The 56,777-nt window shown below is 57.8% G+C and carries 56 protein-coding genes and 2 pseudogenes (1 of these 58 running past the window's edge); 44 read left to right on the top strand and 14 right to left on the bottom strand.

All coding sequences use genetic code 11. The features are described 5' to 3' along the window. On the top strand, window positions 1-140 hold the 3' portion of the coding sequence (locus tag ABD013_RS17410; protein ID WP_343808907.1) for a uracil-xanthine permease family protein. It extends 1,156 nt beyond the left edge of the window; the window shows 140 of its 1,296 coding nt (coding positions 1,157-1,296); its start codon lies beyond the left edge, outside the window; the stop codon is at window positions 138-140. A gap of 21 nt (window positions 141-161) precedes the next feature. Here ABD013_RS17410 and ABD013_RS17405 read toward each other — a convergent pair whose 3' ends face one another. Further along, window positions 162-1,058 carry a helix-turn-helix transcriptional regulator gene (locus tag ABD013_RS17405; RefSeq protein ID WP_343808906.1) on the bottom strand — a complete coding sequence of 299 codons (897 nt, stop codon included), beginning with the start codon at window positions 1,056-1,058 and terminating at the stop codon, window positions 162-164. Between the two features lie 349 nt (window positions 1,059-1,407). Here ABD013_RS17405 and ABD013_RS17400 point away from each other — a divergent pair, with 349 nt between their 5' ends. The 14 genes from ABD013_RS17400 to ABD013_RS17335 all read left to right on the top strand — a co-directional run bounded on the left by ABD013_RS17400 (window position 1,408) and on the right by ABD013_RS17335 (window position 14,440). Further along, entirely contained in the window at window positions 1,408-1,617 is a 210-nt protein-coding gene (locus ABD013_RS17400) for a Flp family type IVb pilin (RefSeq protein ID WP_343808905.1), read from the top strand. Window positions 1,618-1,666: 49 nt separating this feature from the next. Beyond that, entirely contained in the window at window positions 1,667-2,251 is a 585-nt protein-coding gene (locus tag ABD013_RS17395; RefSeq protein ID WP_343808904.1) for an A24 family peptidase, read from the top strand. Beyond that, on the top strand, window positions 2,248-3,633 hold the full coding sequence (locus ABD013_RS17390; protein ID WP_343808903.1) for an AAA family ATPase: 1,386 nt from the start codon (window positions 2,248-2,250) through the stop codon (window positions 3,631-3,633). The genes ABD013_RS17395 and ABD013_RS17390 overlap by 4 nt, the downstream gene beginning before the upstream one ends. Next, complete coding sequence (cpaB, locus tag ABD013_RS17385) at window positions 3,626-4,438, top strand: Flp pilus assembly protein CpaB (protein ID WP_343808902.1); 813 nt, start codon at window positions 3,626-3,628, stop codon at window positions 4,436-4,438. The genes ABD013_RS17390 and cpaB overlap by 8 nt, the downstream gene beginning before the upstream one ends. Before the next feature lie 39 nt (window positions 4,439-4,477). Next, a complete protein-coding gene (locus ABD013_RS17380; RefSeq protein ID WP_343808901.1) occupies window positions 4,478-6,085 on the top strand; it encodes a type II and III secretion system protein family protein in 1,608 nt (535 codons plus the stop codon). 27 nt (window positions 6,086-6,112) lie between these two features. Further along, the gene (locus ABD013_RS17375; RefSeq protein WP_343808900.1) at window positions 6,113-6,379 is read left to right on the top strand and encodes a hypothetical protein; all 267 of its coding nucleotides are present in this window, start codon (window positions 6,113-6,115) and stop codon (window positions 6,377-6,379) included. Between the two features lie 65 nt (window positions 6,380-6,444). Then, window positions 6,445-7,794, top strand: a complete 1,350-nt coding sequence (locus tag ABD013_RS17370) for a Tad domain-containing protein (protein WP_343808898.1) — start codon at window positions 6,445-6,447, stop codon at window positions 7,792-7,794. Continuing rightward, window positions 7,791-8,306 (top strand): TadE/TadG family type IV pilus assembly protein, encoded by a 516-nt coding sequence (locus ABD013_RS17365; protein ID WP_343808897.1) that lies wholly within the window; start codon window positions 7,791-7,793, stop codon window positions 8,304-8,306. Before ABD013_RS17370 ends, ABD013_RS17365 begins: the two co-directional genes overlap by 4 nt. 1 nt (window position 8,307) lies before the next feature. Then, window positions 8,308-8,781, top strand: a complete 474-nt coding sequence (locus tag ABD013_RS17360; RefSeq protein WP_343808896.1) for a TadE/TadG family type IV pilus assembly protein — start codon at window positions 8,308-8,310, stop codon at window positions 8,779-8,781. A 10-nt stretch (window positions 8,782-8,791) separates the two neighbouring features. Continuing rightward, complete coding sequence (locus tag ABD013_RS17355) at window positions 8,792-10,033, top strand: CpaE/TadZ family protein (RefSeq protein ID WP_343808895.1); 1,242 nt, start codon at window positions 8,792-8,794, stop codon at window positions 10,031-10,033. Window positions 10,034-10,057: 24 nt separating this feature from the next. Next, window positions 10,058-11,410: a TadA family conjugal transfer-associated ATPase gene (locus ABD013_RS17350; RefSeq protein ID WP_343808894.1), complete on the top strand. Its 1,353-nt coding sequence runs from the start codon at window positions 10,058-10,060 to the stop codon at window positions 11,408-11,410. 13 nt (window positions 11,411-11,423) lie between these two features. Beyond that, a complete protein-coding gene (locus tag ABD013_RS17345) occupies window positions 11,424-12,413 on the top strand; it encodes a type II secretion system F family protein (RefSeq protein ID WP_343808893.1) in 990 nt (329 codons plus the stop codon). A 3-nt stretch (window positions 12,414-12,416) separates the two neighbouring features. Further along, the gene (locus ABD013_RS17340) at window positions 12,417-13,382 is read left to right on the top strand and encodes a type II secretion system F family protein (RefSeq protein ID WP_343808892.1); all 966 of its coding nucleotides are present in this window, start codon (window positions 12,417-12,419) and stop codon (window positions 13,380-13,382) included. Between the two features lie 59 nt (window positions 13,383-13,441). Beyond that, the gene (locus ABD013_RS17335) at window positions 13,442-14,440 is read left to right on the top strand and encodes a tetratricopeptide repeat protein (protein WP_343808891.1); all 999 of its coding nucleotides are present in this window, start codon (window positions 13,442-13,444) and stop codon (window positions 14,438-14,440) included. A 30-nt stretch (window positions 14,441-14,470) separates the two neighbouring features. Here ABD013_RS17335 and ABD013_RS17330 read toward each other — a convergent pair whose 3' ends face one another. The 4 genes from ABD013_RS17330 to ABD013_RS17315 form a co-directional block, all read right to left on the bottom strand. Next, the gene (locus ABD013_RS17330; RefSeq protein ID WP_343808890.1) at window positions 14,471-15,646 is read right to left on the bottom strand and encodes a vWA domain-containing protein; all 1,176 of its coding nucleotides are present in this window, start codon (window positions 15,644-15,646) and stop codon (window positions 14,471-14,473) included. After that, window positions 15,646-16,491, bottom strand: coding sequence for an AAA family ATPase (locus tag ABD013_RS17325; protein WP_343808888.1), 846 nt, complete (start codon window positions 16,489-16,491; stop codon window positions 15,646-15,648). The genes ABD013_RS17330 and ABD013_RS17325 overlap by 1 nt, the downstream gene beginning before the upstream one ends. Window positions 16,492-16,601: 110 nt before the next feature. Next, window positions 16,602-17,135 (bottom strand): inorganic diphosphatase, encoded by a 534-nt coding sequence (gene ppa / locus ABD013_RS17320; RefSeq protein ID WP_343808886.1) that lies wholly within the window; start codon window positions 17,133-17,135, stop codon window positions 16,602-16,604. A gap of 113 nt (window positions 17,136-17,248) precedes the next feature. Beyond that, window positions 17,249-18,217 carry a class 1 fructose-bisphosphatase gene (locus ABD013_RS17315; RefSeq protein ID WP_343808884.1) on the bottom strand — a complete coding sequence of 323 codons (969 nt, stop codon included), beginning with the start codon at window positions 18,215-18,217 and terminating at the stop codon, window positions 17,249-17,251. Between the two features lie 147 nt (window positions 18,218-18,364). On the opposite strand from ABD013_RS17315, the gene mpl reads away from it, so the two are divergent. The 5 genes from mpl to ABD013_RS17290 all read left to right on the top strand — a co-directional run bounded on the left by mpl (window position 18,365) and on the right by ABD013_RS17290 (window position 22,779). Beyond that, complete coding sequence (gene mpl / locus ABD013_RS17310; RefSeq protein WP_343808882.1) at window positions 18,365-19,747, top strand: UDP-N-acetylmuramate:L-alanyl-gamma-D-glutamyl-meso-diaminopimelate ligase; 1,383 nt, start codon at window positions 18,365-18,367, stop codon at window positions 19,745-19,747. Continuing rightward, complete coding sequence (locus ABD013_RS17305; protein ID WP_343808880.1) at window positions 19,737-20,372, top strand: flavin prenyltransferase UbiX; 636 nt, start codon at window positions 19,737-19,739, stop codon at window positions 20,370-20,372. The genes mpl and ABD013_RS17305 overlap by 11 nt, the downstream gene beginning before the upstream one ends. Before the next feature lie 105 nt (window positions 20,373-20,477). Next, window positions 20,478-21,170 carry a tRNA (adenosine(37)-N6)-threonylcarbamoyltransferase complex dimerization subunit type 1 TsaB gene (gene tsaB, locus ABD013_RS17300; RefSeq protein WP_343808878.1) on the top strand — a complete coding sequence of 231 codons (693 nt, stop codon included), beginning with the start codon at window positions 20,478-20,480 and terminating at the stop codon, window positions 21,168-21,170. Beyond that, a complete protein-coding gene (locus ABD013_RS17295; RefSeq protein ID WP_343808876.1) occupies window positions 21,167-21,991 on the top strand; it encodes an undecaprenyl-diphosphate phosphatase in 825 nt (274 codons plus the stop codon). The genes tsaB and ABD013_RS17295 overlap by 4 nt, the downstream gene beginning before the upstream one ends. Next, complete coding sequence (locus ABD013_RS17290) at window positions 21,988-22,779, top strand: class I SAM-dependent methyltransferase (protein ID WP_343808874.1); 792 nt, start codon at window positions 21,988-21,990, stop codon at window positions 22,777-22,779. Before ABD013_RS17295 ends, ABD013_RS17290 begins: the two co-directional genes overlap by 4 nt. A gap of 51 nt (window positions 22,780-22,830) precedes the next feature. Here the strand turns inward: ABD013_RS17290 and ABD013_RS17285 are convergent, their stop codons facing one another. Beyond that, on the bottom strand, window positions 22,831-23,037 hold the full coding sequence (locus ABD013_RS17285) for a SlyX family protein (protein WP_343808872.1): 207 nt from the start codon (window positions 23,035-23,037) through the stop codon (window positions 22,831-22,833). Between the two features lie 191 nt (window positions 23,038-23,228). On the opposite strand from ABD013_RS17285, the gene ABD013_RS17280 reads away from it, so the two are divergent. From ABD013_RS17280 to ABD013_RS17270, 3 genes are all read left to right on the top strand, one after another. Then, window positions 23,229-23,684: a cold-shock protein gene (locus tag ABD013_RS17280; protein WP_343808870.1), complete on the top strand. Its 456-nt coding sequence runs from the start codon at window positions 23,229-23,231 to the stop codon at window positions 23,682-23,684. A 134-nt stretch (window positions 23,685-23,818) separates the two neighbouring features. Beyond that, the gene (locus tag ABD013_RS17275; protein WP_343808868.1) at window positions 23,819-24,130 is read left to right on the top strand and encodes an antibiotic biosynthesis monooxygenase family protein; all 312 of its coding nucleotides are present in this window, start codon (window positions 23,819-23,821) and stop codon (window positions 24,128-24,130) included. Next, window positions 24,130-26,208 (top strand): sensor histidine kinase, encoded by a 2,079-nt coding sequence (locus ABD013_RS17270; protein ID WP_343808866.1) that lies wholly within the window; start codon window positions 24,130-24,132, stop codon window positions 26,206-26,208. The genes ABD013_RS17275 and ABD013_RS17270 overlap by 1 nt, the downstream gene beginning before the upstream one ends. Here the strand turns inward: ABD013_RS17270 and hrpB are convergent. Further along, window positions 26,199-28,766, bottom strand: coding sequence for an ATP-dependent helicase HrpB (gene hrpB / locus ABD013_RS17265; RefSeq protein WP_343808864.1), 2,568 nt, complete (start codon window positions 28,764-28,766; stop codon window positions 26,199-26,201). The genes ABD013_RS17270 and hrpB overlap by 10 nt on opposite strands. Window positions 28,767-28,973: 207 nt before the next feature. Here hrpB and ABD013_RS17260 point away from each other — a divergent pair, with 207 nt between their 5' ends. From ABD013_RS17260 to dnaB, 8 genes are all read left to right on the top strand, one after another. Next, window positions 28,974-29,555 carry an anthranilate synthase component II gene (locus ABD013_RS17260; RefSeq protein WP_343808862.1) on the top strand — a complete coding sequence of 194 codons (582 nt, stop codon included), beginning with the start codon at window positions 28,974-28,976 and terminating at the stop codon, window positions 29,553-29,555. Between the two features lie 24 nt (window positions 29,556-29,579). After that, the gene (trpD, locus tag ABD013_RS17255) at window positions 29,580-30,620 is read left to right on the top strand and encodes an anthranilate phosphoribosyltransferase (RefSeq protein ID WP_343808860.1); all 1,041 of its coding nucleotides are present in this window, start codon (window positions 29,580-29,582) and stop codon (window positions 30,618-30,620) included. Further along, window positions 30,620-31,447, top strand: a complete 828-nt coding sequence (trpC, locus tag ABD013_RS17250; RefSeq protein WP_343808858.1) for an indole-3-glycerol phosphate synthase TrpC — start codon at window positions 30,620-30,622, stop codon at window positions 31,445-31,447. The genes trpD and trpC overlap by 1 nt, the downstream gene beginning before the upstream one ends. Window positions 31,448-31,473: 26 nt before the next feature. After that, window positions 31,474-31,881, top strand: coding sequence for an OsmC family protein (locus tag ABD013_RS17245; RefSeq protein WP_343808986.1), 408 nt, complete (start codon window positions 31,474-31,476; stop codon window positions 31,879-31,881). A gap of 133 nt (window positions 31,882-32,014) precedes the next feature. Further along, window positions 32,015-32,425, top strand: coding sequence for a 30S ribosomal protein S6 (gene rpsF, locus ABD013_RS17240; protein ID WP_343808856.1), 411 nt, complete (start codon window positions 32,015-32,017; stop codon window positions 32,423-32,425). A 28-nt stretch (window positions 32,426-32,453) separates the two neighbouring features. Continuing rightward, entirely contained in the window at window positions 32,454-32,684 is a 231-nt protein-coding gene (gene rpsR / locus ABD013_RS17235) for a 30S ribosomal protein S18 (protein WP_010321876.1), read from the top strand. Between the two features lie 137 nt (window positions 32,685-32,821). After that, entirely contained in the window at window positions 32,822-33,268 is a 447-nt protein-coding gene (rplI, locus tag ABD013_RS17230) for a 50S ribosomal protein L9 (protein ID WP_343808853.1), read from the top strand. A 255-nt stretch (window positions 33,269-33,523) separates the two neighbouring features. Next, entirely contained in the window at window positions 33,524-34,912 is a 1,389-nt protein-coding gene (gene dnaB / locus ABD013_RS17225; RefSeq protein WP_343808851.1) for a replicative DNA helicase, read from the top strand. Window positions 34,913-34,927: 15 nt separating this feature from the next. On the opposite strand, the gene ABD013_RS17220 is transcribed toward dnaB, so the two are convergent. From ABD013_RS17220 to ABD013_RS17190, 7 genes are all read right to left on the bottom strand, one after another. Then, a complete protein-coding gene (locus tag ABD013_RS17220; protein WP_343808849.1) occupies window positions 34,928-35,359 on the bottom strand; it encodes an acyl-CoA thioesterase in 432 nt (143 codons plus the stop codon). A 28-nt stretch (window positions 35,360-35,387) separates the two neighbouring features. After that, window positions 35,388-36,689: an adenosylmethionine--8-amino-7-oxononanoate transaminase gene (gene bioA / locus ABD013_RS17215; protein WP_343808985.1), complete on the bottom strand. Its 1,302-nt coding sequence runs from the start codon at window positions 36,687-36,689 to the stop codon at window positions 35,388-35,390. Window positions 36,690-36,763: 74 nt separating this feature from the next. Continuing rightward, entirely contained in the window at window positions 36,764-38,692 is a 1,929-nt protein-coding gene (locus ABD013_RS17210; protein WP_343808847.1) for a diguanylate cyclase, read from the bottom strand. Between the two features lie 45 nt (window positions 38,693-38,737). Next, complete coding sequence (locus ABD013_RS17205) at window positions 38,738-39,721, bottom strand: SLAC1 anion channel family protein (RefSeq protein WP_343808845.1); 984 nt, start codon at window positions 39,719-39,721, stop codon at window positions 38,738-38,740. 150 nt (window positions 39,722-39,871) lie between these two features. After that, window positions 39,872-40,570: a tRNA (N6-threonylcarbamoyladenosine(37)-N6)-methyltransferase TrmO gene (tsaA, locus tag ABD013_RS17200; RefSeq protein ID WP_343808842.1), complete on the bottom strand. Its 699-nt coding sequence runs from the start codon at window positions 40,568-40,570 to the stop codon at window positions 39,872-39,874. A gap of 107 nt (window positions 40,571-40,677) precedes the next feature. Then, window positions 40,678-42,006 carry a M20 family metallopeptidase gene (locus ABD013_RS17195; RefSeq protein ID WP_343808840.1) on the bottom strand — a complete coding sequence of 443 codons (1,329 nt, stop codon included), beginning with the start codon at window positions 42,004-42,006 and terminating at the stop codon, window positions 40,678-40,680. A 1-nt stretch (window position 42,007) separates the two neighbouring features. Next, complete coding sequence (locus ABD013_RS17190) at window positions 42,008-43,276, bottom strand: amidase (protein WP_343808838.1); 1,269 nt, start codon at window positions 43,274-43,276, stop codon at window positions 42,008-42,010. Window positions 43,277-43,607: 331 nt separating this feature from the next. Between ABD013_RS17190 and ABD013_RS17185 the strand changes: the two genes are divergently transcribed. The 13 genes and pseudogenes from ABD013_RS17185 to ABD013_RS17130 form a co-directional block, all read left to right on the top strand. Then, the gene (locus tag ABD013_RS17185; protein ID WP_343808836.1) at window positions 43,608-44,666 is read left to right on the top strand and encodes a WD40/YVTN/BNR-like repeat-containing protein; all 1,059 of its coding nucleotides are present in this window, start codon (window positions 43,608-43,610) and stop codon (window positions 44,664-44,666) included. A 36-nt stretch (window positions 44,667-44,702) separates the two neighbouring features. Then, window positions 44,703-47,087, top strand: a complete 2,385-nt coding sequence (locus ABD013_RS17180) for an efflux RND transporter permease subunit (protein WP_343808834.1) — start codon at window positions 44,703-44,705, stop codon at window positions 47,085-47,087. Beyond that, a complete protein-coding gene (locus tag ABD013_RS17175; protein WP_343808832.1) occupies window positions 47,068-48,618 on the top strand; it encodes a DUF1302 family protein in 1,551 nt (516 codons plus the stop codon). The genes ABD013_RS17180 and ABD013_RS17175 overlap by 20 nt, the downstream gene beginning before the upstream one ends. A gap of 14 nt (window positions 48,619-48,632) precedes the next feature. Beyond that, window positions 48,633-49,898, top strand: a complete 1,266-nt coding sequence (locus ABD013_RS17170; RefSeq protein ID WP_343808830.1) for a DUF1329 domain-containing protein — start codon at window positions 48,633-48,635, stop codon at window positions 49,896-49,898. 62 nt (window positions 49,899-49,960) lie between these two features. Next, a complete protein-coding gene (locus ABD013_RS17165; RefSeq protein ID WP_343808828.1) occupies window positions 49,961-50,797 on the top strand; it encodes an alpha/beta fold hydrolase in 837 nt (278 codons plus the stop codon). A gap of 14 nt (window positions 50,798-50,811) precedes the next feature. Continuing rightward, entirely contained in the window at window positions 50,812-51,642 is an 831-nt protein-coding gene (locus tag ABD013_RS17160; protein WP_343808826.1) for an alpha/beta fold hydrolase, read from the top strand. 19 nt (window positions 51,643-51,661) lie between these two features. Then, on the top strand, window positions 51,662-52,216 hold the full coding sequence (locus ABD013_RS17155) for a NifU family protein (protein WP_343808824.1): 555 nt from the start codon (window positions 51,662-51,664) through the stop codon (window positions 52,214-52,216). Between the two features lie 118 nt (window positions 52,217-52,334). Continuing rightward, window positions 52,335-52,661: pseudogene (locus ABD013_RS18505) on the top strand (Rieske 2Fe-2S domain-containing protein); the annotation flags it as partial. A gap of 75 nt (window positions 52,662-52,736) precedes the next feature. Further along, window positions 52,737-53,645, top strand: coding sequence for an SRPBCC family protein (locus ABD013_RS17150; RefSeq protein WP_425543423.1), 909 nt, complete (start codon window positions 52,737-52,739; stop codon window positions 53,643-53,645). Window positions 53,646-53,730: 85 nt separating this feature from the next. Then, the gene (locus ABD013_RS17145; protein ID WP_343808820.1) at window positions 53,731-54,783 is read left to right on the top strand and encodes a 2Fe-2S iron-sulfur cluster binding domain-containing protein; all 1,053 of its coding nucleotides are present in this window, start codon (window positions 53,731-53,733) and stop codon (window positions 54,781-54,783) included. 61 nt (window positions 54,784-54,844) lie between these two features. Further along, complete coding sequence (locus ABD013_RS17140; RefSeq protein ID WP_343808818.1) at window positions 54,845-55,723, top strand: VOC family protein; 879 nt, start codon at window positions 54,845-54,847, stop codon at window positions 55,721-55,723. Between the two features lie 58 nt (window positions 55,724-55,781). Beyond that, window positions 55,782-56,573 (top strand): fumarylacetoacetate hydrolase family protein, encoded by a 792-nt coding sequence (locus ABD013_RS17135; RefSeq protein WP_343808816.1) that lies wholly within the window; start codon window positions 55,782-55,784, stop codon window positions 56,571-56,573. A 23-nt stretch (window positions 56,574-56,596) separates the two neighbouring features. Further along, a pseudogene (locus ABD013_RS17130) lies at window positions 56,597-56,777 on the top strand (acetaldehyde dehydrogenase (acetylating)); the annotation flags it as partial.

Raw genomic sequence — 56,777 nt, 5'->3', positions numbered from 1 at the left:
ACCTGAGCTTGCAGGGTGTCAGCCTCTGTGGTGCTGTCGCCATTGCGCTGAACCTGATTTTGCCGGTGGCCAAGCCGGTCGATAATGACCTGCACGAAGAGCAGGAAGTGGTCGAAGACTTGCTCGACCATACTCACTGAAACAAGCCTGCCGTCGGTCCTTCAGTGGGACCGGCGGCGGTTCCACTCATCCTGCGTTGATGTGGCCTGCGGCGGTACCAGGTTGGCGACCGCCTGCAGTTTTACCTCAATGAAGCGCTGCTGTTCCTGCTCACTTTGAGACAGCAACTGCTCCTGATAGGTCTTGGGTGTGACACCCAGGTACTTTTTAAAGACCCGGCAGAAATAGGAATGGTCCCGATAGCCCACGGTCAGGGCGATATCGAGTATCTGCAGGTCCGGGTTCTCCAGCAGCCGGGTGGCCTCCTGTATCCGCAGTTGCTGCAGCATCTCCTGATAGCTTACTCCAAATGCCTTCTTGAACTGGCGGCTGAACTGCAATGGCCTCAGGTTACAGAATTGTGCCAACTGTTCTTCATTGATGCGTTCACCCAGGTGCAGCTGCATGTAGGACAGTGCCGGATGTACGGTGCGGGCCTCGGTGTTGCCGCCATGAAAGCGGGACTCCTCCGGTAGCCGCAGCATCGGGCTGACCTCATCCAGGGTAGCAGGATCCTGTGCAGCTCTGATTAGGCGCTGATACAGGGCATCTACCTGATAGTCGGCTGCAGACTGTTGCATCGGCTTCAGCAGAATATCCCAGACCCGAACTCTCAGCGCCCAGACCATTAAGGACTCGGAGTGCTGTTCGGTCATCATGATTATCGGCAGGTGGTACTGGTCGTGCAGGTCGCGCACCAGTGCCAACCCATGCATATCGGGGTAATCAAAATCGACGCAGATGGCTGCAGGCGACAGCCGTTGCCGGTCGTAAACCGGGTTATGCAGGTTCAGCTGTTCGACTTCGAACCTTCGATCGAACAGATCATAAAGCGTTGTGGATCGGTCGGAACTGCGCAGATCCAGCCACAGCAGTGTAAGTGTGCTGGGTTGAGACATGATCCAGAGTCTCCCACTGGTTGTTTCTTTGTTGTCGTTGGTGGGGGCGACCGGCCAGTCCGTTGATTCGGCTTCCGTTCAGTATAGAGAACAACGAGAGCAGGAGTGTTGCACCAACTTGTCGATTTTTTATGCAGAATCACGATTGCTGTAACAGCATTGATATAGCTCTTGGGTGTTACAGCTCTGAAACAGCCTCGATCAAAATAGTCCTATCTTTTGTGCAAGATCGTTTCAGCACCCCTTTTCCACCCTGCCTATAGTCACTCACGTACCCGGTGCACACCGACGGTGAATGCAGTTGTACCGGCTTTCGGCCTTGAATGGCACTAAGAATGAGGGCGGACACATGAACGTTATCACTCGTAAATTTGTGGACTTCATCAAGGAAGAAGAAGGTTTGACTACGGTTGAGTATGCGGTGGCCGGTAGCCTGGTGGCTGCTGCAGTTATCGTGGCCTTTACGGACTTGGGCTGCGAGGTTGGTCTAACAATTCAGTATTTGGCTGATGTAATTCAAAACGGTGCTGCAGGTGGGGCAACTCGAGGTACGTGTTAACAGCTGAGGCTGGGTCTCAATCACTGAATAGCATGCAGGGGGAGATAACATGTTGCCACTTTATACCTACGATGTATCTACCCTCCTGTTATTGCTCGCACTTATGTTAGCGGTGCTAATGGATTGGCGCCGCCACCGTATTCCTAACTGGTTGACCTTTGGGCTCATGGTAACGGGGTTGCTGCTACATTACTTCTTTTTACCTAGTCCAGAGTGGTTTGCAGGCCTAAAAGGCGCAGGGGTTGGGCTTGCAATCCTGCTGCCTTTTTACCTGACAGGCGGCATGGGGGCTGGTGACGTCAAACTGATGGCAGCCATTGGCGCTTTGATTGGGCCCCAGGCTGTTTTGGCAGCGGCTTGTTTTGCATTGGTGATAGGTGGCTGTGTGGCTTTTTACATGATCCTTCGCAGTGGAGAACTTGCCAGTCTCTATCGCCGTTACATGGTGATGATCACGGCACGAACAATGGTTCCGGCGGAAGCTGGTTCAGTTGCTCGTCGCCGCTTTCCTTTTTCTCTTTCGATTGCGGTTGGCACCCTGATCCATCAAGGCTTGATCGACAATAATCTGGAATTCTATTACTTGACGAAAGAGGTGGGATTTCAACTGCAGGCGCTGGGGGTGGTGCAATGAATGATGCGATGAACATCCAGGCATCAGAGGCAACGGGTGATCAGGTGCAGGCAGAGCGTTTGCGCAGCCTGGCAGCGAGGCCTTTGACTTTGGCCGATACAGGTCTGAGTCGCCATTTTCTCACCGAATTGATGATCAAGCATCTCTATGATGCCGGCTTGCTTAGCTCGAAGCAGTTGATGCAGCGGTTGGCTTTAGCCGGACCGGTCCTTGAGGAACTAATCGAATTTCTGCGCAAGGAAGTGATGATCGATGTACATGGTAAGGGGTTTGACAAGCGTGAGCTTAGCTATGGCCTGACCCAGCGTGGCCGCGAGATGGCAATTGATGCCTATGCACGAAGTGGTTATCTGGGACCTGCGCCGGTGCCGATTCAACTCTACCGTGATGTGGTCGCGGCACAGACTGTACACCATGCCCATGTGACCGCCGAGTCGTTGAACCAGCTGTTTGCCAAGGTTGTATTGCGCGACTCTCTCAAACAGCAGCTTGGGCCTGCGATGAACTCTGGTCGCGCCATCTTTATCTACGGTCCCGCCGGTACTGGTAAAACCTACATTACACAGAAACTGACAGGCCTGTTTGCTGACACCTGCCTGATTCCCTATGCGATCTCGGTCAGCGAGCAGGTGGTTTCATTGTTTGACCCTTTGCTGCATCAGCCGGTCGAGACCGCCGAGCAGTCTCCCAGCCTGATGCTGGACCAGGGGCATGATCCCCGCTTTGTTCACTGCAAGCGGCCTGAAGTGATTACCGGCGGCGAGCTGGGCATGGATATGCTGGAGGTGCACTTCAATCCGGTTACCAAGGAATATCAGGCACCGCTGCAGCTCAAGGCCAACAACGGCATTTTCATCATCGACGATATGGGGCGCCAGCGGGCCACGCCGATGGAGATTTTCAACCGTTGGATCGTGCCGATGGAAGAAAAACAGGATTATCTGACTCTTGGCGCTGGTCGTCACTTCCAGACGCCGTTTGACCAGATTCTGGTGTTCTCATCCAACATCAACCCGCTGGATCTAGCCGATGAAGCCTTCCTGCGGCGTATCGGCTACAAGATCTATTTCGGTTTTCTGCAGCCAGATGAGTACAGCCGTATCTGGCAGCAGGTATGTGGTGAAAAGGGAATCAACTTTGATCCGGCACTACTCGAATTTGCGCTTACTCAGCTGCATGCCAAGAACAAGGTTGGGCTGCGTCCCTGCCATCCGAGGGATCTGCTGGGCATGGCGCAGGATCGTGTGCGTTACCTTGGCGGTGATGCCGCCTCCCTCTCTAGTGAATCCCTGACTTGGGCCTGGGACAGCTACTTCGTCAGTTTGGATGCCGAAGTGGAGATGTCCTCGACCACCCTTAACAGGAGGAATGACCATGTTTAAGGGCAGAACGCTTCTACTGCTGACCCTGTCGGTGCTATTGGCCGCAGGTGCAGCCATCTATACCAATGCCTGGCTTCAGCAGCAGCTACCGGGCAGTACGGCGGTTGCCGCAGAAGGCACTCCGGTGGTCTACGCGGCAATGGATATTCCTTATGGTCAACCGATTGAACGGCGACACCTGAAGATTAAGGCAATGCCGGACGACCTGGTACCAGCCAACAGCATTTCAGACCCAGCCGAAATTGAAGGCATGGTGCCTCTGCAGGATATTCTGGCTGGGGATGCCCTGCGCAAGGAGCGCATTAGTGAACACAGCGAAGGTGCAACTTTGGCTGCTTTAATCGACCCTGAGAAAAGGGCATTCACGGTACGTGTTAACGATGTAGTCGGGGTCGCAGGCTTCCTGTTGCCGGGCAACCATGTCGATATCATCGCGACCAAAAACGAGGGTAAAAGTGTCAAGGCGCGCACGGTACTGCGGGATATCAAGGTACTGGCCGTGGACCAGAAGGCACGTACCGACAAGAACGATCCCATCGTGGTACGGGCCGTAACTCTGGAGCTGACACCCAAGGAGTCGGAAGAGCTGGCCAAGGCTCGGGAAGAGGGACGTATTCAGCTGACCTTGCGTAACCCGATTACCGAGGAAGAGCAGCAGCAAATGGTTGCCGAGGCGGCTCCGGTCAGCGAGCCAGCACCCGCTCCTGCCCCCGTCAAGAAGCAGCCGGCTAGGCGCTACAGTGCACCACCTTCGGTCATCGTGATCAAGGGTGTGGACTGGGAGCGCAAGCGGGTGCCCATGTAGTCGGGGTGTCTAAGGATAGGTGATTGAGGAGATCGGATTATGGCTAAGCAAAAAGAACAATATGCAGTAGCCGCTAAGAGGCATATCGACTACTGGCTTGAAGGCATCCTGCCTGCAATTTTCGTGGTGCTGATGTTGGCGCTGATGGCAAGTGAGGCCCGGGCCGTAACAGTTGAGGCAGGGGCGGACTCCATGGTCGAACGTTTGACTGTACCTTTGTACAAATCAAAAGTGGTACAGCTGAACGGCCCTGTGCACAAGGTGTCGATCGGTAACGAGGAGATCGCCGATATCCTGGTGATGCGCTCCCAGCAGATCTACGTATTGGGCAAGGGGATAGGGACCACCAATGTTTTGCTTTGGGATAAGAGCAACCGGCTGACCGCATCCATTGATGTGGAAGTAACCCCCGACGTGAACAGCCTTAAAGCAAAACTTTATGAGATGGCACCCAGCGAAAGCATCAGGGTCAACTCCTCTCAGGGCTCAATTCTGTTGAGCGGTGAGGTTTCCAACGTAGGCACCATGGATATGGCGGTGCGGCTGGCTGACAGCTTTCTGCAAAAACCTTCGGGTGAAGGGGCCACTCAGCAAGGTGAGGTAGTGAACCTGCTCAAGGTCGGAGGCTCCCAGCAGGTAATGCTGAAGGTGACCGTGGCGGAGATGTCTCGCAGTGTAATGAAGCGGATGGGGGTCAAGTTTCATGCCCTGGATGGCCATGATGACCATTGGACCATTGGAGGTAGCAGTCAACCCGGTGCCTTGTCCTATTCAATTGACGATAACAGCCTGATTACCGAGATCACCAATTCCCCGTTGAGTTTTGCCAGTAAAGGGATATTTGCTCAATACCTCGATAGTAACCTCCTGTTCCAGCTGGCCTTTGATGCGGCCAAGGAAAATGGCAGCGCCAAGGTGCTTGCAGAACCGACGTTGACGACACTGACAGGTCAGGAGGCTGAGTTCCTCTCCGGGGGGGAATTCCCAATCCCGGTACCGAACGATGATGGTATCACTATCGAATTCAAGGAGTTCGGCGTTGGACTCAAGTTCCTGCCGGTGGTGCTCGACTCAGGCACTATCAATCTCAGCCTGAATGTCTCTGTGACCGATTTTGCACCTGCGGGGACTATCCAAACCAGTGTGGATAATAGTGGTACCTACATTATTCCTTCTCTAACCAAGCGCAGTGCTCGTGCGACTGTTGAGTTGGGAGATGGTCAGACTATTGGTATTGCGGGGCTGATTAACGAAAGCACCCGAGAAGCGGTTGATAAATTCCCCGGCCTGGGGGATGTCCCTGTGCTTGGGCATCTGTTCCGCAGCTCCAGTTTTGAAAAGGGTGAATCCGAGCTGGTCATCCTCGTGACCCCCACCTTGGCACAGCCTTTCAAAAACGAAGGCATCCGGTTGCCGGGTGACGGCTTTGTTGAACCGACTGATGCAGAGTTCTATCTGCTGGGCCGTACCCGTGGACAGAAATCCGGCGGTGACATGATGGTGGCATCCGCTGATGCCAGTGAAGCCATGCCTGCTGAGTCAGGGGCTGCAGAAGCTGCTTCCCCGGTTGAAAGCTCAGAAGACAGTGTCAAGGTCTTCCCTGTAACCGACGGCAGTGAATCCACCTTTGGTCACAGTATCGAATAGCCCAGGTGCTGATAGGAGAGAGAAGCCATGAACAGCAAAAACTGGACATTGAGCATGCTGGCAGCCGGAATGCTGCTGGTGCCGGGCTGCAGTACCAACCCGCCTCATGAACCGCTAGGGCTGGCTGTTGAAGAGATGAGGCAGATGCAGACGCAAAACCCTGATGCCGCTGACAGTCACGGACCAATGCGGCTCGATGGAGATAAGGCTCATAAGGTGATTTCCAGCTACCGTGGTGAAGCCCAGAGCGCTTCAGGCGTAGCAGGAAATATAGAGATCAATATCGGCAACTAGGCAGTGACTAGCCGCTATAAACCATTCGGGGAGGGCTGATCGCCAGGCCCTGAAGGGAGGCGAAAATGAAGCGCCGATTCGAAACAACCATCAGGAAAAAGCAGCAAGGTGTGGTGCTGGTGCTGGTGGCTATTGCCATGCTGGCCCTGCTGGCGATGGCAGGGTTGGCCATGGATGGCGGGCACCTTCTGCTGAACAAGACCCGGCTGCAAAACGCGGTAGATGCATCAGCACTGAGTGCCGCGCGTACGGTTGCTGATTTTCCTGAGGACACATCAATCTCAACCATCCATGCAGCGGCCGAAGCGGCTGCCCTGGCAACCTTCATGAGTAACCTGGGCCTGGCTGACAATGGTGAGTTGAACGAAGCCTATGCCAGTAGCGGAACCTCGCTACTGGTGGAATTTTCGGAAACGTTGAATCCCTTCGTCGATGCTGCAGATGGCTTGCCCTATGTACGAGTAACCGCTGTGGATCTGCCGCTTGAGGTCTGGTTGCTGCAGGTGGTTGGTTTTGCTGATAAGGAGGTCAGTGCCAGTGCGGTAGCGGGGCCGATCGGCCTCAATGCCAATACCTGTGATCTTTTGCCGATATTGGCCTGTGGTTGCGACAGTGATGGTACAGCGACGCCTGATAATACGGCAGATGACTGTGGACCCGATGATGGCAACTACTTTGGCTATGTCGATAACGGTAACAACGATATTGAAAGCCTCGACGATGTCAGCGTGATCAAACTGGCCGGGGGCAGTGGCACTGATGTCGGGCCGGGCAACTTCCGTTTACTGCGATTAGATGGCATTGGGGGGGGAGATCTGCGCGATGCTTTGGCAGGGGTAGCCAACCAGTGCAGCAGCATAGGGGATGATCAGGCAGCCGATACCGAACCCGGTAACAAGTCGGGCCCTGTAGGTCAGGGGTTGAATACTCGCCTTGGGATCTACGATGGCCCCATAGGGCCAGACGAAGCCCCTGCGGATGTCGTGACCGATTACGACAGTGATAACCGATTGGTGCTTGAAGGTCTGGATGAAAATAACCGCCCCATTATCAACCGGGCGGACGGTACTCCTGATGTGGATGGTCTGTTCGATTATCAGGATTACCTGAATAGCCCCGAGTATGCCGATGGCTGTCTGGCGGGTGAATCCTGTGGCAGGAGAGAACTGGTGCTGCCCATCGGTGATTGTACGGGTACCACCACCGGGACCAGTTCGGATGTCTACGTCTACAGCGTAGGCTGCTTTTTCCTGATGCAGGATGTGGATGTGGGTAATGATGCTGAGGTATTCGGCCAGTTTTATTCCGAGTCTGAAGGCTGTGATGCCATAGGTACCTTTACCAGCACCCCAGCCGATCCCAGTGCTGTCTTCAAGATCGTTCTCTTTCGGGATACGGATAGTGGAGACTCATGATGATCATGCATCTGCCTGTATTAAGAAAACGTCAGCAGGGTGTAGCTGCAGTTGAGATGACTATCGTACTGCCGGTATTACTGCTGTTGCTACTGGCGACTGCGGAGATCGGCCGCATGCTTTACCAGTACAACACCCTGACCAAGGCGCAACGCAGTGGTGCTCGCTTGTTGGCAACTCATCTCAACTATGGCCAGCAGGTGGTTTTGAATGACTGTCCGACGACAGATGATCCTGTAATTCTGCTGCCGGACAACCTGATGGATCGGGCTCGAAACCTGATCGTATATGGCTCCGAGTTGGGTGGAGCGGATCCGGTACTTCCTGGACTGGAGGCAGCCGATGTCAGCTTTTGTGAGGTGCCTGCCCTGAATGAGGTGCAGGTGCATGTTCAGTACGACTTCACCCCCATGTTGTTCAGCAGCTTGCCGACTTTCGGCCTGGGAGATCCAATCAACATCGACTTTACGCTCGATAGTTCGATCAGCATGAGAGTGCTGGGAGGGAGCTGAGATGATGATTAAGAAGTGGAAAGGTCAGGAAGGGATCACAACGGTTGAGTTTGCTCTGGTTGGCTCGCTGCTTTTCATCGTTCTTTTCGGCTTGATCGAGTTCGGCAGGTTGATGTTTACCTGGAATGTCCTCGATGAAGCGACTCGCCGAGCGACCCGTCTGGCGGTGGTCTGTCCGGTTACCGTAGCGGGCCAGGCTTTTGCCCGTGAGGCTGGTGCTTTTGGCGGCACCATTCTGCCCAATTTCACGGCGGAAAATATCGCCATCCGATATCTGCAGGAAGATGGTTCGACACCCGCGACCTCCACATCCAACACCTATTACGTACAGTCCGCCATTGTCGGTTACACCCATCAGATGCTGATACCGTTTTTTGACATCCAACTGGATGCGCTGGATTTTGCAACCACCTTGCCGGCAGAGAGCCTTGGTGTGCACCCCGCTGCGGCTGGAGATCCTCCCTGTGGGAGTTAGGAGAGCTGTCATGATGAAACAAAACTTTCTATATGAAGTGAAAACACCGTCGAGTGCCCCTAGTGCCAGGGAGTTTTCCATCCTGATCGCCAGCCGCTCGGCAGACGCCCTGACACAGCTCAAGTCTGCTCTGAGCCTGATGCCGGTAGGCGTGAAAATCAACTGTCGCCTGATCAGTAACGGACACTCAGACCCTTTGCATGGATTGGAAAAATTGCCTGACCTGCTGATTTTCCGGGTTGGAGAGTGTTGGCAGGCGGAGCTGGAGTCTCTTTGTGCGCGCCCGGTTGAATCCCGAGTGCCGATGCTGGTGGTCAGTGCAGATGCTCAGGCTCAGGCGATGCGCCTGTCGATGAAAGCAGGCGCGCGTGATTTCTTTCCCGAGCCGCTGGAAGATGGTGAGCTGCTGAGGGTGGTGGACCAGCTCTACCGCGAATCAAAGGACCAGCAAAGTACCTTGAACACTCACCTGACAGTGGTGATGAATGCAAAGGGAGGTTCAGGTGCCAGTTTGATCGCGACCAACCTGGCGCATCAACTGGCATCCGATGGGCAGCGCAAGGTGGTACTGGTTGATCTGGACCTGCAGTTCGGTTCTCTGTCTCACTATCTGGATCTCAACCCTCAACGAGGTATCAAGCAGGCGCTGGAGAATGTGGAGGATCTGGACAGCCTGGCGCTGGATGGTTACCTGGCACGTCACGTCAGCGGCCTGAAGGTGTTGAGTGCTGAGTCAGACCGGCTGCTGCTGAGTGACGAGGTCTCCAGCGAGCAACTGTTACAACTGTTCAGGCTGTTGGCGAAAGACCATCAGCATCTGGTGGTGGATCTGCCGCGCCAGATCGATCTGATCACGACCACGGTATTGGAGCAAGCTGATCAGGTGGTGCTAACCCTCCAGCAGGGGATTACCTATCTGCGAGATGCGACCCGGCTGATAGAAGTGATGCGCCGGGATCTGGATATTCCTGACCACCGCATTCTGGTGGTGGTGAACCGCTATGACAAGTCATCGCCCATTACTCTGGCTGAGGTCGCCAAGGCATTGAAACACCAGCCGATCCTGACAGTGCCCAATGACTTCAAGCATGTCAGCGAGTCATTGAATAATGGTATGCCGTTGCTCGAAATCGCTCGGCGAGCACCAATCAGTCGTGCCCTGCACGGCCTCAGTGAAGAGATTGTCGGGGGCAAGGGAAAAACAAGCTCTGGTCTGCTGGGCAAGTTGTTCCATCTGGTCAAGGGGGACTAAGCCATGTCCATACTGGGAAACAGGTTGAACAAGTTACGTGTCGCAGAGGTAGTCGAGCAAGCGCCAGAGGAGGTTGAGGTACAGGAACGTCCTCCTTTGATGATCGAAACCCTGTCGTCGGCTGAGCTTGAGTGCAAACAACAGCTGCACCAGGAGCTGCTCAAGCGGATGGACCTGTCGCTGATTGATAGTCTTGAGGAGAACGAAGCGCGTAGACAGATCAGCGACTTGTGCCGTCAGTTGATGGAGGAGTTTTCGGTTCCCTTCAGCTCCCAGTCACGTCAAAAGATCATGAAATTGATCGAGGACGAGATCATGGGGCTGGGGCCATTGGAACCACTTCTGGAGGACACTACTATCTCCGATATCCTGGTCAACGGTCCTGATTCCATCTTTGTGGAGCGCTTCGGCAAGTTGGAGCACTGCCCGGTCAGTTTCAGTAGCAACGGTCACTTGATGAACACCATCGACCGTATTGTTTCCAGCGTGGGGCGCCATATCGATGAATCATCGCCGATGGTGGATGCCCGCTTGAAAGATGGATCGCGTGTCAACGTGATTATCCCACCGCTGGCGCTTGATGGCCCGCAGATCTCCATTCGTCGCTTTATGGTGGAACTGCTTTCGATGGAGAACCTGATCGAGAAGGGGTCCGTTGATGCTCGCGTCGCCCCGGTTCTGGAGGGGATTGTCAAGGCGCGGCTCAATATACTGATCTCTGGTGGTACAGGTTCAGGCAAGACCACCCTGCTCAATATTCTCTCCGGCTATATCCCGCATGATGAACGTATCGTCACCATTGAGGACTCAGCGGAGCTGCAGCTGCAACAGCCTCATGTGGTCCGCCTGGAGACTCGGCCGCCCAATATCGAGGGGCGGGGTGAGGTCACTCAGCGAGATCTGGTGAAAAACAGCTTGAGGATGCGACCCGACCGGATCGTATTGGGGGAGGTCCGTGGCGGCGAAACTCTGGATATGTTGCAGGCGATGAATACCGGCCACGATGGCTCGCTGACCACCATCCACGCCAACAGTGCGCGTGATGCTCTGGGGCGAATCGAGAACATGGTGGCGATGACCGGTATCAGCTTCCCGACCAAGGCGCTGCGCGCGCAGATCGCCTCGGCTATTGATGTGGTGCTGCAAGTGACGCGACTGGAGGATGGGCGGCGCAAGCTGGTAAGCATTCAGGAGATCAACGGCATGGAGGGTGACATCATCACCATGTCTGAACTGTTTACCTTCGAGCGCCAGGGGCTGGATGCCAAGGGCAATGTGTTGGGTAAATTCAAGGCAACAGGCATCGTGCCGGGCTTCCACAAGCGGTTGGCCCAGCGTGGTATCGAAATACCGACATCGCTGTTCGAACCGGAATAGCGGGAGGTGTGCAATGAACTTGCAACTGGAGTCCACCGAGATTGTTGTCATCCTGGCGATGGTGTTTATCTCGGTCTTTATACTGCTGGCGACCCTGTCGATCCCGGTATTTGGCGAGCAGCGCCGGGTCAAGAAACGACTTCAGCAGCGCTTGGGGGAAATATCTTCTGAGTCGGATCAGCCTTCGATCAGTACTCTGCTGCGTACGCGCTATCTGAAAAAGCTGAATCCAGTGGAGCGGCAGCTCGAGTCCTTGCCGGGGATGGAGTCGCTGGCACGATTGATCGAGCAGTCGGGCGGCAAGGTTATGGCCTACAAGGTGGTGCTGCTGTCGCTGTTGCTTGGAGTGGCTGGTTTCGTGCTGGTGTTGCTGGTTGCGAAGTACTTGCCGGTTGCACTGGCGGCTGCTGCAGTGCTGCTCGCGTCTCCTTATCTGCGGCTGCTATTCCTACGTGGTAAACGGTTACAAGAGTTTGAATCCCAGCTGCCGGAAGCGATCGATATTATCAAGCGTGCCTTGCTGACCGGACACCCCTTCAGTGAGTCCTTGAACCTGGTAGCTGAAGGTCTGGAAGGGCCGGTATCAACAGAGTTTGGTATTACCTATTCGGACTTGAGCTATGGGTCTGACCTGCGCCGGGCGATGCTGGGGCTGTTGGAGCGTGTGCCGAGTGTAACCTTGATGGCATTTGTAACTGCTGTGCTGGTGCAAAAGGAAACAGGTGGCAACTTGGCGGAGATTCTGCAAAACATTGGCTCGGTTATTCGCGGTCGCTTTCGCTTCCAGCGCCGGGTAAAAACACTCTCTGCAGAGGGACGCCTGTCAGCCTGGATTCTGATGCTGGTGCCCTTTGGTTTGTTCGGTCTGATCTACTTCACAACCCCTGGTTACATGGAAGCACTGGTGAGGTCTGATCGCGGCCATCAGCTGATCATGATCAGTTTTGTCCTGATGTTATTGGGTGCGGTCTGGATTCGGCGCTTGCTGAGAATCGAGGTGTGAATCATGGAAACTTTAGTTGAACTGATTAATCAGCAGATAGGAAATGAAGTCTATGCCCGTTATGTCGTCATAGGACTGGTGGCGGCGGCGGCACTGGCGTTCGGTCTGAGCCTGACGGTTCTGGTTAATGGCTTGGCGGCTCCATTTCGCCATCGCGTGCGTGCGTTGACTGGCCATCCAGATGCCAAGGGGCATTCTGGAGATAGCCGCAGCAAGGTTTTGTCATCACTGGATCCGCTGACCAAGCACCTGTTACCAGGCAAGGACTGGGACAAGAACAAACTGCATGCTCAACTGGTTCATGCGGGCTTTCGTGCACCCAATGCGATGAGTTCGCTCTATGCGCTGAAGGTCTTGCTAGCTATCAGTCTGCTGTTGATTGCCTGGCTGGCCACGAGCTTCAACCCGAAACTGACCTCGGATAAGGTGCTGATGATCTGTGCCGGTGCGGCCTATATGGGCTATATCTTGCCCAACATGGTGCTGGACCATCTGGCCAACAGACGTAAACGCGCCATCCGCAACGCCTTCCCTGATGCACTGGACCTGCTGGTCGTTTGCGTTGAATCAGGCCTGGGTCTTACCGCTGCTCTGCAGCGTGTGGGTCAAGAGCTGGAGGTCAGCCACCCGGAGCTGTCCGAAGAGCTGCACCTGGTCAACGTGGAAATTCGTGCCGGTGTGAACCGTATAGAAGCGTTAAAAGGAATGGCACATCGAACCGGCGTCGAGGACATTCGCGGTTTGGTGGCACTGCTGGACCAAAGTGTCCGCTTCGGCAGCAGTATTGCCGATACCTTACGTGTGTATTCCGAAGAATTCCGCGACAAGCGGATGCAGGCGGCGGAAGAACAGGCGGCCAAGATCGGTACCAAAATGATCTTCCCACTGACCTTCTGCATCTGGCCGGGGTTCTTTGTGGTTGCGGTGGGGCCAGCTATTCTGAAAGTACTCGAAGTATTTGGTCGTTAAACATCGGCACAGTGATGCGTGTGGTGTTCTAGAACGCATCCTACACAAGGGGAAGCACCATGACTTCACGAACTGGAGAGCGTCGAATCGGTACCGGCTTGCTGATGGTGGCCTTGCTGCTGCTCAGCGGCTGCGCAACCAACTCGCAGATGGACAAGGAGCAGGCGGCAAGTAGTAACGAGGCTTTTTACGAAGGAAAGCCGACACTGGCTTTCGCCGGCCTGCCGCAGGCCACGACCGTGAAACAGGGCATCATCATGGGAGATCAGGCGCTGGCGCGGGGGGATACCGATGAGGCGCTTTACCATTACGTGCAGGTGCTGGATCTGGAGGCCGAGAGCGAGATGGCCTATTTCCGCATCGGTCAGGTGCATATGGGACGCGGTAACGAGAAACTGGCGTCGCTGGCGTTGCGCAGCGCACTGGGGATAGACCCGGAGCATATCGGTGCGTTGACAGCGATGGGGGTGCTGCACCTGAAACATAACCGTTATGCCGAAGCCAAGGTAAACCTGGACAAGGCGGTGGCGCTGGATCGCAAGCGCTTCGATGCGGATGCCGCGCAGGATTACGATGCCCGTTCACCGTCTCGTGCCTATAACGGCCTCGGTGTACTGGCCGACCTGGATGGCAACACGGCAGAAGCGCAGCGGTTGTATCAGATCTCCCTGAGCATCCGGCCTGAGGCGGCCGATACGCTGAACAACTTGGGCTACTCCTACTACCTGGACTCACGCTGGCGCGATGCCGAAAAGCAGTTCCGCAAGGCGTTGGATATCTCGCCGGAGTTTGAACAGGCCTGGCGCAACCTCGGACTGGTCTATGCCCGCCAGCAGCGCTATCTGGCAGCCCTGAATGCACTGGAGCGGGTGATGGATACGGCCAAGGCGCACAACGATATTGGTTATATCTGCATGCTTGATGGACGTTATGCACTGGCAAAGCAGTATTTTGAGAAAGCACTGACGCTGTCGCCGACCTTCTATCCCAAGGCCAGGGAAAACCTGACCTACGTTGAGCGGCTGGAGGAGGCGGCCCGACAGCAGGTCGGTCGCTAAGCAGATAACAGCATCCAGGCCGGTATTCGCTCAGCGGGACAGGTAGCGGATACCGGCTTCGATCCCCTCCAGAGTCAGCGGGTACATGTGATTGTCCAGCTGCTGCTGAATCATCTGAGTGCTCTGGGTGTAGTGCCAGTAGCGCTCGGATGAGGGGTTGAGCCAGATCACCTTGTCCCAGGTATCCAGAATCCGCTGCAGCCAGAGCTGCCCCGGCTCCTCGTTCATATGCTCGACGCTGCCGAAGCGGTCCGCCAGTTCGTAGGGCGACATGGCGGCATCGCCGACAAAGATCACCCGGTAATCACGGCCGTAGGTGTGCAACACATCCAGCGTGGGGATGGCTTCATCATAGCGGCGCCGATTGTCACGCCAGACCTTCTCGTAGACGCAGTTATGGAAGTAGAAGTACTCCAGGTGCTTGAACTCGGTTCGCGCGGCGGAGAACAGCTCTTCACAGGTGCGGATGAACGGGTCCATGGAACCGCCCACATCGAGAAACAGCAGCACCTTGGCGGCGTTGTGGCGCTCGGGCACCATTTTAAGGTCCAGCAGGCCGGCGTTGCGGGCGGTGGAGCGGATGGTGTCGTCGAGGTCGAGCTGGTCGGCGGCGCCGGTGCGGGCAAACTTGCGCAACTTGCGCAGCGCGACCTTGATGTTGCGAGTGCCGAGCTCAACACTGTCGTCCAGGTTGCGGAACTCGCGTTTTTCCCAGACTTTTACCGCGCGCTTGTGCTTGCTCTCGCCACCGATGCGGATCCCTTCCGGGTTATAGCCGCTGTGGCCGAAGGGCGAGGTGCCGCCGGTGCCGACCCACTTGTTGCCGCCGGCATGGCGATCATGCTGTTCCTCCAGCCGCTCCTTCAACGTATCCAGCAGCTTGTCCAGTCCGCCCAGCGCTTCGATCCTGGCCTTTTCCTCATCGCTGAGCTGCTTGAGAAAGTCGCTCTCCAGCCAGTGCGAGGGGATCAGCGCATCGGTGATATCGCCCTGGGCCTGGAGGCCGGCAAAATACTGCCCGAAGGCGCGGTCGAAGCGGTCGTAGTACTTCTCGTCCTTGACCATGCAGGCGCGCGCGAGCAGGTAGAAGTCGTTCACATCCAGGCTGGCGACACGTTGCTCCAGGGCGGCGATCAGATCGAGCAGCTCGCGCAGTGACACCGGGACCTGTCCCTGGCGAAGCTGGGTGAACAGGTCGATCAGCATCAGCGGGCTCCGCGGCGGGTCATGAAGGCCAGACGCTGCAGCATGTGTACATCCTGCTCGTTCTTCAGCAGGGCTCCGTACAGCGGCGGCATAGCGCTGGAGGGATCCTGATCGGCCAGTACATCAGACGGAATGCGGTCGGCCAGCAGCAACTTGAGCCAGTCGATCAGTTCCGAGGTAGAAGGCTTCTTCTTCAGGCCCGGTACGTCACGCAGGCGGAAGAAAATTTCCAGTGCCTCGCGCACCAGTTTCTGCTCGATCTGCGGGAAGTGCACATCGACGATTGATTCCAGGGTGTCCTTGTCCGGGAAGGCGATGTAGTGGAAGAAGCAGCGGCGCAGGAAGGCGTCCGGCAGTTCCTTCTCGTTGTTGCTGGTGATGATGACGATCGGACGCTGTTTGGCACTGATGCGCTCACCGGTTTCGTAGACATCGAACTCCATCTTGTCGAGTTCGGTCAGCAGGTCGTTGGGGAACTCGATATCGGCCTTGTCGATCTCGTCGATCAGCAGCACGACCTGTTCGTCGGCGTCGAATGCCTGCCAGAGCATACCCTTGCGGATGTAGTTGGCGATGTCGTGAACACGGTCGTCACCGAGCTGGGAATCGCGCAGGCGGGAAACAGCGTCGTATTCGTACAGTCCCTGCTGGGCCTTGGTGGTGGACTTGACGTGCCAGCGCAGCAGCGGTTTGCCCAGTGCAGCGGCCAGTTCTTCGGCCAGCATGGTCTTGCCGGTGCCGGGTTCGCCCTTGACCAGCAGCGGGCGCTGCAGGGTGATGGCGGCATTGACGGCCATCTGCAGGTCGTCGGTGGCAACGTAGCGATCAGTACCTGAAAACTTCATCGGCTTCTCTGTCGGTTCTTATAAGACAGAGGGCAGTGTATCAGATCGGAGAGGGCTGAAAAGGAGGGAGCAGGGAGATGTACCAAGGTACATCTCCCTGGAAGCATGCCTTACTTGGCGGCTTCGTATGCAGCAGCAGATTTTTCGATCTCGGCGCGAGCGGCAGCAGCGTCAGCCCAGCCTTCGACCTTGACCCACTTGCCTTTCTCGAGCTTCTTGTAGTTCTCGAAGAAGTGGGAGATCTGATCCTTGGTCAGCTGCGGGATGTCGTCAACGTCCTGAATGTCGTTGTACGCCTGGCTCAGCTTCTCGTGCGGTACCGCAACCAGCTTGGCATCACCACCAGCTTCGTCGGTCATGTTCAGGATGCCAACCGGACGGCAGCGGATAACAGAACCGGTCATGACCGGGTGCGGGGTCAGAACCAGTACGTCCAGGGGATCGCCATCGTCTGCCAGAGTGTTGTTGATGTAGCCGTAGTTCGCCGGGTAGAACATCGGCGCAGCCATGAAGCGGTCAACGAAGATCGCATCAGCGTCTTTGTCGATTTCGTACTTCACCGGGGAGCTTTCCGCCGGGATTTCGATGATCACGTAGATGTCATTCGGCAGTTCTTTGCCGGCAGGGACTTTCTCAAAGCTCATGAGCTGTTTTCCTGTTATCGGTTACAAGGACAGATCGGATAGCGGACCGCAGTATAAACGTCACTGCAATCCGCTGGAATACGACTTACCGGTGAAACTTGTCGGTAAAAATGTTACTTGCAGTGGTACTCGTGCAGGGCTTCCACTTCCTCTTTGGAGCCCAGTGCCACGGATACGCGCTGGTGGATATGGTCCGGCTGGACATCAAGGATGTCGCTGTAGCAGGTGCTGGACAGGCCGCCCGCCTGTTCGATCAGCAGGCTCATCGGGTTGCCTTCGTACATCAGGCGCAGCTTGCCCGGCTTGGCCGGATCGCGGGAGTCCCAGGGGTAGGTAAAAATGCCGCCACGGGTCAGCACGCGATGTACTTCGGCCACCATGGAGGCGATCCAGCGCATGTTGTAGTTCTTGCCGCGCGGGCCTTCGGCACCTTTGAGCAGGTCATCGATATAGTTGCGCATCTGCGGTTCCCAGAAGCGGTGGTTCGACATGTTGATGGCGAACTCCTTGGTCTGGGTCGGGATCTGCACGTTTTCGCGAGTCAGCAGGAAGTCACCGGTGTGTGCCAGGGTGAACATGTTCACGCCCTGGCCGGTGGTCAGTGACAGTACGGCAGACGGGCCGTACAGAACGTAGCCGGCTGCGACCTGTTTGCGGCCGGCCTGCAGGAACATCTCGACGGACTCTTCCTGAACATCCTTGGGCGCTTCCAGGATAGAGAAGATAGTACCGACTGACACGTTGATATCGATGTTGGAAGAGCCGTCCAGCGGGTCGAAGGTAACCAGGAAGCGGCCTTCAGGGTTGCCGAAGACGGGATCGTCTTCCTCTTCGGACGCGATACCGCGTACCAGCGGGTTATCCAGCAATACCTTTTTCAGCACATCGTTGGAGATGACATCCAGTTTCTTCTGGGTTTCACCCTGAACGTTGGTGTCTTCGGTGGTGCCAAGCACGCCGGCCAGAGCGCCTTCACGCAGCTGCAGGGCGATCTCCTTGCAGGCGATCATCAGGGTGTCGATCAGTTCGACAAGTTCGAGGTCGGTGTCGTGGTGTTTCAGGTAGTTGCTGAGCAGCTGCATGGGTGCGTTCGGCCTTTGGTTGATCCGATTAAAAAGACCCGTTCATTGTACGCTAAGCGCCCGGGATTTGCATGGTTGGCGGGTGCGGTTTTCATGCTTCCGACCTGTTATGATTGGGCGCATACCCAAATAAAAAGGAGTACCGGGGTGCATATCCATATTCTCGGAATCTGTGGAACCTTCATGGGCTCGCTGGCGGTGCTGGCCAAGCAGCTCGGCCACCGGGTGACAGGCTCGGATGCCAATGTCTATCCGCCGATGAGTACCCAGCTGGAACAGCAGGGCATCGAGTTGATCGAGGGCTATGATCCGGCGCAGCTGGAACCCCAGCCGGACCTGATCGTGGTCGGCAACGCCATGTCCCGTGGCAACCCCTGTGTCGAGTACATGCTGGAGCGCAACATGCGCTACACCTCCGGCCCGCAATGGCTGCACGATCATTTGCTGGCGGATCGCTGGGTGCTGGCCGTGGCTGGTACGCACGGCAAGACTACCACCGCCACCATGCTGGCCTGGATTCTGGAACAGGCAGGCATGGCGCCGGGCTATCTGATCGGTGGCATTCCGTTGGGGTTCGAGACCTCGGCGCGTTTGGGCGAAACGCCCTTTTTCGTCATCGAGGCCGACGAGTACGACACTGCATTCTTCGACAAGCGCTCCAAGTTCGTGCACTACAACCCGCGTACCCTGATCCTCAATAACCTGGAATTTGATCACGCCGATATTTTCCCGGACCTGGCCGCGATCCAGCGTCAGTTCCATCACCTGGTTCGACTGGTGCCCAATAACGGTCAGGTCATCATGCCGGCTGACGCCGAGGCGCTGGACGAGGTGATCGAGATGGGCTGTTGGAGCGAGCAGGTGCTGACCGGTTTCGATCGTCGTTCGGCCTGGTCGGCACAGTTGCTCAGCGAGGACGGCAGTCACTTTGCCGTACAGCATGAAGGTGAAACGCTGGGTGAAGTCTGTTGGCAGTTGACTGGTCTGCACAACGTCAGCAATGCCATCAATGCGTTGGTGGCGGCGCGCCATGTGGGCGTGCAATCGGAACATGCAATCGATGCCTTGAGCCGCTTTGGCGGTGTTAAGCGTCGCATGGAACGCTTGGGCGAGGTCGCAGGTATCACTGTTTATGACGACTTTGCCCACCACCCCACGGCGATCCAGACCACGCTTGAGGGGATCAAGGCCCGGGTCGGGTGCAGTGCCGAAGTGGTCGCCGTGATTGAGCCGCGTTCCAACACCATGCGGCTGGGGGCGCACAAGGAGGCGCTGGCACAGTCGACGGCGGCAGCCGACAGGGTTTACTGGTATCAGCCTGAAGGTATGGATTGGTCGCTGGAAGAGGTCGTCGAGCAAAGTCCGGTGCCGGCGCGGCTGGAAACGAATATTGACGCTCTGGTTGGTCGTCTCGTCGGTGAGCTGCCGCGCGGTGCTCAGGTGGTGATCATGAGTAATGGCGGTTTTGGCGGCATTCACAAGAAGCTGCTGAAGGCACTGGAACAGCGGGAGTCGATTCATGTCCTCTGAGCATGAGGCTGCTTTCTCACGCCGGGTGACCCTGGCAATTACCGGTGCGTCCGGTGTCCAGTATGGCCTGCGTTTGCTGCAGTGTCTGCTGCAACTGGATACTCAGGTGCTGCTGATGGTGTCCAGGGCGGCGCAGGTGGTGATCGCCACAGAGACCGATCTCAAGCTGCCGGGTGCTCCGGACGCGATGGAAGTCTTTCTGACGGAAGAATTCAGTGCCCGGCCGGGTCAGATCAAGGTGTATGGCCGTGAGCAGTGGATGGCGCCGGTGGCCTCCGGTTCAGGGGCGCCCAGTGCCATGGTGGTATGCCCCTGCAGCACCGGCACCCTGTCGGCGATCGCCTGCGGTGCCAGCAACAACCTGATCGAACGGGCGGCCGATGTGGCGCTCAAGGAACGACGCCAGCTGCTGCTGGTGCCGCGTGAAGCACCTTACTCCGAGATCCACCTGGAGCATATGCTCAAGCTGACCCGGATGGGAGCGGTCATCGTGCCGGCCAGCCCGGGGTTCTATCAGCGCCCGCAAACGGTAGAAGAGATGGTCGACTTTATTGTTGCCCGCCTGCTGGCTCAGTTGGGCTTCGAGCAGACCTTGCTGCCACGCTGGGGTGAAGCGATGCTTTAATCTGTTGACCGCGGGCACTCCCTTTGGGGGCGTGCCGGGTCGGCAGATGCATTGTCCCCGTCCTGTTATTACAATAGCCCCGTTTTCATTCTGACCGAGAGTCCCATGTCCAATATTCTCGCCCTGGATACCTCCACTGACGCCTGTTCGGCGGCCCTGCTGCTGGATGGCAAGTTGACGCAGCGTTTCACCATTGAGCCTCGTCGTCACACTCATTTGATCTTACCCATGGTAGAAGAGTTGCTGGCTGAAGCTGGCGTTGCGCTTAAGGCTCTGGATGCCATTGCCTTTGGACGTGGCCCCGGTTCCTTTGCGGGCATTCGCATCGCGACCGGTGCGGCTCAGGGACTGGCCCTTGCGGCTGACCTGCCGGTAGTACCGGTGTCCACTTTGGAGGCCATGGCCTGTGCCGCAGACGAGGGGGCGGGTGATTACCTGCTGACCGCACTGGATGCACGCATGGATGAGGTCTACTGGTGTGCCTGGCAGCGTGAAAATGGCCAGCTAAAGCGACTGGTGGATGAGCAGGTGTGCGCTCCCTCCGGGGTTTGCCTGCCGGAGTCGGTCGCCAACGAGACATTTGTCGCGCTTGGCAGCGGTTGGCGATACCGGGACCAGATGACTTCTGCTGTAAGTGATTGTATCGGCCAATGCAGTGCGGACGTTTATCCTCAAGCGGCAATCATGGCGCGTCTGGCTGCAGCAGCGGTGGCTCGGGGTGAAACCATTGCGCCGGATGAGGCGCGGCCAGTTTACCTGCGTGATCAGGTGGCCTGGAAGAAAAAGGATCAACAGTGAATTTCAGCGAATGGATACATACGGCCGCTTTGGCGGTCATCCAGGGATTGACCGAGTTTCTGCCGATCTCCAGTTCGGCGCATCTGATTTTGCCATCTCAGTTGCTGGGCTGGCCTGACCAGGGGTTGGCCTTCGATGTGGGTGTTCATGTTGGCACGTTGATGGCTGTCATTTTTTACTTCCGCCATGAACTGGTGACCATGACGCGCGCCTGGGGGCGCTCGCTCAGTGGCAACACCGATGCTGAAGGGCGCTTGGCCTGGCTGGTTATTCTGGCCACCCTGCCGGCGCTGCTGGCGGGCTTTATGTTGGGTGGACTGGTCGATCATTATGGGCGTTCCATTCTGGTGATCGCGGGTACTACACTGATTTTCGGTGTTCTGCTGGCCTGGGCCGATGCACGACGAACCGAGCAGCGCCAAACCGAAGCGCTTGGCGTGCGTGACGCCTGTCTGATCGGGCTGGCTCAGGCTGTCGCGCTGATTCCGGGTACCTCGCGCTCCGGTATCACCATCACGGCAGCCCTGATGCTGGGGTTCGACCGGCAGACCGCGGCGCGCTTTTCGTTTCTGTTGTCGATCCCGGTGATTCTGGGGGCAGGTTCATTGAAAGGGGTTGAGCTCTACCAGGAAGGCAATGGTACTCACTGGCTGCAGGTGGGGGTGGGGACGGTCATTGCCGGCTTCAGCGCGCTGGCGTGTATTCATCTGTTCCTGAAATGGCTGGACCGGGTGGGGATGAAGCCGTTCGTCATCTATCGCCTGCTGCTGGGCATGCTGTTACTGGCGGTCTATTTCGTCAATCCGGGGAATCTGTTGTGACCCTTGCGGTGGGGTGGGACGGTGCCGCTGATGAAGTGGCGGCAACGGCTTTGGCGCAAAGGCTGGAGTTGCCGCTGGTGGCGCAGCCGGATCTGAGCCGGAGTGAACCCTGGGATCAGGTGTTAATGGTTGCCAATGGAGAGGTGTCACTCTGTGCCACCGGGCGCAAGCGCCCCGGCCCGGTGAAGGCTGATTTTACCGGTGGTGCCGTGGCGCATCGACGTCAATTTGGGGGCGGTACGGGGCAGCTGATCGCCAAGGCCTGTGGCATCAAGGGGGGCATACGACCCTCGATTCTGGATGCGACGGCCGGTCTGGGACGGGATGCCTTTGTGCTCGCGACTCTGGGGTGCCGGGTGCATATGCTCGAGCGCTCACCGGTGGTGCATGCACTGCTGGAATCCGGGCTGGAGCAGGCCCGGGCGACTGGCGAGCTGGATGATATCCTGGAACGGATGACGCTGGAGCAGGCGGATGGGCGTCAGTGGCTCGAACAGTGCTCTGCTGAGCGGGCGCCGGACCTGGTGTATCTGGATCCGATGTTTCCGCATACGGACAAGAAAGCGCAGGTGAAAAAGGAGATGCTGGCGTTTCGTGAGCTGGTAGGCTACGACAGCGATGACCGGGAGCTGCTGGCTGCTGCGCTGAATGTGGCACGCTATCGAGTGGTCGTGAAACGAGCACGCAAGGCCCCGGCAATCGAAGGGCCAGCTCCGACCTATACGGTTGATGGCAAGTCCAGCCGATATGACATCTACGCGCTGAAAGCGCTGGGCAGTGACAGCTGAGCGCTCGGCAGCGACTCGTTATGGCACGAGTGCTGCCGTTACCCCGTCTTCTCAATAGTGGGGTGGCGCCTCATCGGCGGCCGGGATATCGCCCTCGGAGCCGAGTTCACGCAGCTGCACATTGAGAATTTTGACCACTCGAGTCAGGCGCTCGATATCCATCTCCTGCTTGGCGACCATTTCGCTCAGCTTGTCGATGGCATCCTCCTGGAAGGCGATACGTGATTCCAGCTCTGCAAGGGTCTCGTGATCGGCCATGTTCAGTCTCCTTCCAATCGGGTGAGGTGTGCCTGAAGCATAGACGATCACGTCGTTGACGAAAAGGCGGCCGTCGGTTAAGCCGTTGAAAAAAAATGGTGGATACAGTATATCTGCTCAGTTAGTGCGCGGTTCATCGACCATTGGCGCACCTTCACCATTAATACCTCAGTTAATAATAGAGAAGATCCATGAGCGGTAATCAGTTAATCAAGAGTGTTCTGGCCAGCGTGCTGGCTGCGTTTATTATTCCTTTCCTGCTGCAAAAAGTTGCCTCCATCGAAATCGGGTTCACCCTGCCGGTTCTGGCTGTGGTGGCCGTGGTGGTTTTCATTGTTTCTCTGGCGGCTGCCTGGCAGTCGGGCAGTGCGGTGCCGGCCACCAAGGCAGCGGCTGCACAGCCGGCAGTTGATGTCGAGAGCGATGATGCTAATGACACCCGCGAGCTTGGGGTCGTCAAGTGGTTCAATGTCTCCAAGGGCTTCGGCTTTATCACCCGTGATAATGGCGATGATGTTTTTGTTCATTTTCGTAATATCCGTGGCCGTGGCCATCGTTCTCTGAACGAAGGTCAGCAGGTGCGTTTCAGTGTTCGTGAAAGCGATAAAGGGCTTCAGGCCGAGGACGTTTCCATCGTTCGCAGCTGATCCCTCCGGCCGGCTCCCTGGGGGCCGGCCAACTTCTTTTCCTTCCTGCTTTTCCCGTCCTGTTACAACGTTCTGCCTGACTTGCTTGCGCGAATCTTTGATAGACTGAAACTCTATACAAGCGGGAGATGGATATGTTCGTTGTAGCAAACAGAATCATGGTGAATCCGGACTACGAAGAGGCTTTTGCCGAGCGTTTTCGTCAGCGTGCCGGCCAGGTTGAACAGCAGCCCGGGTTTGTTCGCCTGGAAGTTATGCGGCCGGTCAACGAGGGCTGTCCCTGGGTGGTGATGACGCACTGGCGCGACAAGGGAGCATTTGAAGCCTGGGTTGCATCAGAGGACTTCAAGGCCGCCCATCGTGAACAGTCCCTGCCGAAAGAGGCCTTTGCTGCCGGTGGTGGCCTGGAAATGCACGAAGTGGAGATTCACGCCGGAAACAGTTGATGCCAGCCAGACGCAAAGGCGTGACACCTTCGGGGCTGCTCAGTACCCAGCGCTGGGTCTGGCGTGCGCTGGTGCGTTCGGCATTGATCCCCCTGCTGCTGGTGGAAACCCTGCTGGTGGGGGTATACCTCTTTTCCAGTGGCTATATCCGTGAGGGTAATATCGATCTGTTGCGTGATCAGGCTGATGAGCAACTGATCAATACCGCGCGGCTTGAGGTCAACGTCATCAACGAGCAGGTGCGGACTATTACCGGTCTGGTCGAGATGTACCGCAGGTCTGTGGGGCGTGCGTTGTCGGCCCCGCCACCGGACAGCGGTGAGGGTCAATATAGCCGGAATGCTGCCGGGGTGCTGTTCAGCCCGAACAATGACGGTCGCGCTGCGTCCTTCTATTCGGCCATAACGCCGGTCGAGCGTCAGGATATAGGCAAGGTCTATCAGCTGGAATCTCTGGATCCGCTGATGCTGGATATGATGCAAACCCATGCGATGGTCAATGCCATCTACTTCAACAGTTGGGACGGCTACAACCGCATCTATCCCTGGTTTGATACCACGGCCCAGTACGAACCCGATACCGTGGCACGAGACTACCCCTTCTATTACGCGGCGGATGCTTTGCATAACCCCGGACGTGACGTGGTCTGGACGGATGTCTATGTGGATCCGGCAGGCCTGGGCTGGATGACATCGGCCGTGGCACCGGTCTACCGGGGCGACTTTCTGGAAGGTGTGGTCGGTGTGGATGTCACCGTGGCTACGATTGTGAAGCAGATTCAGCAACTGGATATTCCCTGGCAGGGCTATGCCGTGCTGATCAACCGCCAGGGAACGATCATGGCACTGCCGCCACGTGGTGAGCGGGACTTCGGACTGGAGGAGTTGACTGCTTTCAACTACAGCGCAGGCGTGCCTGGCGAAAACTTCAAGCCGGAACGTTTTAATATCCGCCGGCGGCAGGATACGGCAGCACTGGCGGACCGGATGTTGGCCGAGTCTGACGGTCAGGGCGTACTGGTGCTGAATGGTCAGCTGAAGCGTGTGGCCTGGCGCGAGGTCGAGACAGCGGGCTGGCAGTTGTTGACCATTGTGGACGAGGCGGCGATCTACCGCTCTGCCGATGAGCTGGCACGCCACTTCCGTACCATAGGTTTTCTGCTGATTCTGGGGCTGGTGCTGTTTTACCTGTTGTTCTTTGCCTATATCTGGCGCCGTTCCGTCTGGCTCAGCCGGGCGGTCTCGGCGCCTCTGGCAACGCTGAACCGGGTGTTGTCAGAGATCGGTCAGGAGCGCTATGACCAGCCACGACTGCAGTTCAAACTGCACGAGCTGCAGCAGAGTGCCGATGCAGTGGTCAAAATGGGAGCGGCGCTGGGGCGCGCCAACCGGGCCAAGAACCGTTTCCTTTCCAGTATCAGCCATGAACTGAGAACACCGCTGACATCGATTATCGGTTTCGCCCAGCTGGCGCAGTCCAGTGACAACCTGGGTGAGGATGAGCGTGCCTGTGTCGATGAAATTCTGCGTGCCTCTGAGCATCTGCTGTGCCTGATTAATGATGTGCTGGACCTGGCGCAGGTGCAGGCGGAACAGATTCACGTGCATCCTGAGTCCCTGTGCCTGGCGGAGCTGGTCGATACCTGTCTGCGGATGGTCCAGCCCCAGGCAGCTGAGAAGTCGATACAGCTGCAGGCGTTTCGGCAGGGGCGGCAACTGGAAGCCTGGGCCGATGCCAACCGGCTGAAACAGATTCTGATCAACCTGCTGTCCAATGCGATCAAATACAATCACCCCGGTGGGCAGGTCCGGGTGGAGTGTGCACAGCAGGGGAGACGAGTCAGGATCAGTGTCGTTGATACCGGAACCGGGATCAGCCCCGACAAGCGGTCTGAACTGTTTTTGCCCTTCAATCGCCTCGGTTACGAGAACAGCAATATTCCGGGGACCGGCATAGGTCTGAGCATCAGCAAGCAGCTGGTTGAGCTGATGGGCGGCGACATCGGTTGCGACAGCCAGCCCGGTAAGGGATCTACCTTCTGGATTGAGCTACCGCAAGTCGCGATCACTCAGGACTGAGCGGCTCGTTTGGTACGAGCCGTTGCCGGTGCGTTGGTTGGATCTTCAGGCCAGGGGTGCTTGGGATAACGCCCCTTCATCTCCTTGCGTACCTCGGTATAACTGCCACGCCAGAAGCCGGCCAGATCCTGAGTGACCTGCAGCGGTCGTTGTGCCGGTGACAGCAGGTGCAGAGTGACCGGTGCGTTGAAGCCCAGTCTTGGCGTGTCGGTGCAGCCAAACATCTCCTGCAGCTTCACCGCCAGTACCGGCGGTGTCTGGCTGTAATCGACCCTGATACGAGACCCCGAAGGCACCTGAATACGCTCCGGAGCCAGGCGGTCCAGCTCCTGCTGCTGCATCCAGTCCAGACGGCTGCGCAGGATGGCGGCCATATCCAGGCGGGCGAAGTCGCTGCCTTTACTGACGCTGTCCAGCCAGGGCGTCAGCCACTCTTCCAGTGATGCGAGCAGAGCCCTGTCCGACAGATCGGGCCAGCGCTCCGGCTCCGAGTCATGCTGGCGTACAAACGCCAGCCGCTGGCGCAGCTGCTCGGTGGTGTCGTCAATGGGCAGCAGCGTTAACCCCTTACTGCGTACCTGGTCGATCAGGGCGGCTGTCTTGAGTGCGGGATCAAGGTCTTTTGTGGATGTTCTGCGCAGGATCAGCTGGCCGACTCGGGTGCGCTGCTCGGCAATCAGGCGGTCCTGTTGCGTATCCCACTCGATCACTTGCTCTGTCTGCCGGAGGTCGGCCAGCAGGGTATCAAACAGTCCGGGATCCAGTGGCGCCGCCAGGCGGATCTGATCGGTGGCGCTGTCCTGACGGCTGCTCAGTGACGCCACGGCAAGCCAGTCGTAACGGCTCAGCCGGTCCTGTCCGGACAGTTTGGCGCCGCGCCCCTGGCTGAGGCGGTACTGACCGGCCTGGCCGTCATGCTGGTTGGAACGCTGGCGCGCGATGCGGTCGGGGTAGGCGCAGGCGATCAGATAGCCGGGGGCGGCCTCTGTCGACAGTGTCGGTGCTTTGGTTGCCCGCGTATCAGGGCAAAGCTGTCGGTACTGCTGCGCCAGCCGGTGCAGTTGACCGCCCTGACCGCGTCCCCCCTGCTGCTGCAGCCATTCCAGCCGCTGCTGAATATCGGCTTGTGGCGTTTTCAGCGGGTCACGCTCTGACAGTAGTGCCGCCAGATCTGCAGCCTGTCTGGCAAGCCCCTGTTCTGAACCGCACAGCAGCATATGGGCGAGGCGTGGATGGGCCGGCAAGCCGGCCATCTGCTCGCCGCGCAGCGTCAGTCGGAACTGGCCTGGAGCCGGTGATTCCAGGGCATCCAGTTGCTGCAGAAGGTCCAGCGCCTGGTTATAGGCGGCGGCCGGCGGCGGGTTCAACCAGCAGAGTTCGGTCGGGTCGTTGACCCCCCATTGCAGCAGCTGCAGTGCCAGCGGTGCCAGATCGGCGTGCAGGATTTCGGCGGGTGTCTGTGGCTCCAGCTGAGCCTGTTGCTGTTCGGACCAGAGGCGGTAGCAGGTGCCGGGGCCCAGGCGTCCGGCACGGCCGGCACGTTGGGTCGCCGCGGCCGCCGACACCCGTGTGGTCAGCAGGCGAGTCATGCCGCTGCCCGGGTCAAAACGGGCCTGACGGCTGAGACCGGCGTCGATGACCACCTCGATCCCTTCAATGGTCAGGCTGGTTTCGGCAATCGCAGTGGCCAGTACCACCTTGCGCTGGCCGGGCTCGGGCGCGGCGATGGCGCGCTGCTGTTCACTCAGCGGCAGGTCGCCGTAGAGCGGGGTGACGAGTCGATCAGGATCGGCCGGCAGGCTTTCATCCAGCAACTGCATCACGCGGCGGATCTCGCGCTGTCCCGGCAGGAAAACCAGTTGGCTGCCGCTGTGCCGGTCCAGCGCCTGGCGGATGCGGCTCACCACCCGTTCCTCGATCGGGCTGTCGGTGCGGCTCGGCGCTGAATAGACCAGCTCGACCGGATGAGCGCGCCCTTCGCTGCGCAGTACCGGTGCGCCGTTGAGCAGTGCTGACAGGGCGGCGCCATCCAGGGTAGCTGACATCAGCAGCAGCTTCAGCGGCGGGCCTTCGCGCAGCAGCTCACGTCCCTGCAAGGCCAGCGCCAGACCGGTATCGGCATCCAGGCTACGCTCGTGGAATTCATCGAAGATGATCAGACCGATCTCTTCAAGCCCAGGATCGTCCTGCAGCATGCGGGTCAGTATCCCCTCGGTGACCACTTCGATGCGAGTGGCGGCGCTGATTTTGCTCTCCAGGCGAATACGATAGCCGACTTGCTGGCCGACCGGTTCACCCAGTTGATATGCCAGCCGTTGTGCTGCGGCCTTGGCCGCCAGTCGGCGCGGTTCCAGCAGCAAAATTTTCTGTTCGCCCAGCCAGGGTTGCCCCAGCAATGCCAGCGGCACACGGGTGGTCTTGCCTGCGCCAGGGGGGGCTTCCAGAATCAACTCGTCATGCTGGCTGAGGGATTGGCGTATGGGGTCCAGCAGGGAGTCGATCGGCAGGGGCTGAGGCTTGGTCATGGCGCGGTTTTGGCAGGTTTGAAAAGCACTCACTTTAGCAGAAACCGGTGCTTTTCGCTGAGTCCATTGGCTCAGGATTATCTGTCGCGTGTATCAGTTCGCTATTACACGCGCTTGCTGTATGATGACGAAAAACGGTCTCCAGGCAGGCCGTCCAAGCGATTCTGTTGTTGGCAGTTAAGGTGGATAAAGGTTGCAACACGTACATGAAAGGCGGCTGTTAGTGGCGGAGGCTCTGTCATGCTGCTGATGATCGACAACTTCGACAGCTTTACCTGGAACCTGGTGCGTTATTTCCAGGAGCTGGGGACCGAGGTTCAGGTATATCGCAACAATGCCATCACCCTGGAACGGATCGAATCCCTGCAACCGAGCCACCTGGTGATCTCGCCTGGCCCCTGTACCCCTAATGAGGCCGGCATTTCTGTCCCCGCAATTGAACACTTCGCCGGCAAGCTGCCAATTCTCGGGGTTTGTCTGGGCCATCAGAGCATTGGCCAGGCGTTCGGTGCCGAAGTTGTCCGTGCCCGTCAGGTGATGCACGGTAAAACATCAATGATTGAGCACGCGGATGTGGGGGTATTTCATGGGCTGGACAATCCACTGGAAGTGACCCGCTACCATTCCCTGTTGCTGCGCCCCGAGACCCTTCCTGATTGCCTGGAAGTGACCGCCTGGACCACCGACGCACAGGGGGAGCCGGACGAGATCATGGCTATTCGGCACCGGGAGCTGGCGATCCAGGGAGTGCAGTTCCATCCCGAATCGGTACTGACCCGTCAGGGCCATCAGCTGCTGGACAACTTCCTGCAGCAAGTCTAACCCGTTATTCACAGGAGACACGGAATGAATATTCAGCAAGCGTTGGCCCGTGTGGTTGACCATATCGACCTCAGCCGTGACGAGATGGTCGACGTCATGCGCCAGGTGATGACCGGCGAGTGCAGCGAATCCCAGGTGGCGGGTTTTCTTGTGGCGCTGCGGATGAAGAGTGAATCGATCGAAGAGATCACCGGCGCGGCCCAGGTGATGCGTGAACTGGCGACGCCGGTACGCCCGGAAAAAGGTCCGTTGGTGGATATCGTCGGTACAGGGGGCGATGGTGCCAACCTGTTCAACGTTTCCTCGGCCAGCGCCTTTGTGGCAGCGGCCTGTGGTGTGCATATTGCCAAACACGGCAACCGCGGTGTTTCCTCCAAGAGTGGCAGTGCCGACCTGCTGGAGAAGGCCGGTATCAACCTGGACCTGAGTGCTGACGAGGTGGCTCGCTGCATCGACGAAATCGGTGTCGGCTTCATGTTCGCGCCTGGCTACCACGGCGCCATGAAGCATGCGATCGGTGCTCGCCGTGCACTGGGGATGCGAACCCTGTTCAACATCCTCGGGCCGATGACCAACCCGGCCGGTGCCAAGCGTGAAGTGATCGGAGTATTCACCCAAAAACTCTGCCGCCCCATGGCGGAGGTAATGCAGCAGCTGGGGGCCGAGCACATCATGGTGGTACATGCCGATGATGGCCTGGACGAAATCAGTCTGGCGACCCACACCCATGTGGCAGAACTGAAGGACGGTGAGATCCGCGAATATCGGATATCACCGGAGGAGCTGGGTATCGACAGTCAGAGTCTGATCGGGCTGGTAGTGGACAGCTCCGATGAGTCGCTGGCACTGATCAAGGCGGCATTGAGCAACCGCGACGAGCCGGCGGCTCGCAAGGCGGCTGCGATGGTGGCGTTGAATGCTGGTGCCGCAATCTACCTGGGTGGTCAGGCTGATAGCCACAAGGCTGGTGTTGAGCGTGCGCTGGAGGTGATCGCATCCGGCGCCGCACTGGACAAACTGGAGCAGCTGGCCGCATTCAGCCAGCAACTGGAGCAGGGCAAGTGATGAGCGATACCCCGACCATTCTGAAAAAGATTATCGCGCGCAAGCACGAAGAGGTGGCCGAGCGCAGTGCGCGAGTCTCCATCGATGACCTCAAGGCCCGTATTGCACGCCAGCAGGGCGGTGACACCGATCCGCGAGGTTTTGTTGCCAGCCTGGAGCGTGCGTTGTCCGAAGGCCGTGCCGCCGTAATTGCCGAGATCAAGAAAGCCAGCCCTTCCAAGGGCGTGATCCGAGATCCTTTCGTGCCGGCCGAGATCGCGCCGGGTTACGAGGCGGGCGGTGCCAGCTGCCTGTCAGTCTTGACCGATGTGGACTTTTTCCAGGGCAGTGATGACTACCTGCAGCAGGCGCGGGGCGCCTGTTCGCTGCCGGTGATTCGCAAGGACTTCATCGTCGATCCCTACCAGGTCTATGAAGCGCGCGCCCTGGGTGCCGACTGCATCCTGCTGATCGTGGCGGCGCTTGATGATCAGCAGCTCGCGGACCTGACCGCACTGACCCATGAGCTGGGTATGGATGTGCTGATCGAGGTGCATAACGAGGCCGAGCTGCAGCGCATTCTGCCGCTCAACACCCGCCTGATCGGTATCAATAACCGTGACCTGCACACTTTCGAAGTCAGCCTGGACAACACCTTCAAACTGCTGGATCAGATCCCCGAAGACCGCATCGTGGTGACAGAAAGTGGTATCCTTGCGCCTGAAGATGTCGCTGCCATGCAGGCACGCCAGGTCAACGCCTTCCTGATCGGCGAAGCGTTCATGCGTGCCGAGGACCCGGGCCGTACGCTGGCCGAGTTCTTTGCAGCGGCGCAGACGGCCAACTAACCTGATTAGAGATACATCGCATGAGTATGAATGTCAGTGTCAACTGGGACGGTGATGACCGCTTCAAGGCGACCACCGGCTCCGGTTTCGACATCGTGATCGACAAGGATCTGAAGCAGGGCCCGCGCCCGATGGAGCTGATGCTGGCTGGTCTTGGCGGTTGCACCAGCGTTGATGTGGTCGGGATCCTGCGCAAGGCACGCCAAGACGTGGTTAACTGCGTGGCCGAGATCAATGCCGAGCGCTCCGACGAGGTGCCCTCGGTGTTTACTGAGATCCACGTCAAGTTCATTGTCAGTGGTCGCAAACTGCGTGAAGCCGCCGTGGAACGTGCAGTGCGCCTGTCGGCAGAGCAGTACTGTTCTGCATCACTGATGCTGGAGCGCGGTGGCGTCAAGATCAGCCACAGTTTCGAGATTGTCGAAGTCGAGTAATTGCTCGAAAACGGCTTGTGTTTGGGAGGGCGCGGCAGTAGAATGTTGCGTCCTTTTATTTGTTCAACTCCTTGCTTTCAACCATTCGCATGTGGCGGGTGGCTTGGAGGCTGTGAAACCGTAAGGAGCAAAAATGCGTCATTACGAAATCGTATTCCTGGTTCACCCGAACCAGAGCGAGCAGGTTCCGGCGATGGTCGAGCGTTACAAGGCGCTGATCGAAGGTGCTGAAGGTACTATCCACCGCCTGGAAGACTGGGGCCGCCGTCAGCTGGCTTACCCGATCAACAACGCACACAAGGCACACTACGTGCTGATGAACGTTGAAGCGACTCAGGAAGTGATGGACGAACTGTCCAGCATGTTCCGCTACAACGATGCCGTTCTGCGTAACATGGTGATCCGTTGCAACGAAGCGGTCACTGAAGATTCTCCGATCAAGGCTGCAGAATCTCGCGAAGAGCGCAAGCCGCGTCGCGAAGAGCGCTCAGAGCAGAAGCAGGACAAGCCTGCTGAAGAAAACTCTGAAGCTGCTGCAGAGTAATTACTAACCTATTTTTGGAGAAATTCAGATGGCACGTTTTTTCCGTCGTCGCAAGTTCTGCCGTTTCACCGCTGAAGGCGTCAAGCAGATCGATTACAAAGATCTGGACACCCTGAAAGGCTACGTTACTGAAACTGGCAAAATCGTTCCGAGCCGTATCACCGGTACCAAGGCACGCTACCAGCGTCAGCTGGCGACCGCTATCAAGCGCGCACGCTACCTGGCTCTGCTGCCGTACACCGACAGCCACGACGTTTAATTGAACGTCGGCTGATACAGCCGGAGATCGTGCGCTGATCGCGCCACGATCCGAAAAGATTAATGCTGTGGATATCCAGTGGATATCTGCAGCCAGGATTCAAGACTGCAGCCTTTGCAGAACAAGAGGTTTACGAGATGGAAGTTATTCTGCTCGAAAATATCGGTAAGCTGGGTAAGCTGGGCGACAAAGTTGCCGTAAAATCCGGTTTTGGCCGTAACTACCTGGTTCCCCAGGGTAAAGCCGTACCGGCTACCGCTGCCAACGTAGCACAGTTCGAAGAGCGTCGTGCTGAACTGGAAAAAGCCGCTGCTGAAAAGCTGGCGAACGCTGAAGCCCGTGCTGAGCAGCTGAACGAACTGGAACTGTCCCTGGTCACCAAAGCCGGTGATGAAGGCAAACTGTTCGGTTCTATCGGTACTCGCGATATCGCTGAAGCACTGACTTCTGCTGGTGTTGAAGTCGACAAGAGCGAAGTTCGTCTGCCGGAAGGCGCTATCCGCCACATCGGTGAGTTCGACGTTGACATCCAGGTTCACCCGGAAGTTACCGCTACTATCAAACTGGTTATCGCTGGCGAGTAATCCCCGCCCGACAATCGGTTAAGAAAAAGCACCGCGTGGTATACTGCGCGGTGCTTTTTTTATGTACAGGACGTACAGTATTCCGCGGGTGAATGGATTCACAAGAGCGGTTATGTACAGGACGTACGGTATGCCGTGGGCGCAGGACGCGCTGAAACGGTGATGTACAGGATGTACGCTATGCCGCCACCTGGAGGTGCATAAGCGGCAATGAGTCCTCCTACCACCCAACAGCCAGCAAGAGGTAATTCAGCGATGGATATGGCCGACCTGAATGACGACGCCCTGGAAACGATCAAGCAGCCACCGCACTCGATCGAAGCCGAGCAATCGGTACTGGGTGGCCTGATGCTGGATAACAATACCTGGGATACGGTGTCCGAGGTATTGCTGGAGGATCAGTTCTACCGTCCGACCCATCGCATGATCTTCCGGACCATGCAGAAGCTCATCGATGATGGTCGCCCCATCGACGTGGTGACCCTGTCCGAGGAGTTGGACCGAACCGCCGAGCTGGAAGAGGCGGGTGGCCTGGAATACCTGGTTTCCTTGGCACGCAATACGCCAAGTACATCCAACATCCGAGCCTATTCCGAGATCGTACGCGACCGCTCCCTGCTGCGGCAGATGATCAGCGTGGCCAACGAGATCGCCGACAGCGCCTTCCATCCGGGAGGGCGGGCATCGGACGAAATCCTCAATGAGGCCGAGCAGAAGATCTTCCAGATCGCCGAGGACCGGCCCAACCAGGGGGGGCCCGAGTCGGTCAATCCGCTGCTGAAAAAGGCGGTGGATCGTATCGATGAGCTGTTTAACAACTCCGATTCCCTGACCGGCGTGACCACCGGCTTCGACGATCTGGACGACCGTACCGGCGGTCTGCAGAAGTCGGACCTGGTGATCGTGGCGGCGCGTCCTTCCATGGGTAAGACTACCTTCGCCATGAACCTGGTAGAGAACGCCCTGATGGCCACTGAGCGGCCGGTACTGGTGTTCTCGCTGGAGATGCCCGCCGACCAGCTGGTGACACGTATGCTGTCGTCGCTGGGGCGGATCAACCAGACCAAGGTGCGTAACGGACAGCTGGAAGAGGATGACTGGCCCAAGTTGACCACCGCAGTCAATATGCTGAAGAACAAGCCGCTGTTCATCGATGATCAGCCGGGTATCAGTCCCAACGAGATGCGCACCCGTGCCCGCCGTATCGTCCGTGAACATGGCGATCTGGCCATGATCATGGTTGACTACCTGCAGTTGATGACGCTGAAAACGGGTAAAAGCGAAGGCCGTACCCAGGAAATTTCCGAGATCTCACGCTCATTGAAGGCGCTGGCGAAGGAGATGAACTGCCCGGTGATCGCCCTGTCGCAGCTGAACCGAAGCCTGGAGCAGCGGCCCAACAAGCGCCCGGTGAACTCGGATTTGCGTGAATCGGGCGCCATCGAGCAGGACGCCGACGTGATCATGTTCATCTACCGCGATGAGGTGTACAACGAGGACAGCCCGGATAAGGGCGTGGCCGAGATCATCATCGGTAAGCAGCGTAACGGCCCCATTGGCTCGGTACGTCTGGCGTTTATCGGTAAATACACCCGCTTCGAAAACCTGGCCCACGGGGCCTACGACTACAGCTCGGACGAGTAACAGGTTGGCTGATGCTCAGGATTCCCTGAGCATCTTGTTACGGAAGCCCTCCGGTACGGTTTGCACCTTGCGCTCGTTGTAGTCGAAGAACACGATGCCGGTCTTGGCGTGGGCGATCTCCACCGCAGTCTCCTTGTTGCTGAGCAGGTAATAGAGGTCACAGCCGTACTTGTTGAAGTCGGCTACGGTTACGTCAACCTGCACGCGGTCACCATGGAAACCTTCCGCCTTGTAGACGATGGCCGAGTCGGACATGATGATGCTGGCACCCTCCACGTCAAACTCGGTGTAGTGGTAGTGCTTGAGAAAGCGCAGCCGAGCTTCATGTACCATCGATAGTACGGCGTCGTTGCCCATATGGCCGCCGTAGTTGATATCGCTGATCCGTACTGCCAGCTCAGTGCTGAACAGGTAGTTGTCCGGCATATCCAGTTTGATTCGTGCCATTACAGGCTCCTTCCGAATTGCTCGCCACTCATGCCTGGGCTTTGTCCAGGGCCTGGATTACATCGACCATGGCGCCGGTCAGGGTCGCCAGGTCCTCATCACTCATGATATACGGCGGCATCACATAGACAAGCTTGCCGAAGGGGCGCACCCAAATGCCGCGCTCGACGAACATCGGCTGCACTTCCGCCAGGTTGACCGGTTCGTGGCGCTCGATCACACCGATCGCGCCCAGAACACGCACGTCCGCTACTGACTGGAAGGCGCGTGCCGGTTCCAGCCCTTGCTTCAGGCCGGCCTCCAGTCGCTCTACCTGGCTGCGCCAGTCCATCTCTTCCAGCAGGGTCAGGCTTTCCAGCGCTACGGCACAGGCCAGCGGATTGGCCATGAAGGTTGGGCCGTGCATGAAGCAGCCGGCGCCACCTGAGGAGATGGTTTCGGCGATCTCGGCGGTGGCCAGAGTTGCCGCCAGCGTCATATAACCGCCAGTCAGGGCCTTGCCGACGCAGAGAATATCGGGACTGATGCCGGCGTGATTGCAGGCGAACAGTTCACCACTGCGGCCAAAGCCGGTGGCGATTTCGTCGGCAATTAGCAGTACTTCATGTCGGTCGCAGAGTTCACGGGCGCGGCGCAGCCATTCCGGTGAATAAAAGCGCATGCCCCCGGCTCCCTGGACTACAGGCTCCAGAATCAACGCGGCCAGTTCGTCCTGGTGTTCACTCAGCAGGCGCTCCAGTTCGGCGATATCGCTGGGATCGAATTGGCCATCGAAGGGTGTTTCGGGGCGTGGGGCAAACACCTGCTTGCTGAGTACGCCACTGAACAGTTCGTGCATGCCGTTGACCGGGTCGCACACCGACATGGCGCCGAAGGTATCGCCATGGTAACCGTTAAGGATGCTGAGCATGCGCTGTTTGCCGGGTTTACCGCGGGCGTGCCAATACTGGATCGCCATCTTCAGTGCCACTTCCACGGCAACAGAGCCGGAATCGGCGATAAACACCCGCTGCAGCGGCTCCGGAGTCATGTCGACCAGCTTGCGCGACAGTTCGATGGCCGGCGTGTGGGTCAGTCCGCCGAACATCACATGGGCGGTGCGGTCGATCTGTTCCTTGGCGGCGGCGTTCAGGCGGGGGTGGTTGTAACCGTGTACCACCGACCACCAGGAGGCCATGCCGTCGATCAGCTCACGTCCGTCGCTGAGCTTGATGCGTACCCCTGATGCGGACTCGACCGGGTACATGGCCGGCGGGTTGATCATCGATGAATAGGGGTGCCAGATATGCTGGGAATCGAAGGCCAACTGTTCTGCATTGGGGCCGCTCATCATGGGCGCTGACTCCTCGTGTATGGGTGAGGGGCCTCATTAGAGCGGTCTTTGCCGACAGACGCAAGTCCGGCTCAGGCGGTCTCGACCCGGTTGCGGCCTCGGCTTTTGGCCTGATACAGCGCCTTGTCAGCCCGGCTGAGGGCGGCAGAGGTATCCCGGTCGTCGTTGTGCAGCAGGGTCAAACCGATCGACAGGGTCATCGGGATCTGGAGGTCTTCCGTCCGGGTCGGATGCTGCTCAAGGCAGGCGCGTATGCGTTCGGCCAGGTGTAGCGCCCCCTCCAGATCGGTACCGGGCAGCAGCAGGGCGAACTCTTCGCCGCCCAGGCGGCCCAGCAAGTCGGTTTCACGCAGGCAGCCCGTGGCCATGTGGGCAAAGTGCTGCAGGACATCGTCACCGGCCTGGTGGCCGTACTGGTCGTTGATCTGTTTGAAGTGATCGAAGTCGATCATCATCAATGCGCTCTCGTGCTGGAGACGCTGGCTCAGGCGCTGCTCCTTGTGCAGGCGTTCAATGAAAGCACGGCGGTTGCACAGCCCGGTGAGCGGATCGGTGGTGGCCAGCAGTTCCAGCTTGCGCTCATTCTCCTTGCGTTCCGAAATATCACGGAACACGGTGACCACTCCGGTGATGCTGCCGTTTTCGATCATTGGTCGGCTGGTGACGACTACCGGCAGCAGGTCGCCGGTGCGAGTACGGAACAGCTCGTCACCTTCGTAGGTTTGTCCCTGCAGAGCCGCAGAGAAGATCGGACACTGTTTAAAGGAGAGCTCATCCTTGCCCTCATGGGAGTGGAGCAGCTGGTGGATATTGCCGCTGTAGAGTTTTTCGGCATTGAACCCGGTCAGCCGGCAGGTGGCGGCATTGATGTACAGGGTGTGGCCCGAAGGATCGAGAACGTAGATCCCCTCGCCCACGGCTTGGCCGATCGCGTCCAGTCTCAGTTTCTGCTGCAGGACTCGCTGGCGTTGCTGGTGCAGGCTCAGCAGCAGCCAGCCAAGCAGCAGGATGGCCAGCAGACTGATACCCAGAGAACTGTAAAATTCCCACTGAATGCTGGTCAGCAGTGGCTCTGGGTGCAGTGCCAGGATATAGCCTCCCAGGCTGCCGTCGAAACTATGGATCGGGATAAAGGAAGCACTGTACCCCAGGCTCTGGTGATAGATGGCCAGCGCGAAATGGCGACCGGCGGCCAGTTTGGATGAAAGGTCATCCCGTGCAAGCTGGTCCAGCAGGGCGTCGAGAGGCAGAGGGGCGTTATCGGATAGAGCCAGGTTGCGGTCATCCAGCAGGAAGTCATCACTGATGATCGCCGGGCGCAGTTGACGGCGCAGCTCATTGAAGCTGATATCTTCCACGGTCTTGCGTTGTAGCAGAAACAGGAAAGCCTGTCCGGGGGCCAGATCCGACAGGGATTGGCTGACCTGCTGGAAGGAGACAGCGGTCTCCATGCTGCCGATCAGTTCTCCCTGATCGATCAGAGGGTGGAGGAAGCGGAAGCCGATGAACAGCCGGCCGACTTCGAAGCCGTAGCGGGGAACATGCTGGGCCTGCATCTGTTGTAATGACGGGCGCACAGGCAGCAGGTTGTCGCCGTGGATGCCGGGAGCATGAAAGCGCAGATAACTGCTGCCATCGGCGAGGTGAAACTGCCATTGATGGATGCCTCGGCTCTGCAGGTCATGATAATCGGGCAGCAGTTGTTGATAGAGCGTTTCACGCAGAATCAGCCGCTCCATGCCGTCCGAGTGGATTCCGGCTTGCAGTAGCGTGAGCAACTCCGGGCGGCGCAGCAGTCCGGTATAGAAGGTGTCCATCGCCAGAGCATAGCGGTCCAGACTGGCATGGTAGATGGTGCTCAGCAGCGTGACCGTGTTGTTCAGGTAGAGCTGTTCCTTGTCCTTGCGGTTCGCGTTGAGGAACAGCGCCATGCCGAGAAAAAGCCCCGCCAGAACCAGGATGTAGCTGATTCTTCTGATTTTGGGGCTTTCCTTCGACATGGGCGGGTGTCCCTGGTTGAGTGTGCTTAATGGCTGCTAAGGTGTTCAGTCCGGTTGAAACAGCTTGCCACTGAGTACGGCGCGTGTCGTCTTGATCAGTAGCAGAATCACAACAAAAGTGACAACGATCAGTGATATCCAGCTTAGCAGCAGGAAGAACTCGTTGCGGGTGTTGAGCCACATGCTTTGGGTTGCAATGGAGAATGCGGCCAGTGGAAAACTGTACGCCCACCAGGACAGGTAGAACTGGATACGTGAAAAACGGGGCAGCTGAGTGAACAGCAGCAGGGCGATGAACAGGGCTGCGTAGTACAGAATACGGGCGAAATTATCCACCACGCCGTTGTTGAGCTGCAGATAGGATATGAAGCCGATAGCCGGGGGCGCGATCATGATGAACAGGGTCGGCAGCAGTTTCTCCGGCAAGGGATCGTGAAACAGAATGCGATTGAAGATCAGGGTCTTCAACACCAGCCAGTAGAGCAGGCCGATGGCAAAAAAGAACCAGCTGGCCTCGATATAGCCGTGCTGGACACCGGCGATCGGCGCGATGATGTTGCCAACCACTGGGATGAACCAGGCCGGGGTGCTGTGCTGCACCTTGAAACGCGAATGGTGAATCCACTGGGTCATCACATTCAGGGTCAGCAGCAGATGAAGCCCGGCGCCGCAGATCCAGAGGTAATGCGACAGCGCCAGGGAGACTTCCAGCGTCGCAACTGACAGCAGCAACAGGCTGATGGAGAAGGCAGGAAAAAAGCTGATCTGGATTGGGTGGTTGAACTCGGCCAATACCTGCTCGCGGTAACGAAGGGCCTTGAACAGGTAGACACAGGTCAGGCTCAGCAGGACGCAGGCGGTGAATACCAGCAGCACCCGGCTGACCAGTGGCTCAAGGCCAAGGCTGTGTGCCGCTTTCTGCCAGCTCAGGGTCAATCCGGTCAGGCCCATGACGCTGGCAAAAAAGGCGATCGGAAAGTGAGGCAGCCAGTGAGCGACTCCGGTTGCGGCGGGGGATCGGTCCGGCATGGTGGGTTCCTTTAGATTAGAGGATTCTTATGTAATTATGATGCTAGACAACCCAGGCTGACAACCGGTATTTGCTCCAGTTGCTCAGGGTATCGGAGCAACTGAATACTGTCCGGTGTTCGAAGCGTGCCTGTCTATACTGACGCTGTCTCAAGCCTCGGAAACGGGGGTAATGCTGATCACTTCGATCTGCTCGTCGCTGATTCTGAAGCGGATATTCTGTCCATAGAGGCTGACGCCGTAGATGCGTTCGCTGTCGCCCTTCTTGTATGCCGGCCGCGGGTCGCAGCTGAGGATCTCGGCGATCTGTCGTGCCAGCGGCTGGTTCAGCTGCTGGCTCAGGGCGGTGCAGGTCTGCTCCGCTTCCGGGCTGAATACCACCGGCTGCTGCAGGCGCTCGATCTTCGACGCCAGGGCAAATTCGGCATCCGGAAGGCTGTCCGAGTAGGGCAGGTAGGGTTTGATATCGAGAATGGGGGTGCCATTGAGCAGGTCCGCCCCTTCCACTTCCAGTCGGATGCTATCACCTTCGCAGCGGATACTCGTCAGGCGAACACAGGACAGCCCTATGGGATTGGGGCGGAAAGGAGAGCGGGTGGCAAACACGCCCAGGCGCTGGTTGCCGCCCAGGCGCGGCGGTCGCACCGTGGGGCTCCAGCCCTGGTCGGCGGTGGCGCTGAACAGGAAAACCAGCCAGATGTGGGAGCAGTGCTCCAGCCCTCGTACGGCATCAGCACTTGCGAAGGGAGGTACCAGCTCAATCTCGGCACGAATGGAGGCCAGACCCGGCTGGCGCGGAATGCCGAATTTTTCGTCGAAAGGGCTGTGGATATAACCGATGGGGGTCATGGGGTTCCCGTGTACAGATGCATGATGCAACTAGTATACCCATGGTGATCGCGATTGTTACCGGATGCTTCCCCCTGATTTCAGGGGGAAGCTGGTGGCGTTTGAGTTCAGCCGTTCAGGCCGGTCTCTTCACGTGTGCGAGTGCAGCAGTCGATGATGGAATAGATAATGTTCTCGATCGGTTTGACCAGATCCTGGATATTGCTGACCCCCATGCCTCCCAGTCCGTCAGCAAACTCTTCGGGTACGCTGGCATCACCGATCCAGGGGTAGCCGACGCGTACCAGAGGGATCCCCAGCTTGTTGATCATGGCGGCATCGGTCTGACCGCTCAGCATGGGAGCCCCCGGGTAGGGCCGGCCTTCCTGATGTTCCCAGGCCGCGTGTGCCGATTGCACGATCCAGTGGTCGGGTGCCGTGGCCGATCCCGGGCAGGAGCCGTACATGTCCCATTCCGCTTCAATGTCGGGATGGCGCTGCAGAATCCCGGCCATCATCTGGTCGAATTCGTGACGTATGCCGGCCATGGTCTGGTTCGGGTTGGTACGCACATCGATAAAGATCTCGGTGGTCGCTGCCGGGAAGGCGGGACGTTCCGGCCAGCCGGAGCGTACTGAGGCGATCCAGCCCTCTGGTGCAATCTGATCCGAACTGTGACGGGATGGAAACTCGGTCAGCCACTGCTCGATCTCATTGATCACAGTGGTGGCCGGGATGATGGAACTGCGGAAACCCGGGGTGCCGCGAGGAATGCCGGCATAGCCAAGAGATCCCTTGACCGATACCTTGAACCAGCACATGCCGGGATGCTCGTGGTAGATCTCGTACCAGGGCTTCATGATGATACCGAAATCGGCGGTTACGCCGTGGGTGATCATATGAGTAACGCCGGTAGACATGCCATAGTTGCCGCGCTCGGGGACGTAAAGCGGCATCCCACCACCGGCAAATGCGAGCACTACCTTTCCTTTCAGTTCAATGCCGGCTTCGATCACGGCATTGACCGCTTCGGTCAGCGAGGCCACCATCGCCTTGGGGTTGGAAGCGCCCAGCCCGATGACCAGGTCATCCCTCAGAATGGCTTCGGGTTTCATGTCATCCCGCAGTCGATCGCCAACCATCGGCAGATCCGTTTCATTGCCTTCCAGGTGGGTGTCGATCGGGGCATAGAGCAGCAGGCTCGGCCCCGTACCGTCTCCGCACAACTCACCAATGGCGTTGCCGCTGGCGTCGTTGACCGGCTGGTAGCGAGCCTTAAGCCCGATACTTTCCATGCGTGCCGCCATGAATTCACTGGCCTCCTGCTCCGACCCGGTGGGGCTGTGGATATTAACCAGGTCGGCATTCAGGCGTCGTAACCGCTCCGTGTCGATACGTTTGCAGGCGGCTTCAAACCAGGCCTGCTGCTGAGGGTCAAACGCGTGCGTGTTGTTCATCTCAGTCTCCTGTCGCGAGGGTGTTGAGCCGATCGGCCATGTCGATCAGGGCATGATCCTGTCCAAAAGCACCGACCAGCTGGACCCCCAGTGGCAGGTTTTGGGCCGTTCTGGCGATGGGATAGGTCAAGGACGGGTTGCCCAGGAAGGTCCAGATACGCTGCAGGATGGGGTCACCGGTGCGTTCGATACCGGCCGGGGCCACACCCAGTGCAGCGGGTGTCAGGATCAGGTCGTGAGCGTCGAAAATGTGCTCGAGTCGATAGCGGCAGCGGGCGGCCAGATTGCGGGCGGCGGCTTCCTGCTCCGGTGTCACGGCCAGCCCTTCTTCAATCAGCTCGATCGTGAAGGTGCCCAGCGATGCCTGGTGATGCTGATATTCCTCATGCAGTGCCCGCGAGGCCTCGACGGCCATGATCGCACGCTGTGCATCGGCAAGCTCGGTGAACATGACCGGCAGTTCATATTCCACACACGCAATACCCTGTTCCTTCAGCGCGGTGACATGGCGTGTGAAGGCTTGCTGCATATCTCGTTCGATCTGGTCCCAGTAAGCCGTTCTGCAGACAGCGACGACGGGGGTTTCGGGGCCATTGGCAATCTGCAGATGCGGTGCCAGTGCCGTCAGCAGCAGGCGCTGGTCGGCAATGGTGCGTGAGAACAGACCCAGCGTATCGAGGGAGCCGGCAAGCGTGTGGGTACCTTTATAAGGCAGGGTGCCGAAGCTGGGCTTGAGGCCGACGATGCCGTTGAAGCTGGCGGGCCTGATCATAGAGCCGGCTGTCTGGGTTCCCAATGCGAAGGGCACATGCTGGTCGGCCACTGCGGCTGCCGAGCCGCTGGAGGAACCGCCGGGAGTATGTGACAGGTTATTGGGGTTACGCGTAGGGCCGGGCGTGAAGTAGGCAAACTCGGTGGTCACGGTTTTGCCCAGAATTACGGCACCGGCTTTTTTCAGCAGGGAAACGATCTCGGCATCCTGCGACGGCAGGTGGCTGGCATAACGCTCATTGCCATAAGCGGTCGGCATGTCGGCGGTATCGATGATGTCCTTGATACCGACGGGGATACCGTGCAGAGGGGAGCGTCGTTCTTCACGATCTCTTTGTCTGGCCTGATCCAGTGCTCGCTCCGGATCAATGAAAGCCCAGGCATGGGTTTCCGGTTCACGCTTGCGAATCTGCTCCAGGCAGCGGCCGGTCAACTCTTCACTGCTAATCCGGCCTGATGCCAGGGCTACAGATGCTTGTCCAACAGAGAGGTTTTTCATTATTTTTACCGATACTTTCTATTGAAATTCAATTGGTATGTATCGATGATTAATTAATAATTACCGTAAGGTCAAGGATTTTGTGAGAGTAAGTTCATGATGCAGAGCAAAAGGATTGGCAGACTTTTCATCATAAACAATTGATTATTATGGATAATTATTGATTTTGTCTTTTCTTGATCTGACATGAGTCATCATCCAGCCCAACGTCCACCCGAATTTTGCGCCTGTAATTATTAATTAACAGTTGACATTCGAGCGCCACAAGACCAATACTCGATCAAAAATCAATTGATATTCAATCGTTGTTTTCGGGTGGAGGGCAGCCGTAATGCTCAAGTTGTTATCTCGTCTCATAACTGCCGCGATGCCATGGGTGGTGATCGCCGCACTCCTCTATGTGGGGCTGTTCGTCAAGCCCAAGCCAGTTGGCAAGACCGTTACGCCCGCGGCCATTGAATCCCGTGATCGTTTCTATGGTGTCGCCGTGATCGATGATCGTGTGATCTGGGCGGTGGGGGCCGATGGCAAGGTCATCATCAGCCGGGATCAGGGTGAAATCTGGGACGTGCAGGCAACACCTGTTTCGCTGCACCTGCAGGATATTGCGGCCTGGGATGAGCGGCATGCCGTTGTGGTGGGCAACGATGGCGTGGTGCTGCGTACCGAGGACGGAGGAAGTGCCTGGCAGCGTGTTGAGGTGCCGATCAGCGATGTGGTCAACAAGCTGATGGACGTTAAGGCGTATCCCGGCGGCGAGGCCTGGGCGGTGGGTGCCTTCGGCATGATTCTCAAGAGTACCGATTACGGTCGCAGCTGGCAGCAGGTGCGTGAGGCCGAGGATTTCATTCTGAACGAAGTAGTGCGTGTCAGTCCTGGTGTGCTGGTCGCTGTCGGTGAGTTCGGCACGGTCTTGCGCTCGGATGATAACGGCCGCAGCTGGCAATTCGCCGATACCGGAGCGGAAAACAGTCTGATGTCAGTTGCGTTTCGAGATGAGCGCAACGGTCTGGCTGTTGGGCTCGAGGGCATCATTTTGGCCACTCGCGATGCCGGTCGCAGCTGGGTGGCCGCCTTGGATGACCTGCAGGCGCCGCCGGCCATGACGGAGCCGGGTACCGCGCGCAGCGACTCCTGGGAAGACATGACCACCGAACATATTTTCACCGTGCGTTGGGTCGAGACGCTGGATCGCTGGGTTGGGGCCGGTGCCAAGGGTGTCTGGGTCACGGGTAACCGGGGACTGGACCAGTGGGCGTCGGGGCGTCTTGCCGCACGTGAGATGGCTTGGCACACCGCGCTGGTTCCCTTTCAGCAAGGGGTGTTGCTGGCAGGACGCAACCTGGGTGTCTGGGCCGACCAGCAGTGGCGCGTACTGAGTGACCGTTAAATATAAGAAGAAAGCTGGCTCCCGCAGGAGAATTGTATGACCGAGAATTTCGCTAACTGGTTGATCCGGTTCAGGATTTGGGTGGTCTCCCTGATCGCTCTGATAACCCTGGGATTTGGCTACGCCGCACAGGACATAGAGGTTAAAACCGTCTTTCAGGATCTGCTGCCCAGCGATCATGAATATGTCAAAACACACAACGCCTTCAAGGATACCTTTGGTGGCTCCAACCTGGTGACCATCATGGTTGAAGCCGAAGATGGCAATATCTTTCAGCCCCGGGTGCTCCAGGTGGTGGATCATCTGACGCGGGAGCTGCAGAAGGTATCGGCGGTAAACCCCTTCCAGGTGGTCTCGATCGCATCCAAGAAGCTGAAAGAGGTCAAGGCTTCTACCAGTGGTATCGAGACCCGTCCGATCATGTGGCCGGACCTGCCTCAGACGGAGGCAGAGCTGCAGGAGCTGGAAGAGAAGGTATTGCGCAACTCGCTGATCTATGGCCCCTATGTCTCGGCTGATCTGTCTTCGACCCTGATCACGGTTGACTTCATTGACCGCTTGCTCGACTACGAAACTGCCTTCAACGAGATCACCACGCTGGTCAACAGCATCGACGAACCGGGTGTGGTAGTGCGCCTGGTCGGTGATCCTATCCTCTACGGCTGGGTCAACTACTACCTGCCGGAAACCATCAACCTGGTGCTGATGGCACTGCTGGTGGTCGTTGCACTGCTGTTCATCCTCAACCGTACCTGGCGCGGTACCTTTCTGCCACTGCTGTCCGGTCTGGTCAGCGCGACCTGGGCTCTTGGGATTTCCAACCTGATCGGTATTCATTTCGATCCGCTGGTGATTGTCATCGCCATGCTAATTACCGCACGTGCCATCTCGCACTCGGTCCAGATCATTACCCGCTACAACGAAGAAGTTGAACAGATCGAGGCCGGTGGCGAGAGCTCGGGCGCGGCGGCCCTGACCACGCTGAAGGAGCTGTTGCGTCCGGGCATCCTGGGTATTGCGACCGATGCCTGTTGTGTCGCCGTGGTGGCACTGAGCCCGATTCCGCTGCTGCAGAAACTGGCGTTGCTGGCCGTGGTCTGGGTGGGCACAGTGGCGGTCAGTGCCATTATCCTGACGCCGGTGATGCTGTCCTGGGTGAAGCATCCGCGCGGTTATGCGCATCCCTTCAACGTAGGCCGCCTGCTGCATTGGGTACTCAACCTGTGCCACTTGATCGTGGTCAGCAAGACCCGCTATGTGGTGGTGGTCTGGACCGCCATCGTACTGATGGTCTGCGGCTATTTTGCCCTGTCGCTGAAGGTTGGTGATGCCAACCCGGGTTCTCCGATCCTCTGGCCTGACTCGCAGTACAACACCGACTCGGCTGCGATCAATGACAAGTTCCAGGGTGCTGACCGGATGTTCGTGGTCATCGGGGGCGATCAACCTGACCTGGTCAAGAAGCCCGAAATTCTCAATGCCATGCAGGAGTTCCAGCGTTTCATTGAGGTTCAGCCCGAGGTGGGCGGCACCCTGTCGATAGCGGATGTGCTGCCGGCCGTGAACCGTACCCTGCGCGAGGGTAACCCGCGCTACGAGGAGCTCGGCGAAACCCAGGATATCAATGGCGAGCTGCTGTATATGTTTGAGGCCGGTGCTGAGCCTGGTGACATGGACCGCTATGTGGACACCGAGCGGGCCAACGGTTCGGTCACCCTGTTCTTCCGCGACCGCCAGGGTGAAACCGTGCGGACGGCCGTGTCCCGGATCAAGGAGTTCATCGCCAGCCATCCATTGGAAGAGGGGGAATTCAAGCTGGCCGGTGGGTTGATTGGGGTCATCGCGGCGGTCAACGAAGTGATCCTGTCCGGTCAGTTGCAGTCGATCGCCCTCGCGCTGCTGATTCTGGTGATTCTCTGTACCGTCGTCTATCGCTCGTCGGTGGCCGGCATGTTCTTCATGGTGCCGGTGGTGCTGTCCAACACCGTCACCTTCAGCTTCATGGCCTACATGGGCATCGGCATGAACATCAATACGGTGCCGGTTGCCGCCCTGGGCATTGGTCTGGGGGTCGACTATGCGCTCTATATCTGTGACCGCATCAAGCAGGAGCTGAATGCCGGTGCCGGTGATCTGGAAGCGATTGAGCGCGCGCTGCACAGTGCCGGCAAGGGCGTGATCGTAACCGCTTTTGTACTGATCGTTTCAGTGTTGCTGGTGTACCAGAGCTCACTGAAATTCCAGGCAGAGATGGGGCTGCTGGTCGCGTTGTGGCTGACCGTATCCGCCTTCACTGCACTCTTCGTGATGCCTGCACTGGCTCACATCTTTAAACCGTCCTTCATCTATGGCGATCGCAAGATCCCGTCCTCTACAACAGAAGAAAAACACGAGGTGGTCAATGAAAAAGCAGCGGCATAATCCACTGGCCTTGACCCTGACGGCGCTGGCCGTCAGTACGGCCATACAGTCGGCCCAGGCGGTCGAGCTGGGCCCGGTCAGAATCGACGGTTTTATCCGTCAGCATATGTCCTGGAATCTGGATGATCCCGTTACGGCGGCCGGCCCGGCCGATGCCAGTGGCGACATGTCCATGAACCGCACCACGCTCCAGCTGGAGTGGGTCGCGGATCTGCCCCGGGATATCGCCTTCGTGGGCGTTGCCCGGGCCAACTGGGAACAGCGTCTGGATTACCTGAAAGATCTGGAAGCGATGGGTGCCTACGGCAATGAAGGTGTCGGCGATTATTACGACGATGCCGATATTCGGGAGGCCTACCTGGATATCCCGGTCGGGGATCGGACGATGCTCAAGCTGGGCAAGCAGCAGGTTGCCTGGGGTGAAACGGACTTCTTCCAGGCCATGGATATGGTGCATGGCTTTGACTATACCTGGCGTTCCTTCCTGGAGCCGGCCAACTCGGACCTGCGCAAGCCGCTGATCATGGCTAACGCCATCATCGATGTGCCGGAGGCAGACGGCTCATTGCAGCTGCTGTTCCGACCCGGCTGGGATGACGAGGAAGATATCGGTAACAGTTACGACATTGAGGGCGGTCGCTGGGCATCGAATCCCTGGAAAGGCGTGTATTTCCCGGCGGTTGACCCCTACAACTACGACCACAGTGAAGGGGATATGGATGACCCTACCTACGGCATCCGCTGGAACGGCATGTGGGGTGACCTGGGCTACTCCTTCGCCTACCTGAAAACCTTTAACCCCGACCCGGTGATGAATGCCAACCCCGCTTTTGGCGGCATGGCCTACAAGGGGGAATACGGCAGTGACCAGGCGAGCACCATCGGCGAAGTGATCTATCCGATGATCGACATGCTTGGCTTCACCCTGAACGGCTATTCCGGCACCGGTGATTTTGTCTGGAGCACCGAGTTCGCGTACATCAAGGATGCGCCTTTCAACTACGGCGGTTTCGGTGAAGGTGCGGCCGCCTGTAACTTCATCGAGCACGGCTTCTGCGGCATCGAAGAAAAGGACGTGCTGCGCTCCATGGTGCGTGTCGACAAGAACCTTGCTTTTGCCCAGTCCCTGTTCGGCGCGGAAAAGCCGGCGTTCTTCAGCATGCAGCTGTTTGATACCTGGATCATGGACTTCGATGAGAGTGACCGTTTGAAAGTCCTGGTCGGCCAGCCGGAGCTGCGCAAGGAACACTCCACTCTGCTGACCACCATCTTTGGTCTCTCCTACATGAATGGTCGTCTGACACCGGAACTGGTGGCCGGCTTCGACCTGACCTATGGCGGCGGTTTTGCTGTTCCAAGCCTGACCTACACCATCGGCAACCACTGGAAAGTGAAGGGTGAGTTCGACCTGTTCTGGTCGGATGGCACGCGTGAGAATGGTGCACCGGTGGCCAGCACGACCGACTCCAGCCTGTTCGGCTGGTTCGAAGACAACGATCAGTTTGCTCTGACTGTGACCTATCAGTTCTGATATTGAGGTGAATCATGAATTATAAAAATACCCTTTTTCCCTCCGTTCTGACGCTGGCCTGCACCCTGGCCAGCGCTCCCCTGATGGCGGAAGTACAGCCGGGAACTGTACTCTCGGTGGCCAATATCGATCAGTTGTACGACGACACCTTCGAAGGTCACAAGATCAGGGATCTGTTGACCGAGAAGGTGGAATGGCGCATTCGCAACAACGGTTTTGAAATGAAGCTGGTGCACTCCCAGCCGGTCACGCTGGGCAGTGACTGGGTCGCACGCTCGCAGCAGAATGTGGGCAAGGTCAGCATCAATGAAGCCGAAGGCCGGATCGATGGCTGGGCAGGCGGTGCGCCTTTCCCGAATATCGACATGAATGACCCTGAAGCGGCCAAGAAGGTTGTCTGGAACTGGTACTACGGAAACCCGCGCGGCGATGTGATGAACGTGCCCAATGTGGCTTATGTGCTGATCGACGGCGACAGTGGTGTCGAGCGTGTTCAGAACTGGAAGTTCGTACGCTACACCATGAAAGGGCGGATGACCGGGGAGCAGGTCGAGGGTGATGGCAGCGAACTGAGCCGCACCATTTTCGTTGCCACCGGGCCTCGGGATATCAAGGGCCTGGGTACCTACACTGTGCGCAAGGATAACGAAGAGGTAGAGGATGTCTGGGCCTACATCCGCGCTGTACGCCGTACCCGCCGTCTGTCCGGCGGTGCCTGGATGGACCCGATCGGCGGGACCGACCAGTTGCAGGATGATATCGAGGTCTTCAACGCCAACCCGACCTGGTACAAGGAGTACCGGATGCTGGGCAAGCGCCATATCCTGACCGCTGCCCATGGCATCAACAGTGCATGGAACCCGGACGGTAACAGCGAGGCCGAGTCTTTCCCGACGCTGGATCTTGCAAAAGCACCCTACTGGAATTTCAACCAGGACCGTTACGAACCGCGTGAAGTGTATGTGATTGAGGCGATTCCTCCGGAAGAGCATCCGTACAGCAAGAAAGTGCTCTATATCGATACCGAGTATCCACGTATCCATATGGGTGAAGCCTACGACAAGAAAGGCGATTTCTGGAAGATGTTCCAGTTCCACTCCTATCCCAACCTGGCTGACGACGGCAGCGTCGATGTGCGTACCACCTCCGGTGCGACCATCGACTTCAAGCGTAATCATGCCACCGTGTTCTTCCCGGACACCAACACCTGGAGCACCAATACACCGGGCCTTGCCGCGGATGACGTCAGCCTTTCCGTGCTGCGGGCAACCGCGCGTTAACTCGTAACATCCGCGGGTCCCTACCCCTTCGGGGACCTGCGGCCTTTTTAGGAATTCTGAACATGACCAATACTCCTGAAGTCGGCCGGATGATCGATATCGGCACCATGAAGGTCAATTATCACGATGCGGGTGAGGGACAGCCTGTCCTGTTACTGCATGGTTCCGGAGCCGGTGTCAGCGCCTGGGCCAACTGGCGCAATACCATCCCTGAACTTGCCCAGTTTCGACGTGTGCTGGCACCGGACCTGGCAGGCTTTGGCTACACAGAAACGCCCGAGGACTATGAATTTGTCCACATGGAAGGCTGGGTCGACCAGATCATCCGTTTCATGGATGCACTGGGGATCGAACAGGCCGACTTTGTCGGCAACTCCTTCGGTGGTTCTCTGACGCTGGCGCTGGTAGTGCGTCACCCGGAGCGGGTGGGGCGCATGGTACTGATGGGCAGTGGCGGCCAGCCGTTCGAAGTGAACGAATGCCTGAAAAAGCTCTGGGGTTATCAGCCATCCATCGAATCGATGCGCGAGATCCTGCAGATCATGGCCTATGACCAGAGCATTGCGACCGAAGAGCTGGCTGAACTGCGTTATCGCTCGACCATCCGACCGGGCGTGCAGGAACGCTTTGAAAAGGTATTCCCGCCGCCGTACCAGCGCTGGGCCGATGTGCTGGTCATCCCGGATGAGCAACTGGCAGCGCTGCCACACCAAACCCTGCTGCTGCATGGCCGGGATGACCGGGTGGTACCGGTCGAGGTCTCTGAGCAGCTGGCCATGAAGATTCCGCACGCACAGTTGCATATCTTCGGCTGTTGCGGTCACTGGACACAAATCGAACAGGCATCACGTTTCAACCAGTTGGTCCATGACTTCCTGCGTGAAGCCGATGCTGAATAAAGAGGGATAAGAAGATGTCGAATGAAACTCCTGAAATCGGTCGTCAACTGGACCTGGGTGATATCCGTGTCAACTATCACGACGAAGGCGAGGGGCGTGCGCTGATTCTGCTGCACGGCTCCGGGGCCGGTGTCACGGCCTGGGCCAACTGGCGCAATACCATCCCGATGTTCTCGCCGTCACGCCGGGTGCTGGCGCCCGACCTGGTCGGTTTCGGTTACACCGAAACGCCGGATGACTTCGAGTTCGTGCATATGGATACCTGGGTCGACCAGATCATCCGTTTCATGGATGCGCTGGATATCCAGCAGGCCGATTTTATCGGCAACTCCTTTGGTGGCTCGCTGACGCTGGCATTGGCGGTGCGTCATCCCGGGCGTGTCGGTCGCATGGTGTTGATGGGCAGTGGTGGCCAGCCGTTCGAGGTCAGTGCCAATCTGAAGAAGCTCTGGGGCTATAAGCCGTCGATCGAGGCGATGAAGGAGATCCTGCAGATCATGGCCTATGACCAGAGCATCGCCACCGATGAACTGGCCGAAATGCGGTATCGCGCCACCATCCGTCCCGGCTTCCAGGAGCGCTTTGAACGTGTCTTCCCTGAGCCCTATCAGCGCTGGGCCGATGCCCAGGTGGTCAGCGACCAGGATCTGGCCGCCATCAAGCAGGAGGTGCTGATCATCCATGGCCGTGACGATGCGGTCGTACCGGTAACGGTGTCGGAAAACCTGGCGCGCAAGATCAAGCACTCCCAGTTCCATATGTTCGGCTGCTGCGGTCACTGGACCCAGATCGAGCAGGCGCAGCGCTTCAACAACCTGGTGATGTCCTTCCTGCAGGAAGGTTGATCCTTGAGACGGAGGCCTTATGAGCAAAGCCAACATTCATGTCACTGAGCAGGCCGGCCAGTACCTGGCAGAGATGGCCGCACGCGAGAACTGCCGTGAGTTGCGCCTGGGGGTGCAGTACCCGGGCACCCCCATTTCCCAGTGCTACCTGAGCTTCAGCCGTGAACGATCGAGCGATGATGAAGTGGTGGAATTTGAAGGCTTCCGCCTGCGCTACAAGCGCGCTCTGGCCGGCTTCATTGAGGGACTGAGCGTCGAGTACAGCCAGAACCGCCTCGGCAGTGAGGTCAGGCTCAAGGCCCCGAATCTCCATAACCTGCAGCAGCCTCCCGAGGATGCTGATCTGGAATTGCGCGCCAACTGGGTGCTGAATCAGCATGTGAACCCGTCATTGGCCGAGCATCAGGGCAGCGTGATCGTGGATCGCGTGGACGGGCAGAAGGTGTGGCTCAAGTTTGGCGGCAACTGTCTGGGGTGCGGCAATGCCGAGAAAACCCTGGTCGAGTTCGTTGAAAAAACGCTGCTGGAGCAGCTGCCCGAGATTGAGGCGGTCAGCGAAGTGACCATGCACTAAATTTTTTTGGTATTTTAAATTGAATTTCAATTGAAGTTGCATTTATATTTGATTGTAAGTAATTTGTAATTACAGAAGATCTGGTGAGTTGCTTAGAGAACCGTGAGGGAACAAAACAATGTCTAAGAAAAATGCCCGTGTCGCGAACGACAAAAGCACCAAGAAACAGTACCAGCCCTACATGGAAGCCGAGTGGGGCTTCATCAACCATTGGTACCCCGCCGCTTTCAGCGATGAGCTGGCCGAAGGTGAAGTGAAGGGGATTCAGATCGCCGGCGTGCCGATCGTACTCCGTCGCGCCAAGGGCAAGGTCCATGCGCTGCTGGACCAGTGTCTGCACCGCGGCGTTCGTTTCTCTGCCAAGCCGATGTGCCTCAATGATGAAACCATCACCTGCTGGTACCACGGTTTTACCTTCAACCTGGAGGACGGTGAGCTGAGCACCATCGTGGCTGCGCCGGAAGACAAGCTGATCGGTACCACCGGTATCCAGACCTTCGCCGTCGAAGAAGTGGCCGGCATGGTCTTTGTCTTTGTCTGCGAAGCGGACTGGGACGAGGAAATCCCGCCGCTGGCGAACGACCTGCCGCTGCGCTTCCCGGAAAACAACGAACGTTTCCCGCACCCGCTGTGGCCGGATACACCGTCCATCATGGATGAAAATGTCGTTGTACTGGGCATGCACCGTACCGGTAATGCCAACTGGCGTCTGGCCTGCGAAAACGGCTTCGATGCCGGTCACCTGCTTATTCACCGTGACAATGCCATCGTGCAGGCGAAGGAGTGGGCGGTTCCGCTGGGCATCAAGCCGCTGTCCGAAGAGGCGATCGCCATCGTCGATGATGAGAACGGTCCGCGCGGCTTCCTCAATCGCTATTTCACCGAGCACTACGAGCCGGTGCTGGATAACCCGATTCTGGACATCAAGGCGTATGGCCAGAACCCGAAATACTTCCGTACCTCGATGTACATGCCGGGCGTGCTGATGGTGGAAAACTGGCCTGAAGAGCACGTGGTGCAGTACGAATGGTACGTGCCGATCACCAACGACACCTATGAGTACTGGGAAGTACTGGTGCGCAAGTGCGATACCGAGCAGGAGCGCAAGGCGTTCGAATACCGCTTCGAAAACCTCTACAAGCCGATGTGTCTGGAAGGCTTCAACGATTGCGACCTGATGGCCCGTGATGCGATGCAGAACTTCTATGCCGATGGTACCGGCTGGGATGACGAGCAGTTGGCCGACATGGATGCTTCCGTCATCGTCTGGCGCAAGTGCGCCTCCCGCTTCAATCGTGGTATCGCGCCGGTGCCGAAAGGTGTTCACGGCGCGACCAAGGCGCAGAGCCAGCACTTTGCGGCTGCGGCTACCGGCAAGTGGCCGGGCACCCAGGCGTTCGAAACCGGACAGAAGTACGACAAGAGCTGATTGTCGAGTTCCACAGGTTCTATGTTGCAGTGCCGACCGTTGGGGCCTGGCTCCGGCGGTCATCCAATAATAAGGAGAATACGCCATGTCTGCATCAGAAGCGGCTCAAGTGCTTGAGACTGAAGCTCAGGTCACTTTCAGATTTTCAGATGGCGTCGAGTATCACGCCATCAGTCAACCCGGTGAACTCTTGCTGGATGTCGCCCGCAAGAACGACGTCCCGGTAACCTGGCAGTGCCTGACCGGCAGCTGCGGTTCCTGCATCTGCAAGGTGGAGGAGGGAGAGGTCAGCTCCGATACCGGTCGCCTGCTGTCGCTGCTGCCCAGCGAAGCCAAGGAGGGGTTGAGGCTCTCCTGCGCCGCACTGGCGGATACCGACTGTGTGGTGGAGCTGGATTACCCCAGCACCTTTTCCGAAGACCACGAAGCGCATCAGGATATCGGTACGGTCACCGAGCTGGAGTGGGTCAACCACAACACGGTCCGGCTGGTGATGGAGCTGCCGGAAGATACGGCATTCGAAGACTTCGAGGCGGGCCAGTATGTCCAGCTGCAGGTGCCGGGCACCGAGGAATGGCGCTCCTATTCCATGTCCAGCACGGTCAAGGAACTGCCGGAGATGACCTTCTATATCCGGGTACTGGAATCCGGTGTCATGTCTGATTACCTGCGCGAACGCTGCCAGGTCGGCGATCAGATTCCGGTCGACGGCGCTTACGGTGTTTTCTATCTGCGTGAAGAGAAAGTGCCGCAAATCATGATCGCCGGCGGTACAGGGCTGGCGCCAATGTTGAGCATGATCGACACCCTGCGCCAGAACAATTTCCGTCGCAAGCCGGTGATTCTGGCATTCGGCTGCTCCCATGAGAAAGATCTGTTCGCTCAGGATGAACTGGAGATGCGCTCGGACTGGATGCCCAACCTGGATGTGCGTACCTGTGTCTCGCGCCCCGAAGGTGAATGGGACGGGAACCAGTGTCGAGCACAGTTTGCCATTACCGCCGATGACATCACCGATGAAGACACTCTGGCCTATCTCTGTGGGCCGCCAGCCATGACAGAGGATGCCAAGACGCGCCTGATTTCACTGGGGGTCAAGGCCGAAAATATTCACGTCGAGCTGTTTGAGAGCCTCTAACCGTCATCCCGTTTCAGACGCTTGCTCCATCCCGACATTAACAACAATAAAGGTGAGAATCATGCCGGCTGTAACCAAACTCTCGTACCTGGGCTTTAACGTCTCCGACTTCAGTCAGTGGCACACTATCCTGTTCGAAATTCTCGGCCTGGAAGCCCGCCAGGACAGCCCCCAGGGGCAGATCCAGTTGCGAATGGACTCCCATCATCATCGTTTCACTTTTTTTGAAAGCGACACCAACAGTACCGCGTTTGTGGGCTGGGAGGTGGACAGCATCGACCAGTTCCACGCGCTCTATCAGCATCTGCAGCAGCTGGGAATCGGCGTCGAACTGGCTTCGCCTCAGGACAAGGAGGCGCGTCAGGTACTGGAGCTGATGAAGTTCCGTGGCCCCGATAATGTCGCGATGGAGGTCTGTTTTGCACCTTTCCATGACAACCAGCCGTACGAGCCGAGTTGCACCCGCTTCGGCCAGTATGTCACCGATGACCAGGGGCTGGGTCATATTCTCTATTGTCATTCCGATATGGAAGCCGCGCTGACGTTCTATCGCGATGCGCTGGGGATGCGCATTTCCGATTACATTCATTGGGATGAGGCGCGTGCCACCTTCCTGCACTGCAATCCGCGTCACCACAGTCTGGCGATCTGTAATCCCTGTTTCGGCACCGGAGCTGGCGAGCTCAACCACTTCATGCTGCAGGCCGACAACATCGACGATGTGGGCCAGGCCTATGACCGTGTTGCCGCGATGGACGTGCCGCTGGTATTGACGCTTGGCAAGCACACCAACGATCAGATGACCTCTTTCTACATGGTCACGCCGTCCGGTTTTGCTATTGAGTACGGCTACGGTGGCGCTGAAATTCACGACGATGAGGCATGGGAAATTGCGCTGTATAACGCGCCCAAGGTCTGGGGTCATAACCTGGTTGAGTAAGGCTGGCGAGTCAGAACATCTGACGGTCAATACAGGATAGCTTTTAGCGAGAACAGTTATGCAGGGACAAATAGTCAATAACTGTGGTGATGAGTTGTATCGGGCACTGGCGACCGGTACGCCGGTAAAGCCGTTGTCCGAGCGCTTCGCCAACATCAGTCTTGAGGATGCCTACTACATATCGCTGCGCATGATGTCGCATCGCATTGAGTCCGGTGAGCGGATAGTGGGCAAGAAAATTGGCGTAACCTCCAGGGCGGTTCAGCAAGCCCTGGGGGTTGATCAGCCCGACTTTGGTTTCCTCACCGATGCCATGTGTTTCATGGATGGGGACAGGGTTTCATTGCGGGATAACAACCTGATTCAGCCACGGGCAGAAGGCGAGATCGCTTTCAAGTTGAAGAGCCGGCTGGAGGGGCCCGGTGTCACCGCCAGGCAGGTGCTTGAAGCCACCGAGTTTGTGATGCCCTGTTTCGAAGTGGTCGATTCCCGTATCGAAAACTGGCAGATCAAAATCGAGGATACGGTTGCGGATAATGCTTCCTGTGGTGTTTTCGTTCTGGGTACTGAGCGTGTGGATCCATGTTCGCTGGACCTGGCGGCGCTGGAAATGACGGTCAGCAAGAATGGTCAAGAGATCAGCCGCGGCAAGGGGGCTGCCGTGCAGGGACATCCGGCCAATGCGGTGGCCTGGCTGGCCAATACCCTGGGGCGTTTCGGCATTGCTCTGGAAGCAGGAGAGATCATTTTGTCCGGCTCGCTGGTGCCGCTCGAGCCAGTACAGGCTGGCGACCGGATGCAATTGACCGCCCCGGGCCTTGGATCTGTGTCGGTCCGCTTCACTGAATAAAACCTTCCACACGAGTCCTCAATATGTCCAAGAAACTGAAAGCGGCCATCATCGGCCCGGGTAACATCGGCACTGACCTGCTGATGAAGATGCAACGCTCCGAGTGGATCGAGCCGGTCTGGATGGTCGGTATCGACCCGACCTCCGAAGGCCTCAAGCGTGCTGAAGCGATGGGCATCAAGACCTGCGCCACCGGTGTGGACG

Origin of the sequence: Marinobacterium maritimum (genome assembly GCF_039523155.1) — a bacterium.
GTDB classification, from domain to species: domain Bacteria; phylum Pseudomonadota; class Gammaproteobacteria; order Pseudomonadales; family Balneatricaceae; genus Marinobacterium; species Marinobacterium maritimum.
The sequence above is the reverse complement of the archived record's forward strand: the minus strand, read 5'-3'. Positions and strand labels throughout refer to the sequence as shown.

Coding starts and splice junctions, on each gene's coding strand:
- ABD013_RS17405 (WP_343808906.1), bottom strand. CDS start 1,058: ATGTCTCAACCCAGCACACTTACACTGCTGTGGCTGGATCTGCGCAGT.
- ABD013_RS17400 (WP_343808905.1), top strand. CDS start 1,408: ATGAACGTTATCACTCGTAAATTTGTGGACTTCATCAAGGAAGAAGAA.
- ABD013_RS17395 (WP_343808904.1), top strand. CDS start 1,667: ATGTTGCCACTTTATACCTACGATGTATCTACCCTCCTGTTATTGCTC.
- ABD013_RS17390 (WP_343808903.1), top strand. CDS start 2,248: ATGAATGATGCGATGAACATCCAGGCATCAGAGGCAACGGGTGATCAG.
- cpaB (WP_343808902.1), top strand. CDS start 3,626: ATGTTTAAGGGCAGAACGCTTCTACTGCTGACCCTGTCGGTGCTATTG.
- ABD013_RS17380 (WP_343808901.1), top strand. CDS start 4,478: ATGGCTAAGCAAAAAGAACAATATGCAGTAGCCGCTAAGAGGCATATC.
- ABD013_RS17375 (WP_343808900.1), top strand. CDS start 6,113: ATGAACAGCAAAAACTGGACATTGAGCATGCTGGCAGCCGGAATGCTG.
- ABD013_RS17370 (WP_343808898.1), top strand. CDS start 6,445: ATGAAGCGCCGATTCGAAACAACCATCAGGAAAAAGCAGCAAGGTGTG.
- ABD013_RS17365 (WP_343808897.1), top strand. CDS start 7,791: ATGATGATCATGCATCTGCCTGTATTAAGAAAACGTCAGCAGGGTGTA.
- ABD013_RS17360 (WP_343808896.1), top strand. CDS start 8,308: ATGATGATTAAGAAGTGGAAAGGTCAGGAAGGGATCACAACGGTTGAG.
- ABD013_RS17355 (WP_343808895.1), top strand. CDS start 8,792: ATGATGAAACAAAACTTTCTATATGAAGTGAAAACACCGTCGAGTGCC.
- ABD013_RS17345 (WP_343808893.1), top strand. CDS start 11,424: ATGAACTTGCAACTGGAGTCCACCGAGATTGTTGTCATCCTGGCGATG.
- ABD013_RS17340 (WP_343808892.1), top strand. CDS start 12,417: ATGGAAACTTTAGTTGAACTGATTAATCAGCAGATAGGAAATGAAGTC.
- ABD013_RS17335 (WP_343808891.1), top strand. CDS start 13,442: ATGACTTCACGAACTGGAGAGCGTCGAATCGGTACCGGCTTGCTGATG.
- ABD013_RS17330 (WP_343808890.1), bottom strand. CDS start 15,646: ATGCTGATCGACCTGTTCACCCAGCTTCGCCAGGGACAGGTCCCGGTG.
- ABD013_RS17325 (WP_343808888.1), bottom strand. CDS start 16,491: ATGAAGTTTTCAGGTACTGATCGCTACGTTGCCACCGACGACCTGCAG.
- ppa (WP_343808886.1), bottom strand. CDS start 17,135: ATGAGCTTTGAGAAAGTCCCTGCCGGCAAAGAACTGCCGAATGACATC.
- ABD013_RS17315 (WP_343808884.1), bottom strand. CDS start 18,217: ATGCAGCTGCTCAGCAACTACCTGAAACACCACGACACCGACCTCGAA.
- ABD013_RS17305 (WP_343808880.1), top strand. CDS start 19,737: ATGTCCTCTGAGCATGAGGCTGCTTTCTCACGCCGGGTGACCCTGGCA.
- tsaB (WP_343808878.1), top strand. CDS start 20,478: ATGTCCAATATTCTCGCCCTGGATACCTCCACTGACGCCTGTTCGGCG.
- ABD013_RS17285 (WP_343808872.1), bottom strand. CDS start 23,037: ATGGCCGATCACGAGACCCTTGCAGAGCTGGAATCACGTATCGCCTTC.
- ABD013_RS17280 (WP_343808870.1), top strand. CDS start 23,229: ATGAGCGGTAATCAGTTAATCAAGAGTGTTCTGGCCAGCGTGCTGGCT.
- ABD013_RS17275 (WP_343808868.1), top strand. CDS start 23,819: ATGTTCGTTGTAGCAAACAGAATCATGGTGAATCCGGACTACGAAGAG.
- ABD013_RS17270 (WP_343808866.1), top strand. CDS start 24,130: ATGCCAGCCAGACGCAAAGGCGTGACACCTTCGGGGCTGCTCAGTACC.
- ABD013_RS17260 (WP_343808862.1), top strand. CDS start 28,974: ATGCTGCTGATGATCGACAACTTCGACAGCTTTACCTGGAACCTGGTG.
- trpD (WP_343808860.1), top strand. CDS start 29,580: ATGAATATTCAGCAAGCGTTGGCCCGTGTGGTTGACCATATCGACCTC.
- trpC (WP_343808858.1), top strand. CDS start 30,620: ATGAGCGATACCCCGACCATTCTGAAAAAGATTATCGCGCGCAAGCAC.
- ABD013_RS17245 (WP_343808986.1), top strand. CDS start 31,474: ATGAATGTCAGTGTCAACTGGGACGGTGATGACCGCTTCAAGGCGACC.
- rpsF (WP_343808856.1), top strand. CDS start 32,015: ATGCGTCATTACGAAATCGTATTCCTGGTTCACCCGAACCAGAGCGAG.
- rpsR (WP_010321876.1), top strand. CDS start 32,454: ATGGCACGTTTTTTCCGTCGTCGCAAGTTCTGCCGTTTCACCGCTGAA.
- rplI (WP_343808853.1), top strand. CDS start 32,822: ATGGAAGTTATTCTGCTCGAAAATATCGGTAAGCTGGGTAAGCTGGGC.
- dnaB (WP_343808851.1), top strand. CDS start 33,524: ATGGATATGGCCGACCTGAATGACGACGCCCTGGAAACGATCAAGCAG.
- ABD013_RS17220 (WP_343808849.1), bottom strand. CDS start 35,359: ATGGCACGAATCAAACTGGATATGCCGGACAACTACCTGTTCAGCACT.
- bioA (WP_343808985.1), bottom strand. CDS start 36,689: ATGAGCGGCCCCAATGCAGAACAGTTGGCCTTCGATTCCCAGCATATC.
- ABD013_RS17210 (WP_343808847.1), bottom strand. CDS start 38,692: ATGTCGAAGGAAAGCCCCAAAATCAGAAGAATCAGCTACATCCTGGTT.
- ABD013_RS17205 (WP_343808845.1), bottom strand. CDS start 39,721: ATGCCGGACCGATCCCCCGCCGCAACCGGAGTCGCTCACTGGCTGCCT.
- tsaA (WP_343808842.1), bottom strand. CDS start 40,570: ATGACCCCCATCGGTTATATCCACAGCCCTTTCGACGAAAAATTCGGC.
- ABD013_RS17195 (WP_343808840.1), bottom strand. CDS start 42,006: ATGAACAACACGCACGCGTTTGACCCTCAGCAGCAGGCCTGGTTTGAA.
- ABD013_RS17190 (WP_343808838.1), bottom strand. CDS start 43,276: ATGAAAAACCTCTCTGTTGGACAAGCATCTGTAGCCCTGGCATCAGGC.
- ABD013_RS17185 (WP_343808836.1), top strand. CDS start 43,608: ATGCTCAAGTTGTTATCTCGTCTCATAACTGCCGCGATGCCATGGGTG.
- ABD013_RS17180 (WP_343808834.1), top strand. CDS start 44,703: ATGACCGAGAATTTCGCTAACTGGTTGATCCGGTTCAGGATTTGGGTG.
- ABD013_RS17175 (WP_343808832.1), top strand. CDS start 47,068: ATGAAAAAGCAGCGGCATAATCCACTGGCCTTGACCCTGACGGCGCTG.
- ABD013_RS17170 (WP_343808830.1), top strand. CDS start 48,633: ATGAATTATAAAAATACCCTTTTTCCCTCCGTTCTGACGCTGGCCTGC.
- ABD013_RS17165 (WP_343808828.1), top strand. CDS start 49,961: ATGACCAATACTCCTGAAGTCGGCCGGATGATCGATATCGGCACCATG.
- ABD013_RS17160 (WP_343808826.1), top strand. CDS start 50,812: ATGTCGAATGAAACTCCTGAAATCGGTCGTCAACTGGACCTGGGTGAT.
- ABD013_RS17155 (WP_343808824.1), top strand. CDS start 51,662: ATGAGCAAAGCCAACATTCATGTCACTGAGCAGGCCGGCCAGTACCTG.
- ABD013_RS17150 (WP_425543423.1), top strand. CDS start 52,737: ATGGTCTTTGTCTTTGTCTGCGAAGCGGACTGGGACGAGGAAATCCCG.
- ABD013_RS17145 (WP_343808820.1), top strand. CDS start 53,731: ATGTCTGCATCAGAAGCGGCTCAAGTGCTTGAGACTGAAGCTCAGGTC.
- ABD013_RS17140 (WP_343808818.1), top strand. CDS start 54,845: ATGCCGGCTGTAACCAAACTCTCGTACCTGGGCTTTAACGTCTCCGAC.
- ABD013_RS17135 (WP_343808816.1), top strand. CDS start 55,782: ATGCAGGGACAAATAGTCAATAACTGTGGTGATGAGTTGTATCGGGCA.